The sequence below is a fragment of the Nocardiopsis lambiniae genome, assembly GCF_031845465.1.
In the GTDB taxonomy this organism is placed as follows: Bacteria; Actinomycetota; Actinomycetes; order Streptosporangiales; family Streptosporangiaceae; genus Nocardiopsis; species Nocardiopsis lambiniae.
Genome location: NZ_JAVREP010000017.1, coordinates 55,815 through 107,724, shown reverse-complemented (window position 1 = coordinate 107,724; position 51,910 = coordinate 55,815). Strand labels below are relative to the sequence as shown.

Genomic DNA, 51,910 nt, shown 5'->3' with positions numbered 1-51,910 from the left:
GGTTTCCGTGGTGGTTATGGTGGGAGGGTCACACCCGGTCTCATTCCGAACCCGGTCGTTAAGTCTCCTTGCGCTGATGGTACTGCCCTGTGGTGGGGTGGGAGAGTAGGTTGCCGCCACGGTTTTTTTTCGGGTCGAGAGTCCTCTGTCTTCGGGTGGGGGGCTTTCCCTGTGGGGGGGTTGTCTTCGGACGGCCCCCCTTTTTTTGTGTTGTGGTGGGGGGTGGTCGGGGGCCGCCCCCCTTTTTTTTGTGTGGGGTGGGGTAGGGCGGCTCCCGAGGCCGGGTCAGAGACCAGGCCCCCCGGGCCGCGCGGGAGCGTATGACCGACAACCCCCGGGCTCGTGCGGGAACGTCGATTTCCGGTCGGGGCGGTACCTCCTGGCCCGAGGGAAAGCCAACCCGCGGCCCCCACGAGATCGCCCCCACGGTGAGGGGCGAGTCGAAAGCGCCTCAAGGCTCGGCGGACGTATGCTCTACCGTCAGCGGCGGGAGCGCGGCCGAGACGGGCGCCGGGGCTGTTGCGCGGGCATGGGCTTGGGCCCAGGCTCCCCCGGTGGTCGTGGGCGCTCTGAGAGCGCGGGCGACGGTCGGGGGACCCGCGTGTTGTGGAAGGAGGGGGTGGGGCTGTTGTCGGTCAGTCCTCGTCGGCTTCCGGAACCTCGATGAGCTGCCGCAGCAGCGTTACGAAGTCCTCGTCGCTCATCGCCGACCAGTCCACGTGCTCGTTCATGCTTGCGGTTTCCCCCGTCCCGGGCACCGATAAGCCTGCGGTAAGTGAATTGGTGTGAGAAGTCTGGGTTAACTACGCATAGAGCCAGGTCGGACGGTCAGACGCGGCGCTGGAGCGCGCTGCGGCATTCCGGGCAGCGGCATCGCTTGTTGTAACCCGTGACGGTCCCGTGGGGCAGGGACGGGTCGCGCTGGGCGATCAGGGTGGAGTCGAGCTGTTCGCCGAACGGCTTGAGGATCCGAGCGGTGGAGAACACCTGTCGCGGGCTGATCTCCAGCTCCGAGGCGGCCTCGTCGATGTGCTTCCCCATGCGGAGTTTCGCGATGAGGCGGGAACGGGTGCTCGGTGGCATCTCCGCTTCGGCGTTCGCGATCAACTGCTCGACGTCGTCGATGGGGTGGCTCATGGGTTTCCTCTACGTCTGCGGGCGAGCCCGCCTGGGCGGGCATCTCCTGCATCGTACGCGCTTTCCTTCACCGGGTATCGAGGTGCGTCCCCCAGGTCCCGGCGATCGCACTTCCGGTGACCCGTGGTGCTCGTGGGATTCTCTTGCCGGGAAGCGTTGATCGATGGGATCGGGGGACTTTCCTCCTTAATGCATCGAATCGGCGGCTGTTTTCTAGAAACTCATTGCTAGATGCTAGATGCCGTGTTTCGCTGGTCACATACCCTCGACACTCTCCGTCATTGGAACGGTGCCATGACCAGTCCCACGGTCCGCCGCCGGCGGTTGTCCGCCGAGCTTCGTCGTCGCCGCGTTCAGGCGGGGTTGACCCTCAGCGATGTCGCCGAGGAGTTGGAGTGGTCGCCGGCGAAGCTGGGGCATATCGAGACGGGTATCCGTAAATGGCCTTCGGTCATGGAGATCTCCGCCCTGCTGCGCCTGTACGGGGTCACGGGCGGGCAGCGGGAGGCGATCCTGACCCTGGTGCGGGAATCGCGGTTGCGGCCGTGGTGGACCGAGTACGAGGACGTCCTCTCCTCCGCCTACGTGGGCAACGAGGCGGGTGCGGTGGCCCTCCAGGTGTACGCGGGCATCCTCGTCCCGGATCTCCTCCAGGTGCCCGACTACACGGCGACCGTGGGTCGCGCTCTAGGCCACGGGGAGGACGCGGTGGAGCGGATGGTCACCGCCCATCTCAAGCGCCAGGAGGTCCTGGAGCAGGTCCAGTACCACGCGATCGTCGAGGAGGACGCCCTTCAACGGATCTCCGGTGACCGGGACCTCCTGCGGGCGCAGACGACCCGGATCATCGAGGTCGCCTCCGGGTCGGATCGGGTGTCGGTGCAGTTGCTGCCGACCTCCGCCGGTCCGCACCCGGGGATCGCGGGTCCGTTCACGGTGTTGGAGTTCGACGAGGGCGAGGCCGCCCTGGCGTACGTGGACGCGACACAGGGAGGGGTGATCGTCGAGGCCGAGGAGGCGGTGGCATCCTGCAAGAGGGTCTGGTCGGAACTGACCCGGATCGCCCTCTCCCCGGAGACCACTCTCGGGATCCTGCGGCGGATGGCGCTCCTCACCTGACGGCTTGCTAGTCTGCTAGGTGACAACCTCATAAAGTTCTCTGTGGAGCCCTCTTGTGGGGGCTTCGGACGAACCGGATCAACGAAAGGGTCCAGACAGTGAAGAAGATCATCGTGCTGGCGCTGGTGGCCCTCGGGGCTTTCGCCATCTACCGCAAGATCCAGGCGGACCGTGCCGAGCTCGACCTGTGGACCGAGGCCACGGCGGCCGGCGAGAACTGAGCCGGTACGGCGCGGCGCGCGCCGTCCGATGCCAGTGCGCGACACGAAGGCGTGGGTGGGCGGGCGCTCCCGTGGTGCGGCCCACGGCTTTGTGCTGTTGAATCCCTGAGTCATGGCTCCTCGGCCGTGGGCGTCGGGGGCGCGCCCTGGTGAGGGTATGCTCTGCGTAGCGACCGGGCCTGGTGCCGCGGCGCGAGGGGCCATAGCTCAGCTGGCAGAGCGCCGGTTTTGCATACCGGAGGTCAGGGGTTCGACTCCCCTTGGCTCCACAAGCGTTTACGCACGTCACGGACGTGAAGACGGCCACCCAGGCGAACAGCCCGGGTGGCCGTTGCACATTCAGTGCACATTCCTCGCGCGGTCAGGCGGCCCGACCGGGCTCCCCGTTGGAGTCTCCCGACTCACGCAGCGCGGCGTCCCGCCTCTCCCCCATCTTCCGGGCGACCTCGTCCAGGCGGTCCGGGAACAGGTGCCCGTAGGTGTCGAGGGTCATCGTCGCCGTCTTGTGCCCCAGCATCATCTGCACCACCTTCACGTCGGCCCCCGAGGCGATCGCCAACGACGCGGCCGTGTGCCGGAGCTTGTGCGCGGTCACCTCCAGCTCCGCGAGCCCCGCGTCCTTCACGGCCGGATTGAAGACCCGTCTGCGGAAGTTGTCGTAGTGCAGCGGCCCGCCCTGGGGAGCGGTGAAGGCCAGTTCGTCCGCATCCCTGCCCTCACACAGGGACCGGAGCTCTTCGAGCAGGAACCCGGGGATCGGCACGGCCCGCTGTTCGTGGTTCTTGGGCGTGTCCAGGTACAGCGTTCCCGACTCCCGGCCATAGGTCTCCTCGATGTGGATCCGGTGCCGCGCCAGGTCGACCCGGCCGACCCTGATTGCCGAGACCTCACCCCACCGCAGGCCGGTGTAGGCGAGCAACAGGATCAGGACCCGGTACTCACCCGAACACGAGGCGAGCCGTTCGACCTGGACGGGGTCGAGGTAGACGTGCCGGCTCGGAGCGATCTTCGGGAGCGGCACCTCACGGGCCGGACTGACCAGGATCCGACGCGACTTCACCGCCCAGCCGAGGACGTGCGAGAGCGTGTAGAAGACCTTGCGCACGTAGGAGGCGCTCAGCGTCCCACCTCGTTTACCCGGTTCGTGGACGAGCCGGTTCACCCAGTCGGATACCGCCTCGAACCGCACCTTGTTCACGGCGACGTCTCCCCACTCAGGGAGAACGTAGTTGTCGAGGTATTCGCGGTAGTCCCGGCGCGTCGACCGCTTCAGGTGGTGCTGGGCCTTGAGCCACCTCTCAGCGAGTTCACCGACCGTCGCCCTGCCCTCGGACGGGTCCCGGAAGCTCCCCGCGTTGAGCTCCCCCTCAAGCTCGGATTTGCGCCTCTCAGCGTCCGGCTTCCTCTGGAACGTGCCACCGCTCTTCAAACGGCCAGCGGGATCGTAGTAGCGGACCATCCACCGGGCGGGAGGGGTCCGTTTGGCTTCCTTGGCCGCCTTCACGGCCTCGTTGAACGCCTTGTCCTTGGTGCGGTCGTAGACCCATGCGCGAGCCATCGGGGGTTGCCTTTCCAGGTGGGGGAGTGCTCAGCGGGAGGTGACCCACGCGTGGACCTCAGCGGGCACGTAGCGCACGTACCGGCCGATGCGGTGGGAGGGAGGCCCGTCGCCCTTGTAGCGCCATTCGTAGAGGGTCTTGGGAGGCACGCGGAGGTAGGCGGCTGCGTCGGGGACCGACCACAGGGCTGTCTCAGAGCGGGGCAGGGGAACGGTGGGGGTGGTCATGCGGCCCTCGTCTCGTCAGTTGCCGAAGAGTCGTGTTGGCGTGCGGCGTGAAGCTGGGTCCGGCGTTTCAGTGCTTCACCCACGGCCCTCAGTAGGCGTTGTTCTCGGGGAGCCACGTCAGGGTCGGTGGGTCGGGCCACTTCCCAGGCGAAGTCACCGGAGTTGACCGAGGTCAGCGCCGGAGGCCGGGGGTTGGTGTCGTCGCCCTGGGCCTCGTTGGTGGGGTCCACGCCCAGGGCGTTCAGGACCCAGGCCAGCCGGTCGGCCTTGTGGTCGGCCAGGGTCTTGCCGGACCACTTGCGGGAGACCAGGACGCGGCGGCCCGCGTAGCCCAGGTGTTCGCGGCGGTGGGCTTTGGAGCGGCAGAACCCGGGACGCTGACCGGCTTTGGGGTCCTGGGGTTGGATGCCGTAGCGGAGCCAGTTGGAGCACCGGGGCGAGCAGGGCTCATACCGGAGGGTTTCCATGAGCCGGTCCACGTGCTGTTCCTGCCGAGTGCTCTCGGCGGCGTGGCAGTCGGCGATGTCCTTGGTCAGGTACTTGGCCAGGTAGCGCACACACCGCGCGGCGTCCTCGGTCCCGGCCACGACCCCCTTGGCATCCACCTGCTTTCCGAACCGCACCACGTGAAAGGGCTCCGGATCGGGATCAGCGTCGAGTTCATCCAGTGCCTCATCCCAAGTCGGAAGGACTTGACCAGTCGTCATGTCGACATAGCCACCTATGGATTCCTCCCAGGCAGGCAGATTTTCGCCCTCGTAGACCACCGTGTCAGCGGCAGGCCACCACACCTGGTGGTAGGTCGCAGCGGCGATCTGGCGCAGCTCAGCCCGGGGCAGGGTTCCGCGTGTGGCCATGTGCAGATGCGGAGCGAGGCGGCGTTGGGGTTCGACGGAGGCGAAGTACTGGACATCGAATCCGGCGACCCGGCGCAGGTTCTGTACGAACCGGTCCACGAGCTTGGAGAAGTGCAGGGTGTCCCGGGCGGCCCGCCGGTAGTCATAGGTCGAGAAGTCGACAGGTGTGCCGTCCGAGCGCACCCGCCCGTAGGAGTCCAGGGTGAGCGTGAGGAACAGGGAGGGACGGAACACCTTGCCCGAGTCAGGGTCGGTGAACGCTCGCCCGACCGTCTTCCTGGTCATGGGTCGCTTGGGCAGATCCGGGGCGTCCTGACGGCGTTTGGTGGAGCGCACCCGACGCGGACCTGACTCGGAGGAGGCCGAGCGGGTAACCGAGCCCCGCAGACCAGAGGCACTGATCTCCTCGTCCAAGTCCGCGATGGCAGCATCCAGCGCAGCGAGCTGTTCGGGTTCAGCCGCTCCGGTGGCGGCCAGGCGGTCCCGTTCAGCGGTGACCGTGGCGCGCTGTTCCACCCAGCCCTGTTGCTGCTGTGTGGGTGGGTCGGGCTCTACGACGGGTTCGGTGGCCAGGTGCCAACCCTCTTCACACTGAGAGCGCCGCAGGGACCGCTTCCTTTTCGCACAGGCCGGACACCGTGACTCCAAGGTGGACCCGCAGGGGACGTCGATCACCTCGGTGGCACCGGTCGCGATGTTCGTACGTCGAAGAGAGACCGGCCGGATGCACACACCGTGGTCAGCGGCGACCTGTTCGGCCACCTCACGGGCCAGGGGTTGCGCGAGTCGTTCGGCCCGTGTCGACTTACCGGTAGGAGTCGGCATCAGAGCACCACCCGAAAGGCACGGAAGCCTTGTCTATGGACGAACGACGCCGCTTTTGGCTCGGAGCCTTGTTCTTCCTGCCCCCGTTCCTCCTCATGCAGTTCGTTGACTTCCCGATACACGTGTTCGGAGCCGTGCTGTGGTGGGCTCTGCTGTTGGCGTGGTCCGAGTGGTACCGGCGTAGAAAGGCACGGGCCAACACCCATCAGGCCACCTCCGAATCGGAGGACGAGTCCGCGCCGTAGCCATCTGCCATGGCGGTGATGTTCTCGTCGGAGACGTAGGCGGCACGTACCCGTACCGGGGAGGGTGAGGTTTCCAGGCGGACGTAGGCCACCCCGGGAAGGGTGGGGTCGATCAGGTGCGCCTCAGCCCCGCGTTCGCGGGCTCCTTCTCCGAGGACCATGTCCACCTGGGATGCCTCGTCCAACCGCAGGGCGATCTTGTCCGGGAACAGGTTCCGAAGGTTCATCACCTCCTTGCGCGGGTCCTGGAGCGCGGCCAGTACCGAGAATCCGACCGAGCGGCCTTGTGAGGTCAGGGTGGCGATCGCGTTCTCCGAGCGTTTCCGCACGTCCCGGTCCGGGTGGTAGGCAGTCAGAAAGGCGACCTCGTCCAGGACCACGACCACGAACGGATCAGCCGTGGTCGGAGAGTGTGAGCGCTGCTTACCCGCATACCGTTCAGCGCGTTCCTGCATCTGCGCTACCGCGTGTTCGAGCAAGGCCACCGCGGCCTCTCCCGTGTCCGCATAGCGGGCGAACAGCTCCCGCCCGTAGGCCAGTTCCATGCGTTTGGGGTCGATCCCCCACACCTGCGCCGTCCCATCAGCGATGGCGGGGAGCATGGCGCGGATCGCGGACCAGAGCACCGAGCCCTTGCCCGCACCGGTGACGCCGACGATCAGGACGTGGGTTCCGTGCAGGCGGAGTTTCCACGCGGTGCCGTCCTCGCGCTTGCCGACCGGGAGCGCAGCCAGGTCCGGGCACTCAGGGACCGGTAGGGCGTCCAAGGGTTCGGTGAGGGTGTCGTGTCGGGGGAACTCCAAGGTGACATCACGCGGCCCGTTCACGGTGACGCGGCAGGAGGGGGCGGCGAACCCGTGCGCCAGCTCCACCACCCGGTGCTCAAAGTCGGAGGGAGCAGTTCCGGCCACGAGGGAGACACGCACGTAGTCGGCCCGGTCGTTGCAGGTGACCCTTCGGATGCGGGGCAGGTAGCGGCGTTCCTGGTAGGACTCGGCCAGCCCGGAGATGACCAGGACCGGTTGCCAGTGGCGCCGGTAGACGGCCAGGTGTCGCCACCAGGCGAGCAGCCGCCAGGTCACGCAGTACCGGTAGGAGATGGGCCAGGTGCGCCACCAGATGAGCGAGACCACAGCCAGCATCCCAGCGAGGGAGGCCAGTCCGGGCCAGGACAGGTACCACCAGCAGGCCACCACGGCCGTGGTGGAGCCGGTCATGACGGGGAAGCGGAACGGCAGCAGCACCACCAGCCGCACCAGGCGGTAGATCCAGGAAGCCAGGACGACGATGCCGGGGGTTTCCACGATCGGAGTCGTCCACCGCACCCCTTGGGCTGGTGTGGGCAGGGTCGGGGAGGACTGGGAAACCCCGATCTTGGGTTGGCGCATCATCACCGACCACCACCGTTCAGAGCCTCGGAGGCGGCGATCTCCGCCCACAGCAGTTCGGAGTCAGCACGAGCACACGCGGCGAAGCGGGCAGCGTCGGGGTTGCCGTCCCGCTCAGCGATAGCGGCGAAGATCCGGGACTTGAAGTCGAAGAACTCCGCCCGCTCTGCCTTGGTGGTGCGGGGCTGGTCGTAGGCGTCCAGGAACACGCGGACCAGCTCAGGGCCGGTCAGAGCGGACAGGTTGGTTCGGTTCTCGGACATACTGGGGGCACCTCTTCTGAGATTTCGCAGTCCAGCAGGGGGTTAAAGGGGCGGCTAGGTGCGCCAACACCAGGCCGCCCCGCTTCATGTGTCAGGAGGGGTCAGGCCGCTTCCTTGGCCGGAGCACGACGACCACCAGCAGCGCCGGGAGCCTTCACACCCCGAGCCCGCAGCGAGTACGCCACCCGAGGGCGACGACCGTTGTCGTCCACGTAGGGCATGACCGCCATCGCCTCGAACTCGATCGGCCGGAACGGCAGCCCTGGAACCTCGTCGGGCAGGGTCGGGCACACGTTCGCGGCGACCTTGACCTTCACCGACTTCGCCTTGCCACGCGCTTCGGGGTCAGCGTCGATCACGTCCACCGCCCACAGCGGCAACCCGGTGTCCTTGTCCATCTGCGGACGCTTGGTCTCAAAGTCGGTGATCGCTTCCACCCCGAGCGCGAACGCACCCGCAGGAAAGACCACGTCGAACGCCACCGGCAACGCACCCTGAATAGCCATCAATCAGCCCTCCATGTTGTCGACCCCCCTAGACACTCAGTGGCGAGCGCCACCAACAACAACTGTCTAGGGGCCTACGCAAGAAGGTAACAAGCCGACCGAGGATTGTCTAGGGGGGTACTCAGTCGTGGGTCCAGGTGACGACGGTGGCGTCGTCATGAAGCTTGCCGGATATGTATCGCCCCTGGTCAGCGTCTCCCTGTTCCAGTTCGCGCACGTGGTCGATCAGCGCGCCAGGGCCCTTCTCGGCGGCGAGGAGGTAGCAGTCTTCCCAGGTCTGGGAGCCGAAGACCTCCACGCCACGCGTCGCGCCGTCGGTCATGGCGGCGAAGCCGGTCACGTCCGTCAGGGGCAGGGACCCGGTCAGTGCCTCATCAGCGGCACGGGCATCCACACCGGCTGTCCAGAACCCGCCCGGGGTGTTGCGCAGAGTGCGCACAGAGCGCTTGGCCCCGGAACGGTCGCGCCCCAGCTCGGTTTTCAGGTCGTCCAGGCGGGTGTCAGCGATGGTCGAGACCGTGCCGTTGGCGTGGCGCATCAGCAGGACCGAGTCCGAGAGCACGAGGTAGTCCAACTGTTCACCGGTCAGGCGAACCAGGATGACGGTGGCCGAGGGAAATTCCTGGTCGGTCACATCGCAGGCGGGACCGTGGAGTTCGGCCATGGTGGTGATGGCTTGGGCCAGCACTGTTCTCAGCGAGTCAGTTCCCAGGAGCCCGGCGAGCAGCAGACCGGCCAGGCGGCGGGTGTGCCAGGCCACCCCGTGCTCACACCCGATGTCGATCCCCGCCGGCGCACTGGCCCCGTCCAAGAGCACCGCCCCGTTGGTGGTCAGGGCGGCGACGTCCTCGTTTGCCTGGTCGGGGTTGCCGGGGTCGGTGGCCAGCAGGAACGGCATGGCTCTACTACTTCTCGTCCTGGTCGTGGCGGTAGACGGGCGTGATCAGCTCAGCGCTTTGCGGAAGACCCGTGTCGGGGTCGTAGGTGCTGCGCACCAGCACCGAGAAGCGTTCGGAACCCACCTGCCCCCACAGGGAGGCGACTTCACCGTTGAGGAAATGCGCGACCCCGCGTGAACCCTGGGGGTGGATTCCGCCAATGGCCAGGAAGGTGCCCTTGCCGTCCGGTCGCGGCAGGCGACCGAGGTAAGCCACGTCGGTGGGCTGCTGGGGGTCCATCTCCTGTCCGGACCGGTAGCTTTCGCCGGTGCGGGTGTCGGTGAGCAGCCACAGCCCCTTGCGCGGGTGCTCCCACCGGATGACGGGGTCAGTGTCATAGGCGGTGCGCATGGCCTCGGACATGGCAGGCCCGCACACCACCACCAGGTTGGGCCGGTTCAGATCCACACGGCCGTCGACGGTGACGTGGTCGGAGAGCGCCTGCATGTCGAAGGAGCGCACCAGCTCTTCGAGGGCCTGTCCGGTGGCCATGTCGTCCAGCGACAGCACGGGGCGGTCCTTGACCTGGTCGTGCCGCAGCGGGGTCGCGACGGTCACCGTTCCCACACCCAGGAAGGCTGCTTCGGGGGCAGGGCCGGTGTGGCGGATCTGGTGGATGCGCCCGCGGCTGAGTCCGGCCTTCTCCGCGATCTGGGCATAGGACATGCCTTGGGCGTGCAGATCCTGGATCAGCCGACGCCGCAGCCGAGATAGCTCGGTCACTTCCTGCTGTGCTTCGGCCAGGCGCTCGGTCGCAGCACGCAGCACCTCGAATGGGTCTTCCATTTCGGCTATGCGTTCGAACTGGCCCGGCATCAGTGCCCCCTCGGTCGTACGCACCGAGTCTAGGACCCTAGACAGCACAGGTGAAATCTCCGCCCCGGTTTCCGCGTCCACGACCACGAAACGCGTGCGGCGCCGGGGCATGCGGGGACCGCTCACAGCTTGAGGTAGGTGGCCAGGTCCGCCCACACGCAGGTGCCCACGGGTTCGGGAACCACGCCCCACTGTTTGGCCAGGGCGTCCACGAGCACCAGGCCCCGACCGTGCTCGGTCCAGGGTTCGGGAGAGACGATTTTGCCGTCCCAGTCATGGTTACTGCCGTAGTCGACCACCGCGATGCGGACCCGGTCGCCGTGGTCGTTGATCCGGACCACGAACATGCCACCGTCTCCGGAGCTGCGGGTGTGCCGCAGGGCGTTGGTGGCCAGTTCGCTGGCGATCAGTACGGCGTCATCGCCGGTGGGGTGGTCTTGCAGTAAGGCGCGCACGAAGGTGCGTACTCGGGCGATCTCATCGACATGACCAGGGAACATTCGGGCCCAGTTACGCACAACACCACCACCGTCTAGAGGGCTATACACCTGTCTCGTGACGGCAGAGTACGGCAGAACACCTCATTTATTCAATGAATTAACTGAATAAAACGGGTGATGTCAGCGGCCACACCCTCGACCACCCGGCGGAAGTCGTCCCCGGTCACGGCCACAGCGGTCAGGGCTTCGAAGGCATCTTGATAGGGGGTGACGTGCTTCTGTCCGGTCAGGGTCATCTCGGCGGTGAAGGTCTCCACCAGCACACCGGTCTCATCGCACAGGGTGAACCCGTGCGGAGGCATCATCGGCAGACCCCTACCCCACGGGATCACCCCGAGGGACACGTTCGCCCGCTCAGCGAAGGTCAGGAGGTGTTCGAGTTGGGCGGGCATGAACTCACCCGATCCGGGCCAGGTGCGTAGCGCCGACTCGGTCACCACGAACCGGAAGGACTTGCCTTCGTCCGCCAAAACCCTGTCCCAGTCCGCAAACGAGCCTGCGCCACCACCGGCAGCGGTCGCGTACTCGGGAACCCGCAACACCGCCGGAACCATCGCGTTTTGGAATCCCCACACCACCGACGCTGACGTGAGGAGCTTGCGCCCAGCACCAGGAACGAGTGAGACCCCGGCATCCACCCGCTTCTCCGACGAGGTGAGCGCGTAGGCATCCCGGGCCATCAGGGTCAGCCGCTTGGCCTCTTCCTGCGAGAACGGCAGAGCCGCGATCAACTGCTCTACCGCTTCCACGCTGGCGACGCGTTGCCCGCTCTCCACCCGCGACACGGTCGGCTGCGAGACACCCGCACGCGATGCCAGCACAGCACCCGAGCAGCGCTCCCCCTTACGTGCCGCACGCAGCGTTTCACCCAGTTCCCTCAACGGTCCGTCAGCCATACCGAAGGTCTACCGCAATGTCAGATGAAGTGCGCGCCCGAAGGATGGTGAGTGGGTTTACGCGCTCTCGCCGCCGACCGGCTGGGCGACTGCCAGGTCGTGGACGACGCAGTACTACTCAAGATCGAGTTGGCCACTAACGAGGTCCAGCACACACCGTCCAGCCTCCGCTGGCCGGAGTTCGGCGTCCTCATCGAGCATGAGCAGGGCCACAGTGTGCGCGTCACCGTCCACGGTGGTTCGTACTTCGACGCCTCGTATGTAGCACAGCCCGAATCCGACGCCGAGCACGGTTGCACCCTTTTCCTCCTTGATGCACTGACTATCTCATGGGGCAACTGTGCCACCTTCTCCGGCCGCAAGATCTGGTTTATTAATATTTCCCCTGGAAATATCCTTGATCCCGGGTTGGACTAGAGGCCCATTTGGGACTCTATGTAAGATTGGGCGATTCCAAATGCTGTGGACTCAATTTGATCTCTTGATCGAAGCAAAAAGCTCTTTAGCTTCTGCTTTGCCGTCAATCGTTCTGCTGTACGGGCTTCGTCGTCAGAGAGCTCATGCACGGAGGCGATTAGATCGATCTCTTGTGCTTCTCCGTGTGTTCTGATGAGCTCGATTAAGGCTTGGGCATCTGGACCAAAGTGCTGGGTGCCAGCAATATTCTGCGTAACTTCTCCGTACGCCCGTTCGATGATTTGCTGATTAATCTGTATATGTCCTCCGGATTCATTGGGGCTGAATATTTGGTGTCTCATGACCGAAGAAATGTCTCTTGGTTGATCTGGAATCATGCTCGCAATGAGACCGCCAACAGCGTGCCATTGAATGCTGGAAGTTATTGGTTCATCTATAATTTCAGATTCCATCCGGTGTCTAATTTGGAGTATTCGCTGTTCTCGCTCCTGCTTGATGTCGACTCGTAGTCGTCGCACTTCCTTGGAGTAGCGCCGGACCATCTCTGTTGCCGTCGACTGGTCGACGCCAATTCCCTGGAGTACTCGGGATGCTTCTTCCGGGTAGGAGCAAATATCAAGGAAACGGCTGAATTCCTCGATTTCCCCAGAAACGCCATCGCCGTCGAAGTTCCTCTCGCTGAAGAACTCAATTACCTGACCGCTGCTAGTCCTGTAGCCGTCCCGCCGGATTTTTTCTTTTTTGGCCGAAGTCAGCCACTCTTGGAATAGTTCGAGTAGGCGGGACATCTCATTCGAGTAAATCCTGCCTTTTGGAATGTAGATTCTGAATAGTAGATTATTTTCGAGGTCTTCAATGAAGGAGTCAGCAAGAACATGTAGCTCAGAATTCTTTTTATAGGCAGTGACTTGAACTCCATGTTCTTTGAGTAGCGCGTTCGCGCTTTCAGTCTGCTCCTTGGGGATCTGGGCGAGGTGATCCTCGTATGCGTAGGCATTTCCGCCGTAGTCGAAAATCTTATCGTAGGGAGTGTCGTCTCCGTTGATGATATCTTCGTGGATGAAAATGACGTGTGCTACTTTGCTCAGGGCAGATAGGAGTTCTTTCGATGCGCTTTCATACTCTTCTGAGGCGAGCCTCCGATAGGTGCTTCGGCCAAACTTTCCCACCACTCCAATCAGTTCTGAACTCTTTAGTATTTGGGTTATCTTGTGCCAGTTTTCAGGTGAAGACTCGGGAAGTTTTGTTGCATACCAAACATCTGAAAGTTTCAGCTTATTCTGGAGGCCAGCCTGCGGGAATGATCCCAAAAAAAGGAATATCTTTTTCTTTTCTTCCATTAGACGATCTCGCTTTCCTGTCAAACTGCTGAAACTAGCTGTATGGGATCAAGGCGACGGCGCAAGCGCCGTCGCAGCGGCCTCCGGCCGCCGCTCGGGCTGCGGGCTGCCGCCCGGTCCCTCGCACGGCCGACGGCCGTACTACTTGGCATCATGACGCGGCCTGCAGACGAACGGTTGCCGTTCAAACGAAATCGGTTGATGACGTGCGTAAATCCCGAGGCACCCGGTAGCGGAATGTGACCGTCATGGGTGGCCGTCACCAGCGCTACCGGGCACCTCGGCCCAATTTCGTGGTTACTGCATGCGGTTCATCCCGGCTAGAGCTACATGCCTCGGGTTAGGAGCTCCAGCCGGATGGTTTCTCCTACGAGCCGCCGCATCCAATGACCACTGACCCAGCCCGTACCCAGCGGCCCCAGCCACCTCTGGTCAGGTCGTTGACGTGTGCTCGAAGACGACTGCCGTCCTTGAGGAGGTCATCGCACTCAGCGCAGAAATTCGGCCCGGTTCCACTCCCCGCTGGCCTGCCACCCGGGGTGCACCGTAGCGGCTCAGGGACCTGCCGTTCGACCTGCACGCACAAGTCGATGCCCTGACGGGCACCTCGGCAGTCCAGCCTTACCTTCACATATCTCGGGGACATAGCCCCTCCCCTTCCGAGCGCGGGCCGAAGCAACGTGGCTGCGGCTCGTAGACCACTGCTCAGTACTTCTGGCACAGGGTCAACCGCTCTGCTCAGGACCGTACAGAGCGGGTGTGACAATCTGTGCTCTGTTCACACAATGGGAACAAAATCTGTGCCACACACGTGCCACACGGGGCGGTCAACGGCGGGGAACCACGAGGGGACGGACCGCGTCAGCACAGGTACGAGAGTTGCGAGGTCAGCCGTGAACCGCGTTCTCGGCTTCCCGAGCTGATGACGTGCTCAGATCCCGAGGCACCCGATAGCGCGACTCGGTCTGTCTCGGGTGACCGGCTCCAGCGCTATCGGGCACCTCGCCCGGAACCGTGGTTGCCGAGTACTGGGGCTGGGGGAGCGGTGGCGAGCGCCAGCGGACACGTGTGGCAACACCGGATTCAGGGCCGGTGGCGGGCGTTCTCCCGTTGCACATTCATTGCACACGGCAGCAGGAACCGAGGGGGAACGGCGGGAACCAGTCGGAAGGTCCGGTGCAGGTCAGCCGGGTCCCCGCAGTTCTGGGATTCGTGCTCAGGCGATTTGCATACCGGAGGTCAGGGGTTCGACTCCCCTTGGCTCCACTGCGGATACGCGCAGATCGAGAACGTGACGGGGACTCCCTTCGGGGGGTCCCCGTTTCGCGTTCCCGGGGCCTGACGCCCGGACCTCGCGCCCACCGAGGCGCACGTTCCCTCTCGGTGATCGACCAGCGCCTCGCCCGGATCGACGAGGCCGCCGGCTTCCCGATGACTTTCGGCCTGACCTGATGGTGCCGGCGGGACGCGTGTTCACTCCGAACCCCCTACAACCCCATTCGGTGGTATTCGGCCTTTTGACGGATAAGCACGGAAAATGCGAGTTGGGGACCTCTGACCAGATGGAATAAGGACTTCGAGCGCGAAGTGCGACGAACTGTTTCTGTTACTAATCAGTAGGGAAGGGTGATCCGCTCCCTGTTCGAAATGGGCGTCCTGTGGGGTTGCGGAGTGTGTGTGCCATGGGTGGTCACATAGTCCGTTCGGGTGAGGTCGGGGCCGAGTGACCCACTTCGGTGACGTCCGTCCGGTCCGCGAGGATCGCTCGTGGGCCGAGATGAAACCGCAGGTCACCCGGCTTATTGTGGAATAGTCGCGCGGGTGCGTTTCGCTAGGGTCACGACTGACCCCTTCTCTGATGTGGTGTAACTCTCCGTGTGTGTATGATGACACTCCATCTAGGTGCAATGGTCCTACTGGGCCATATGAGAAATAGGCCAGTTGGGGTCTGTTGGTGAACTGAGACGATCCGTAGTTTCGACACCAGCGACAACAAGGAAGGCAGCGCGCCGAAACGATCGACCCCCGAAGCCGGGTCGGGCGGCCCCCCGCCCGAGCCTGTTCCCGTCCTCGGATTCGGCCCGCGTCCTCCTTCCCCGCCGGCGATGTCTGCCGGTGGGTCCGATCACCACACATGCTGATCTTGGGAGTGGGGCAACATGTGGAATGAGAAGATGGCGGCCCGTGCCAAATGCCGGGAGATCGATCCGGACGCCCTGTTCGTCCAGGGGGCGGCCCAGAACCGCGCCAAATTGATCTGCCGGGGCTGCCCGGTCCGTACCCAGTGCCTCGCCGAGGCTTTGGACAGCCGCATCGAGTTCGGTGTCTGGGGAGGCATGACCGAACGCGAACGGCGCGCCCTTCTGCGCCGCCGCAAGGACGTCACCAGCTGGTACGACCTGTTGACCAGCGCCGAACGCCGCTATGAGGAGAAGCGGGATCGGCAGGAGCCCGCCCACGGCGCGTCGACGCCGGTCGTCGCCCACAGCTAGGGGGATGTGCGACCGCTCGGGCATGGGAGAGGGCGCGCCCCGCGTGGGGGTGCGCACGTCGTCCGGGACGGTGGTACGGCCGAGGAGGGGAGAGCCTCGGCGGGCGCGATCGCGCACGAGGGGGTCACGGCCCCGCGACATCCGGTCGACCCGGTACGCGCACCGACGAAGGTGGGGGGTCCGGGGGCCGACGATCCGACCTGAGGAGGAGGGGCGGATCAGGGGAGGATCAGGGACGATCCCGATACCGTGACCGCCGCCCATCGCCCATCATGGAGGGAGTGCGACCGTACGGTCGCACTCCCGACGTGCGGGGGAAGAGGGAAATGGCCGTGCAGGATCCTCAATACCCGGTGAGGCGCGCCTGGGAGCGCCCCCGGCCACAGATCCGCTTGACCCACACCGATCGGGACGCCGTCGCCGAGGTGCTCCGTGAGGCCTACAGTCAGGGACAACTCGACGAGGACGAGTTCGAGGAGCGCCTCGACCAGGCGATGCGCGCCAAGTACGGCGCAGACCTCGAACCCCTCACCCAGGATCTGGGTTTCTCTTCGAACGGTCGCACCTCGGGGCCCGTCTCCGGTGCGGCCAAGGCGGACGGCCCGATCGAGAGCACGGCGGTGGAGCGCGTCGTGGCCGGGGTCGGCCACGCGGGGAACTACTTCTTCCCGATCGTCACACCGTTGCTGCTGTTCCTCATCGGGGACCAGGTCTCGCCCTACATCCGGCGCCAGGCGATGGAATCGCTCAACTTCCAGCTGGCCTGCCTCATCGGCTCGGTCGTCAGCCTGCTGTTGATCTGGCTGGTGGTACCGGCGTTCATGCTGCTGTTCATCGTCCTCGGGTGGGCGATCCTGCCGGCCATCGGTACCATCGCCTCCCTGATGGGGAAGGACTGGCGTTACCCGATGCCCGACAGGTTCCGCATCCTCAAGGACGACTGAGCGCGTCCGCGGAGGAGATCCTCAGGGGAGAGGGAGAGGGGAGGAGCGCGGGCGGGACCTCATCGTCCACACCCGGCGCTCATCGCTTCCTCAACGCCCGGGACGACCGTTCTCCTTCGAGCGGTCACCGGAGGCGGTCTTCACCGTCTCCTTGGCGTCCTGAGCCTTCTCCTTGGCGGCGTCGGCGGTCTTCTCGACCTTGTCGGCCGCCTTGTCGGCCGTCTTCGAGACCTTCTCCTCCAGGTTCTCGCGGGTCTCCCTGACCTGCTCGCGAGCCTGGTCCAAGTGCTCCTGCCACTCGGCGTCCTGGGATGCCTGACGCATCCGGATCAGCGAGTACACGAGCACGCCGCCCGCCAGGGCGGCTCCCCCGATCAGGAGGCCGCGGGGGACGCGACGTCCGCCGAGGCGCAGTCCGCGTCGGGCCGGAACGGGATCGACCCGCTGGGCCGCGGCCGTGAGCAGCCCGGCGACCCGGGGTGCCACGGTGTCCTCGACTCGCAGGGCCGCGTTCTCCAACCGGGGCGCGGTCCAACCGCGGGCCTGGAGGAGCGTGCGTGCCGCCTGTTCCCGAGCCTGGTCCGCGTACGGGCCGATCCGGTCGGCCCTGTCCTTCGCCAGGCCCTGAAGGCGAGCGAGGGCCGCCTCGGCCTCCTTGCGGGCCTTGCGGCGCTTTGCAGTGATAGGCACGTCGTCAGCTCCTTCGGTCGTTCACCGATTCATGCGATCTCACCCGGAACGGGCGACGGGTGTACCGACGACTCGCGTCCGGGTCTCCCGTTCCCCTTCCCCGTTATCCGGGTGTTATCTCAACATACGTCCTCTGAGTCGGCGATCTGTGCTTCGACACCGCCGACAGGGTGAGCCCGCACCCGGGGCGAGAGTCGGACGTACCGGGGTGTGAAGTGCGTTCGCCCCGGTCTCGCCGGGTTACGCCGAAGCCCGCGTGGCGGACGGGTAACGTGATCACGTCAACGAAGTCGACCGAAAGGCACTCAGGTGTCGGACTCCACGGGTCAGCCCACCGCGCGGCTGAACACCTCCAAGGGAACCATCGTCATCCGGCTCTTCGAGGAGGAGGCGCCCGAGACGGTCGCCAACTTCATCGGCCTGGCCGATGGCTCCAAGCAGTGGATGGACCCCGCCACGGGCAAGCCCGGCAACGGCAGCCTGTACGAGGGCACGGTCTTCCACCGTGTCATCGAGGGCTTCATGATCCAGGGTGGTGACCCGCTCGGCACGGGTCGCGGCGGCCCCGGCTACACCTTCAAGGACGAGTTCCACCCGAAGCTGCGCTTCGACCGCCCCTTCCTGCTGGCCATGGCCAACGCCGGTCCGGGCACCAACGGTTCCCAGTTCTTCATCACCGTCGACAAGCCGCACTGGCTCGACGGCCGCCACACCATCTTCGGTGAGGTCGTCGAGGGCGACGACATCGTCCAGGCCATCTCCCAGATGGCCACCGACGCCCAGGACCGTCCCCGTGAGGACGTGGTGATCAACAGCATCGAGGTCACCCGCTAGTACACGGCGGGAAGCGACGAGGAGCCGCTGGGAGGACCGATGAGAACGCCGAGTACAGGAGGAAGCCCCCGCCCATGACCGCCTCGCCACCGCCGTCAGGGGCGGTTCCGGAGCCGGAACCGCCCGCCCGACGCACCTGCTACCGGCACCCGGACCGGGTGACACGGCTGGGGTGCAGCCGGTGCGAACGGCCCATCTGCCCGGACTGCATGGTGACGGCGTCGGTGGGGCAGCACTGCCCCGACTGCGTGGCGGAGGGCAACCGTGCGGTGCGCCGGACCCGTACCCCCTTCGGGGGCGGGACCATCAACGCGCCTTACGTCACCTGGGCGATCCTCGGACTGATGGGCGTCGGCTACGTCGCCCAGATGCTCACGGCGTCCTCGCCGCTGAACGCCTGGGACTCTCCCCTGGTGCGGGAGTTGGGCATGTGGGGCGGAGGGGTGGCGTTCCGCGATGAGTGGTACCGGCTCATCACCTCCGCCTTCCTGCACGGGAGCCTGTGGCACATCCTGTTCAACGGGTGGGCCATGTACGTCCTCGGGCCGCAGCTGGAACGGTGGCTGGGCCACGGCCGCTTCCTGACCCTGTGGGTCCTGGGCGCGCTCGGCGGTTCGGTGCTGACCCTGTTGGCGGCGCCGCAGACGCTGGCCATCGGCGCCTCGGGGGCGATCTTCGCGCTCTTCGGCGCGGTGTTCGTGATCGGGCGCAGGCTCGGTCTGGACGTGCGGATGATCGCGATCCTGCTCGGGATCAACCTCGTCATCACGTTCCTGTTCCCGGGGATCTCCTGGACCGCCCACATCGGAGGCCTGGTCGTCGGGGCGCTGCTGGGCGCGGTCTTCGCCCATCTGCCCGGACGGTCCGCCTCCCCGAGCACCAGGGGCCTCGTCCACATCGGGGCGATGGTGGTGCTGGGAGTGGTGCTCGTGGCCCTCGTGTACACGTCACCGGTGCTGCTCACCGCTCTGTACGGCTCCTGACGGATCCGGCCATGACGAAGGCCCCCGAGATCGCCCTCGGGGGCCTTCGTCGTGTGTTCACGGCCGCGGACCGGCCCGACCCGGTCGCGGGACATCGTGATGAGGGCCGCCCACCCGCGCGGACGACCCGGTGACGATCGCGGTGGCGCCGGCCCCCGCGGGGATCGGCACGGCCGGGGCGTCGTGCCCGGCGCGGGGGGTCAGTGCCAGCGGGTGGCCAGGACGATGGCCACGATGATGCCGGCGAAGCCGACGGCGAGGTTCCAGTTGCCCAGGTCCTGCATGTAGGGCACGTACTGACCCGCGATGTAGAAGACCGCGATCCACAGGATGCCCAGGATGAAGAAGCCCAGCATGGTCGGCACCAGCCAACGCGGGCTGACCTTGGGCTTCTCCTTCGAAGGAGGCGGTGTGTAAACGACCTTCTTCTTGCGATCGTTGCGGGACTTGGGCACGGTCGCTGCTCCAGTACGGGTGGGGCCGGTCAGAACGGAAACACAGTCTACGCCCAGGAGGGACCGCGGTGTCACCCCAGGGGCGGGCACAACGGCGACGGGGCCGCCCCTCCAGGGGCGGCCCCGCTCACGTCAGCCCTGCCGGCCCGGTCCGATCACCAGTCCGTCCGGTTCCGTCTCCGGTTCCTCGGGGTCGGTCGGTTCCCCGGTGTCCGGCGGCGGGTCCTGCGGCTCGGGATCCGTCGGCGGATCGGGCTGGGCCGGGGCGATCGCCACCGTCACCGTCACCGTGGTGCCCGGGTCGACCTGTTGGCCGCTCTGGATGGACTGGGCGGTGACCGTGTTCGGCGGTGTGGACGCGTCCTCCACCTCGTGGAACGAGGCCACCAGACCACGCTGGTCGAGGGCGGATTGGGCCTGGTCGCGGGTCATCCCCTGGAGGTCGGGGACCTCCACCTGCTGCGGCCCGCTGGAGATGTACAGCGTGATCTCGGTGTCCGGGGCGACCGCGTCCCCGGCGGACGGGTCGGTGCCGATCGCCTGCCCGGACGCGATGCTCGCGTGCGACTGCTGTTCGGAGGAGATGTTCTCGAAGCCCGCATCGCCGAGCGTGCTGCGGGCGTCGGCCTCGCTCTGCCCCTCCACCGAGGGGATCTCCCGCGCGTCGGGCCCGCTGGAGACATAGAGGATGATCTGCTCGGTCACGGCGATCTCGCTGTCCGCTTCGGGGTCGGTCTCCACGACCGTGCCCGCCTCGGCCTCGGGGTCGGCGCGCTGTTCCTCGCTGACGTTGTCGAACCCGAGGGCCTCCAGGTCCGCGCGGGCCTCCTCGACCGTGGAGCCGACCACGTCCGGAACGGCCTGCCGCTCCGCCTCCCCCGGGCCCCGGTTGAGCAACCAGAACACCAGGACGATGGACGCGAGCACGCCGATGCCCAGGAGGGCCCACAGCGCGGTCTTGCCCGCGTTGTTCTTCTTCTCGTCGTCGTAGTCGTCGTAGTCGTCGTCGTACCGGTCGTCATAGCGGTCGTCGGTGGGCGGCAGCATCGTCGTCGCCCCGGCCGCCGCCATCGCCATGGTGCCCGCCTGCGTGGGCATGCCGGCCAGACCGCGCTGGATGTCGGCGCGCATCTCCGCCGAGCTCTGGTACCGCTGGTCCCGGTCCTTGGCCATCGCCCGCAGGGTGATGTCCTCCAGCCACTCCGGCACCTGGGGGTCCACCTGGGACGGCGGCACCGGCTCCTCGCGAACGTGCTGGTAGGCGATGGACACCGGGGAGTCGCCGGTGAAGGGGGGCCGACCGGTCAGCAGTTCGTAGAGCACGCACCCGGTCGAGTAGATGTCGCTGCGCGGGTCCACCCGCTCACCGCGGGCCTGTTCCGGTGACAGGTACTGGGCGGTACCGATGACCTGCGAGGTCTGGGTCATGGTCGCCTGGTTGTCGTCCATGGACCGGGCGATGCCGAAGTCCATGACCTTGACCTCGGCGTTGCGGGTCAGCATCACGTTGGCGGGCTTGATGTCCCGGTGGACGATCCCGTTGTCGTGGCTGTACTCCAGCGCCTTGAGGATGCCGTCGACCAGTTCGGCGGAGCGCTCGGGCAGGAGCTTGCGGTCGTCGTCGAGGAGTTCCTTGAGGGTCCGACCGTCCACGTACTCCATGACGATGTACGGGATCGAGAGCCCGTCGATCATGTCCTCGCCGGTGTCGTAGACGGCGATGATCGCGGGGTGGTTCAGGGAGGCGGCGGACTGCGCCTCCCGTCGGAACCGGGCCTGGAACACGTGATCGCGGGCCAGGTCGTGCCTGAGGGTCTTGACCGCGACGAGGCGGTCGAGTCTCAGGTCGCGCGCGCGGTAGACCTCGGCCATGCCGCCGCGCCCGACGGTAGCGTCGAGTTCGTAGCGCCCGCCGAAGAGCCGGGGTTGGGACATGTCGTGTACTGATCCTTGTTCTCACCGGGCCCGCGTGCGGACCTTCTATTCGGAGCGTCTTTCGCTCATTGCCTCGTCACGATGTCGTTGTCGCCGTTGTCACCGCCGCCACCGGGAGGGGGGTCCTCCTCGTCGGGAGGCGTCACGGGGTCGGTCCCCTCGCCGGGGCCCTCGGAGCCGTCGTCACCCGGCTCGGGTTCGGGGTCCGTCTCCCCATCGCTGGGTTCGGGGTCCGGGGAGGGGGTCTCCGTGGGAACGCTCGGTTGCCGTTCGGGCGTGTACTCGGGTACGACGGGCGCCTCGATGGGCACGTCTTCCTCGTCCTCTTCGGTGGGACTGGGGGTGACGTCCTCCACGGTCGCCGGAGGCGTGGTCACGTCCCGTACGTTGTCGGCCCCGTCGGAGGAGCCGCCGCTGAGGAAGAAGCCGCCCAGGACGGCCGCGACGATCAGGACCGTCGCGCCGATCGCGGCGAGGATCACCGGCAGGCCGATCCTCCGCTGCGAGCCCAGCCTAGCGGAGTCGCCTTCCCGACCAGGGCTTACGGTCTGTTGTCCCGTGGTCCGCCGGGTGTGGGCCCCGGTGCCCCGACCGGAGTCGGTGACCGCGGACACCACCCGGGTGGCGGCGACACCGCTGAAACCGGCGGAGGGGGTGGGCGGCCCGGTGCCCGCCTCGGAGCGGATGATCGCGGCCATGTGGGCCACGTCCCCCGCGGAGGCCGGTCGTTCCTCGGGTTCCTTCGACAACAGCAGGAAGACCAGGTCGTCCAGGTCCGGGGGGATGTGCTCCGGCAGTTGCGGCGGTTCGTCGCGGGTGTGCGCCAGCGCCAGCGCTACCGGGCTGTCACCGGTGAACGGCGGTTCCCCGGCCAGGCACTCGTAGGCGACCACACCGAGCGCGTACAGGTCCGACGCCGCCGTCGCGGGCCGCCCCGACGCCTGCTCGGGGGAGATGTACTGGGCGGTCCCCATGACCATGCCGGTCTGGGTCAGGGTGACCGACATGTTGCCGCGGGCGATCCCGAAGTCGGTGAGCTTGAGCCGACCGTCACCGGTGACCAGCAGGTTGCCCGGCTTGATGTCACGGTGTACCACGCCGCGCGCGTGCGCGGCGGCCAGCGCCTGGGCGGCCTGGCCGATGAAGTCGAGGGTCTCGTCCGGGGTGAGGCCGCCGCGTTCCTTGAGGACCTGGGAGAGCGGTTCGCCCACCACCAGCTCCATGATGAGGAAGGCCCGGCCGTTCTCCTCCCCGTAGTCGAAGACCTGGGCGATCCCGGGATGGGAGAGCCCGGCCGTGATCCGCCCCTCGGTGCGGAAGCGCTCTCTCGCCGTGGGCTCCGCCATCTGTGACGGGTGGAGGAGTTTGACGGCGACCGGCCGGTTCAGCAGGGTGTCGGTGGCCTTCCAGACCGTGCCCATGCCGCCGGAGCCGATCTGCTCCTCAAGTCGGTAACGGTCGCTCAGAACGGTCCCGGCGAGTCCGCCGGGACCGTTCTGAGAAGACGGTTCGTAGGTGCTCACTACAGAACCACTGCCTCCATCAACGCCTTGGCGACCGGTGCCGCGAGTTCGTTGCCGGTGCCGCCGCCGAACTCGACCACCACGGCGACCGCGATCTGTGGGTCGTCCGCCGGAGCGAAACCGATGAACCAGTTGTGGGTCTTGTCGGTGCCGTTCTCGGCGGTGCCCGTCTTGCCGGCCACCTCGATGCCGGGGATGGCGGCGTTGGTGCCGCCGCCCTCGGGCGGGGTGGTGACCAGGACCATCATCTCGGTGAGCATGTCCGCGGTGCGCGCGCTGACCGCCTGGGAGTGGGTCTCCGGGGAGGTCTGGGTGATCACCGACAGGTCGGAGTCGCGCACCGAGTCCACAACGTAGGGTCGCATGACCTCGCCGCCGTTGGCCACACCCGCGGCGACCATCGCCATCTGCAACGGGGTGGACTCCACGTTGGACTGGCCGATGCCGGCGCGGCCCAGGATGCTCGTGTCCTGCTCGGCCGGGGCGTAGCTGTCGACCACCGACAACGGCACCGTGAGCTGCTCCTCCGGGTTGAACCCGAACGCGGTCGCCTGGTCGCTGAGCGCTTGGCCGCCCACCTCCATGGCCCAGTTCGCGAACGAGGTGTTGCACGAGATCTGGATGGAGTGGGCCAGGGTGTCGGGCTGGCCGCCGTTGCAGCTTCCCATGGCGTTGGGCAGCGGCGGGCCGGACGGGAACTCCAACAGGTCCGGGGCCGCGATGGTGCTGTCCGGCGTGGCGTCGAGGTTCTCGATCACGGCCGCGGCGGTGACCACCTTGAACGTCGAACCCGGCGGATAACGCTCGTTGAGCGCCCGGTTCAGCAGCGGCTTGTTCGGGTCGTTCTCCAGCTCGACGTACGCGGCCGTGGAGTCGCCGGGGTTGTTGATGTCCACGACCGGGGTGGGGTCGTAGGAGGGGTAGGAGATCGCGCCCAGGATCGCCCCGGTCTCGGGGTCGAGGGCGACGGCCGCGCCGTTCCTACCGCCCAGCGCCTCGAACGCGTCGTAGCCGGCCTGCTGGACCTCGGGCACCAGGGTCAGCTGCACCTGGGCGCCCTCGGGGTCGCGGCCGGTGATCATGTCGCGGAAGTTGCGCACCGCCAGCCGGTCGTCACTGCCGTTGAGCAGGTCGTCCTCGACGGCCTCGATACCGGAGGCACCGAAGTTGCGGAAGGAGCCGACGATCGGCGTGTAGATCTGACCGCCCTCGTAGATCCGCTGGTACCGGGGTGACCTGCCCTCTTCCGCGATGTTCTCGGAGTAGGCGATGTTCTCGCCGCCGGCCTGGATCGGACCGCGTGGAGCGCTGATCTGTTCGGCGAACTGGCGTTTGTTGAGGGGGTCCTCCAGGATGGCCGGGGCCTGGAGGCCCTGGATCCAGGTGACGTTGACCATGAGGACCAGGAACATGAACAGACAGAAGATGCTCAGTCTGCGGATCGTCGTGTTCATCGTCGGATCACCTGGGTCGCGCCCTCGTCCTGGATCGCCTGTGGTGCCGGTCGTCGTGCGTTGTCACTGATGCGGAGGAGGATGCCCATCATGATCCAGCTGGTCAGCAGGGCGGTGCCGCCGGCGGACATGAACGGTGTGGTCGAGCCGGTCAGCGGAATGACCCGTGAGACACCGCCGAGCACGATGAAGGTCTGGTACACCAGCACGAACGCCATACCGCTGGCCAGGAGCTTGTTGAACGTGCCGGTCGAGGCCAGTGCCACCCGCATACCACGCTCCACCAGCAGGAACAGGGCCATGAGCACGGCCAGCAGGCCGGTCACGCCCAGTTCCTCACCGATGGAGGCGAGGATGAAGTCGCTGTCGGCGGCGAAGATGTCGGTGGGCCGCCCGGCGCCCAGACCGGTGCCGAACAGGCCGCCGTAGGCCATGCCCACGATGCCCTGCACCAGTTGCTGGCTGCCGCCGACCGCCTCGTAGACGTCGTTGTCGAAGGCGTTGATCCAGATGTTGACGCGGGCGCGCACGTGCCAGAACAGGAGGTGGGCGACGGTCGCGCCGCCGGCGAACATCACCAGACCCAGGGTCACCCACGAGGAGCGCTGGGTGGCGACGTACAGCATCGCCAGGAACGTGCCGAAGAGCAGCAGCGAGGTGCCCAGGTCCCGCAGGACGACCAGCATGCCGATGGCGATCAGCCAGCCGACCAGGATCGGCGCCAGGTCACGGGCGCGGGGCAGCTCGATGAGGGTGAAGCGGCCGACCTTGATCGGTTTGCCCACGATCTGGAGCACCTGGCGCTTGCTCATCAGATACGACGCCAGGAAGATGACCAGCGCGATCTTCGCGAACTCCGACGGCTGGAAGGTGATCGGGCCGATCTTGATCCACAGTCGGGCGCCGTACACCTCGTGGCCGATGACCGGCAGGGCCGGCAGGGCCAGCAGCACCAGCGCGATCAGGGCGCTGACGTAGGTGTAGCGCTGGAGGACGCGGGGGTCCTTCAGGAAGATGATGATGAGGAAGCAGAAGATCAGGCCGAGGGCGGTCCAGACCAACTGCATGCCCACGCCGGCGCTCTCGATGTTCTCGCTCTCGACCGCGTTGAGCCGCCAGATCATGGCGACGCCGATGCCGTTGAGGAACAGGGCGCAGGGCAGGATGAGCGGGTCGGCGTAGGGCGCCACGAACCGCATCGCCGCGTGGGCGGCGACGGCGAAGGCGCCGAAGGTCAGGCCGACGGTCCAGGTCGCGGCGGGGACCCGACCGTTGAGGTTGAGACCGGCGATCGCGATGCCCATCATCGTGATGAGCACGGCCAACACGATGAGGACGAGTTCGGCGTTGCGCCGCTTGACGGGGGGGAGTGCGGTGGGGGCCTCGGGTTCCGACGTGTCACTCACCTGGCCTCACCCGCTTCCTTCCTCTGTCCCGGTCTCCTCGTCACCCTCGTCGCCCGGTGCCGGCGTCGCGTTCTCGCGGAGCGCGTCCACCGTCGTTCGGGCGTCTTCGAGGTCATCGGCCGGAACGTTGCCGCTGATGAGCTGACGGTCCGCGTCGGTGAGCGAGTCCAGCGGGATCTCGGTGTCCTCGACCTGCTCCGACAGGCTGAGCCCGGCGAGGTCGGTGTCGATGCCGCGGTAGATGGCGACGGTCTCGCCCGACTCGGACGGGCCGATGTAGTACTGGCCGTCGACGTACTGGCGGCCGAAGTAGTAGCCGGCGCCGGCCACGATGCCGACGAGGATCACGAAGACGAGGATCATCGGCCACCACCGTTTGGTGTGGTACTCGGTCGGCTGACCGTCGCGGGGACGGCGGGGGGCCGCCGGCTCCTCGTACCCGTCGTAGGACTCCCCGTAGGGGTCGGCATAGGCCGGGGAGCCCGCGGGGTCCTGCTCGTCGCGGACGGGGTCCATCTCGGCGGTGTCGCCGCCCGCGCGCAGTTCCTGGGCCCGTCGGGCCGGGGTGTCCTGTCCCTGCTCCATCACGTCCCGGCGCTGGTCGGCCGCGCCGACCAGCTGGGAGGCGGGGGTGGGCCCCTCGCGGTCGGTGTCGGTCTCGATCACGTCGGCGATGACGGCCGTGATGTTGTCCGGCCCTCCGCCGCGGATCGCCAGGTCGATGAGCTTCTTGACGGCGGTGCGCGGGTCGGCCTCGGTCGCCAGCGTCTCGTGGATGGTCTTCTTGCTGACCACACCGGACAGGCCGTCGGAGCACAGCAGGTAGCGGTCGCCGACCTTGGCCTCGCTGATGGAGATGTCGGGGTCGACCGGGCTCTTGCCGTCCAACGCGCGCAGGATCAGGGACCGCTGCGGGTGGGTGGCGACCTCCTCCTCGGTGATCTTGCCCTCGTCGACGAGGGTCTGCACCAGGGTGTGGTCGTGGGTGATCTGCTCGAAGCGCGATCCCCGCAGCAGATAGGCGCGCGAGTCGCCGATGTGGATGAGGGCGACCCGGGGTCCCGACCACAGCATGGCGGTCAGGGTGGTGCCCATGTTCTCCAGACGGGGTTCCTCCATGATCCGCCGGGAGAGGGAGGCGTTGGCCTGTTCGACGGCTTGCTGGAGCACCTCGGCCATGTCGTCGGCACGGTGGTCCTCGGCGTCCAGGCGACGGATCGAGGAGATCGCGATGGAGCTGGCCACCTCGCCGCCCGCATAGCCGCCCATGCCGTCCGCCACCGCGAGGAGGTGCTGGCCGGCGTAACCGGAGTCTTCGTTGCCTTCGCGGAGGCATCCTACGTCGGAGTACGCCGCGTATCGGAGAGCGATTGTCATTTGCGCAGTTCCAGGACGGTCTTGCCGATACGGATGGGCTGACCCACCGTGATGGGCTGGGGGCGGTTCAGCTTCTGTTGGCCGAGGTAGGTGCCGTTGGTCGAATTGAGGTCCTCGACGAACCAGCGGCCGTTGTCGGAGTAGACGCGCGCGTGTCGGCCCGAGGCGTAGTCATCGGTGATGACCAGTGTCGAGTCGGGTGCGCGGCCGATGAGGATGGGTTGGGCGCCGAGCGGGACGGTGGTGCCCGTCAGCGGTCCCTGGGTGACGGCCAGGACGGTGGGATCGTTCCGTCGCGGACGCGGGGGGCGGGCCGCCTCCGAGTGCGAGGGGGTCCCGCCGCCGCGCGAGGCGGCCGGGCGCGCCGCGGGGCGCGGCTTCTTCTTCGGCTTGCGCTTGGACGGGCCGAAGAGATCGGTGCGGACCACGCCGATCGCCATGAGGATGAACAGCCAAAGCACCGCGAGATACGCGATCTTGATCAGTATGAGGGTCAAGTTGGACATCGAACTGCTCTTCAGCCCCTGTCGTGCTCCGGCCGGGATGGCGGTCATCGGCGCCGCCACCGTGTCTTCCCCACCTTCGCGTCGGTGAGTTGAGGTCGCTGGTCCGCGGCCTTCGGGTCGCGGCCATTGTGCCCGATCGGTCGGGTCTTCGCGGAGACTACCTTCCCGGCCGGATATCCGACAGCGGGTCCGGAATGGACCCGGCCTCGGACTCGACCTTTGTGACGCCGGCGCGAGGGTGTTGGTTGCGTCCGGATCGCGCCGGCCGGTGGAGTCCTTCGACCATCACCCGGTCCGTGGTCAGTCGCGCCGGAACGTCATGGTGGTGCGGCCGAGGCTGATCCTGGTGCCGTCCACCAGGCGGGCCTGGCGCACCTGCTGACCGTTGACGAAGGTCCCGTTGGTGGAACCCTTGTCGACGAGGATGGCCTCGTCCCCGTCCAGGCGGATCTCCACGTGGTGACGCGAGACGCCGTTGTCCACGAGGCGCAGGTCGCAGTCGGTGCCGCGGCCCAGGAGCGTGACCGGCGTGGTCAGCTCGAAGGACTGCTGCATGCCGTGGCTGGCGATGCTGCCCTCGGCGGTGGCGCCGCCGGGGGAGATCAGCAGACGGGGGCGACCGGGCTGGCGCTGCGTGCCGGGGGTGGGGTCGCCCACCGGGGTGCGGACCTCGCCCTCCTTGCTCACCATCGTCCCGCGGACCACACCGGAACGAATGCGGAAGCGGCCGGTCTTGAGCCCGTCGTCGGACCTGAAGTGGACCCGGACCGGGCCGACGAAGGAGTAACCCTGTTCCGTCGCGTAGTCGCGGGCGAGCTTGGACAGCTCTTGGCCGAGACTGTCCGCGTAGACCTCCAGGCGCTCCTTGTCGCTGGTCGCCAGTTCGACGATGAAGTCGTTGGGGACCAGGGTGCGACCCTGGGCGACGATCGCCGCGCGCTCGTCCATCTCCCGCTGAACGGCGCTCGCCACCTCGACCGGTTGCAACTCGGACTTGAAGGCCATCGCGAAGGTGCCTTCGATCATGCCCTCAAGCCTGCGCTCGAAGCGTTGGAGCACTCCCACGAGGTACCTCCCTTTGTACTCCACATCCGTATGTGTAGACGATCGTAACCGGGCGATGGTGCCCCTGGTTTCATACGTACCCCCGCAAGAGGGGCACGGAGCGCCTCTCGGAACCCCGGGAGAAACGATGTGCGACCCACCTCCGGGCCGTGCTAGCCTTATCCATGTCGCCAGGGGAAACGGACGAAAAGCCCGAATCACCTGGCAACACAACTGAATGCATGTCACTCGGGCGGGTGGCGGAACGGTAGACGCGCACGGTTCAGGTCCGTGTGTCCGAAAGGATGTGAGGGTTCAAATCCCTCCTCGCCCACAAGATACCCGGTGAAGATCGCGATTCGATCGTCACCGGGTTCTCGCATGTCCGGAATCGGGTGCCCGGGACCGCCCGGGACCACGGTGACCGCTCCCGGCCATGGCCGGCCCCGTCGTCCCGGACGCGAGATCCCCCTTCCCTTCCTCTTTCCCTTCCCCCTTCCTCTCCGCGCCCTCAGCCTCCGATCCGGGACCGGTTCGTGATCTCCCGGTCCCCGGGGGCCGCCTCCCCCACCGGATCCAGCCGCACGGTCCCGGTGAGACGGCGGGTGTGGTCGACGGTGCGGGCGGAGCCTTCGAGCATCACGGTGAACGTGTGCCGGGTGTCGGTGGCGGAGGCCGCCAGGATGAGGTCCAGCCGGCCCGGATCGACCACGCGCAGCCCGTCGGGTCCGGTGTAGGAGGACAGGTCGGCGTGGAAGGTGAAGTCGACGGCGCGGGCCTCCCCCGGCTCCAGGTCCACCCGCGCGTACCCCACCAGACGCCGCCGCGGCAGGGCCACCCGGGCGACGGGGTCGTGCAGGTACACCTGGACGACCTCCGTCCCGGCCAGGTGCCCGGTGTTGCGGACGGTGCAGCCCACGGTCACCTCCCCGTCGGTGGACGTCCGGGCCGGTCCCGCGTCGAGGGGGCGTCCGTCGACGCGCGGGTCCTCCCAGGAGAAAGAGGTGTAGGACAGGCCGTGCCCGAACGGGTGCCGGGGGGAGGGGTCCACCGAACTGACCTCCCCGCGGTGGGCCAGGTCGGCGCCCAGGTAGGTGGTGGGCTGTCCGCCGGGCGAGCGGGGGACCGACACGGGAAGCCGGCCGCCGGGCCCGATCCGGCCGGACAACACCCCGGCGATGGCGGAGGCGCCCTCCTCCCCCGGCAGGAACGCCTGCACGACGGCGGCCGAGGCGTCGGCCACCGCCCCCAGCGCGTAGGGGCGGCCGGTGATCAGTAACGCGACGACGGGGACGCCGGTGGCCGTCAGCGCCTCCCACAGGTCCTGTTGGACCCCGGGCAGACGCAGGTCCTCGGCGTCGCAGCCCTCCCCCGAGGTACCGCGACCGAACAGGTCCGAGCGGTCGCCGAGCACCACCACGCACACGTCGGCGCCCCGGGCCGCCGCGACGGCCGCGTCGATGCCGTCGGTCTCCGGGCCGTCCACCGTGCAGCCGGGGACGTGCACGATCCGGGTGCCGGGCAGTTCGCCGTGGAGTGCCTCGTACACGGTGGGGACGGACACGCCGAGGGGCACCTCGGGGTGCCTGCGGCCCACGTGGGAGGGGAAGGTGTAGCAGCCGAGCATCGCGTCGGGCGTGTCGGCGAGCGGGCCGACGAGGGCCAGGGTGCGCGGGGCGGCCAGCGGCAGGACCCCGCGCGGGTTGTCGAGCAGCACGACGGAACGTTCGGCGAGGGTACGGGCCAGGTCGCGGTGCGCCGCCGGGTCGAGGTCGACGGGGGAGTCGTCGGGGTCGGGGGACCAGTCGGGATCGAGCATGCCCAGTTCGCACTTGTGGAGCAGGACGCGGCGGGCGGCCCGGTCGACGAGTCCTTCGTCGAGTTCCCCGGAGCGGACCAGACCGACGAGCCGGTCCCGGTAGCAGTGCGGGTCGGGGAGTTCGACGTCGACACCGGCGGTCAGGGCCAGGGCGCCCGCCCGCTCGGGATCCTCGGCGACCCGGTGCAGGGTGTGCAGGAAGGTGATGCCGAAGTAGTCGGCGACGACGGTCCCCTCGAACCCCCAGCGGTCCCGCAGCAGGTCGGTGAGCAGCCGGGGGTCGGCGGCGGCCGGGACCCGGTCGTTGTCGTTGTAGGCGTGCATGACCGAACGGGCACCGCCCTCGCGCACGGCCGTCTCGAACGGGGGCAGCATGACGTCGGCGAACTCGCGGGGGCCGATGGACACCGGGGCCAGGTTGCGACCGGAGCGGGAGGCCGAGTAACCGGCGAAGTGCTTGAGGGTGGCGATGATCCCGGTGGACTGGAGGCCGCGCACGTAGGCGGTGCCGATGGTGGCCACCAGGTGGGGGTCCTCGCCGATGGTCTCCTCGGTGCGCCCCCAGCGGGGGTCGCGGGTGACGTCCAGGACGGGGGCGAGGCCCTGGTGGACGCCGAGCGGGCGCATGGTCTCCCCGATGGCGCGGGCCATCCGCTCGACCAGGTCGGGGTCGAACGTCGCGCCCCAGGCGAGCGGGACGGGGTGGACGGTGGCCCGCCAGGCGGCCAGGCCGGTCAGACACTCCTCGTGGGCGATGGCGGGGATGCCGAAGCGGTTGGCCCGCATGATCTCGCGTTGGCTGCGAGCGAGGGAGGCGCGTCCGGCGGCGGGGTCCACGGGGACGGTGCCGAAGGGGCGGGTGAGCTGGCCGAGTCCGTCCTGGACGACCCGTTCCCACACCAGCGGTTCGCGGGAGGCGTCGTGCTGGTGGGGGGCGACCGGGGCGCCGGAGGCGTCGGCGCGCACCCACACACCGTTGAGCTGGGCGACCTTCTCCTCCAGGGTCATCGCGGCCAGCAGCCGGTCGACCCGGACGCCGGCGGGCAGGGAGGTGTCCCGCCAGGCGCCTTCGAGGGGTTCGGGGGGTGAGGTCATCCGGGTGTCCTTTCCGGAGCTTAGAAACTTTCGGAAGTTTTATCGAAACCAATGGAACGAGAATGTACGTTCGGTGGACACCCGGGTCAAGAAGTGGAGAGAGGTGAATCACAGGATCTGAAGATCTCCGGAGAAAAAGCCCTGTTCGCCGCTGTATGGGGTGAGTGACCGGAGGGATGATGGAACGATCGGATACCGAAAATTTCGGAGAACCCGAACGTCGGGGGGCGCCGCCTCGGCCCGTACGACCCGGGTGGCACACTGCGTTCGTGGGAATCATCGAACGCCTTCACGAGATCGGGCGGCCCATGGTCGCCGAACAGCTCGCGCACCCGACCGTCGCCGGCATCGCCCGAGGCGACCTCGACGACCGGGCCTTCCGCTACTGGCTGGAGCAGGACCACCTCTACCTGCTCGACTACGCGCGCGCCTTCTCACGCCTGGCCTGGCAGGCCCCCGACGACCACTTGGCCGATCTGGTCGGCATCGCGCACAGCACCCTCAACGAGGAACTCGAACTGCACCGCTCCCTGGCCGGTGCGTTCGGTGCCGACCTCACCGTCCGGGACAAGGGGCCGGCCTGCGCCGCCTACACCGCCTGGATCGTCGACGCCGCCGCCGACTACCGGGACGGCCTGGCCGCCGTCTACCCGTGCATGTGGGGGTACAACCGGCTCGGTCTGGCCCTGGCCGAGGACAAGCCGGACGAACCTCGCTACCGCAGGTGGGTGGAGACCTACGCCGACCCGGCGTTCACCGAGCTGACCGAGCGGTACGGGCGCAGGCTGGAGGAGGCCGCCCCCGACCCCGAGCGCGCCGAGCGCTTCTTCCGCGAGGGCATGCGCCACGAACTCGCCTTCTGGGACACCCCCGTCGTCCTGCGTCGGGGCGGCTCGATCAGGGATTGATCACCGCCTCCACCTCGGAGAAGCGATCGATCTCGCAACCGTTGCGCTTGTTGAACTCGGTGTCGATCTCGGTGTCCTCGATGTGGCCGGTCACCCGGACCACCTCGGGCCCGCCGATCTGCATCGTGCACGTCATGGTGCTCGTGTCGAGGAGGAAGGGGTCGGTCCCGACCTCCTCGATCTCCGCGCACGCCGCCTCGGGGTCGGGGTGGTCCCCGCTCTCGGGGGCGCAGGTGAGCGTCCACACCCCCTCCTCGAAACCGGATTCGGGGGTCAGACCGTCCTCGTCCCCGAGGGAGCGTTCGATGGTCAGTTCGATGTCGGAGGAGCCGTCCGCCGGCTCGTTCTCCTGGGGTTCGGTACCGTCCCCCTCCTCGGAGGGGGCATCCTGGTCGGGGGCGGAGGGACTGGATTCGTCGGACCCCGGTGCCGGGGCGCCCACCTCGGTGGGCTCGTTGCCACAGGCCGTGAGAAGCAGGCCGAGGGCCGCGAGCGCGGCGAGTCGGGTCGGCAGGGCCGTCGCGATGGTGTGCTGAGCCATGACGCTTGGACGTCACCGCGTCACGTTCGGTTCCCTTCCTTTCCCGGGCTTTTCAGACGATCACGGATCAACAGGGGGTTGAGGATGTTCGGCAACGTGCCCGAGGTCAACGTCACCGAGGTTCCCGAGGACGGGTACCTGCTCGACGTGCGCGAGAACGACGAGTGGGCCGCGGGCCACGCTCCCACCGCCGTGCACATCCCGCTCGGCGAGCTCAACACCCGGGCCGGGGAGATCCCCCGGGACGTTCGGGTGTACGTGGTCTGCCGGGCGGGCGGTCGCTCCGCGCAGGCCGTCGCGGCGCTCAACAACGCGGGGTGGGAGACGGTCAACATCGCCGGCGGGATGCAGGCCTGGGAACTCACCGGGCTCGACATGGAGACCTCCTCGGACGCCGAGCCGAGAGTGATCTGAGTCCCATCGGGGCCCGAAAGCGATCGGATTGCCCAAAGCCCTGCCCCAAGGGGCCTTCGGGTGGCACTATGACGACGTGAGTTCCGAGCGCGCGCCCCTCAGCGCCGCAGCCGTGCTGGCCTCGTCGGCGGACGCGGTGGTCGGTCTCGACAGCGCACTCCGGGTCTGCCTGTGGAACCCGGCGGCCGAGCGTCTGTTCGGCTGGCGGTCCCAGGACGTGATCGGGGGGCGGCTGCCGATCGTCCCCGCCGAGCTGAAGGCCGAGCACGGCGCGGTGCTCGAACAGGTGCGCGCCGGGCCCCCGTTGACCATCCACACCCGGCGCGTGCGTCGTGACGACACCCCGATCGACGTGCGCGTCAGCACCGCCGCCGTCACCTCGCCCGACGGCGGGCACGACGGCTGGGTGCTCACGCTCTACCCCACCGACAACGAGGCGCAGGCGCACACCGCCGCCATGGAGCGGGCCCGGCTGGTGCGCCGGCTCACCGACGTGGTCGTCGACATCAACGCCGACCTCAGCCTGCAATCGGTGCTGGACCGCATCTCCAGCGGCATCACCGAGCTGACCGGCGCCGACGCCGGCGGTTTCGTCCTGCTCAACGAGGACCGTGTGGAGCTGGTGAGCATCACCCGGCTCTCCCAGACCCTCCAGGGGTACAGTGCCCCGCTGGAGACCAGTCTGTTCGGCGAACTGCTGCGCAGCGGCAAGTCGGTGCTGCTCGCCAACGACGACACCCGGGGATTACAGGACCTGGTCTGGGCCGACCTGCCCGGACTGCACACCATCGCCCTGTGCGTGTCCAACGTGCACGGACGCCCCTACGGCGCCCTGTACGCGCTCTACAGCCAGCGCAAGGTCGGCCACGTCGAACTCGAACTGCTCGAACTGCTGGCCGCCCACGCCGGGGTGGCCATCGGCAACGCGATGGCCTACGAGGAGCTCAACCACCAGCGGGTGCACGAACAGGCCGTCGCCGACTCCAGCGCCGACGGCATCGCCGTGCTCGACTTCGGCGGTCGGGTGCGCAAGTGGAACCGGTCGGCGGTCGAACTCACCGGTTACCCGGCGGAGATCGTGGAGGGCCGCCATCCGCCGTTCCCCATCCCCGCCTGCCACGGCCGTCCGGTCAAGCACCGCCTCAAGGACGGACGTTGGCTGGAGATCCTCATGGCGCGCATCCCCCGCACCCACGAGTGGGTGGTGGACTTTCGCGACATCACCGCGCAGAAGGCGATGGAGGACGAACGCGAGGCCTTCCTGGCCACGACCGGCCACGAACTGCGCACCCCCATCACCGCGATCCACGGGTTCGCCACCACCCTGATCCGCAAATGGTCGCGGATGAGCTCGGAGGCGCAGCGCGAGGCGGTGAGCAACATCGTGGACCGGTCGACGGCGCTGACGCTGCTGGTGGAGAGGCTCAGCCTGGGATCGGACGCCTCCCGGGGCGAACTGGACGTCAACCCGGTCCCGTTCGAGCTGTCCCAGGTGCTGCGCCAGGCGGTGATGACGTTCCGCTCCCTGTCGGACCGGCACGACGTGGTGCTCTCCGCCTCGGACGACCTGCCGACGGTGTTCGCCGACCCGCTGGCCACCGGCATCATCATGGACCAGCTGCTGGACAACTCGATCAAGTTCTCCCCCGAGGGCGGCACGGTGCACGTCACGGTGACCGTGGAGGGCGACGAGGTCGCGGTGTCGGTGGACGACGACGGCCCCGGTCTGCGGCCGGGCGACGAGGAGCGGGTCTTCGAGCGGTTCTTCCAGGGCGGGGTGCGCGGCGACCGGCGTCGTTTCGGTGGTCTGGGCCTGGGGTTGTACATCGTCCGCAAACTCGCCCAGGACCAGGGCGGGGACGTCAGGGCCCGTCGGCTGGAGCGCGGTACCCGGATGTACTTCACCCTCCCGCTGTACCGGGACGGGGGTGCCGGCCCCGATCCGGACGGCCCGCGGACGGCGATCGTCGAACCGCCCGGGGTGGCGGCCGTCCGGGCCGGGGTGACCGGTGGGCAGACGTCCTTCAAGCCACCTGCGTCACAGGAGTCGTCAAAAATATCCCCAAACCCCGAACCCCTGCCACGCCGACGATCCGCGCGTCCCACGGCCGGCCGAACCGGTTGATTCACCTGGACGTTGGTTTCCGTTCGAGGTGATCGGGGCATTTCCACCCCTGGTGGAATTCGACGTCACACAACGGGCGGGTTCCGGACCGCACCAGAGCACGAACGCGCAGGGACGAAAGCCGTGTCAGGAGATCACACCCCGTTCGACGCCGGGGAGCACCCGAGCAAGGTCGAGCGGCACGTCATCCTCCCCTACGTTCCCCACAGCGTGATGGGCGCGCGACGACGGCTCAGCGATGATCTGCGCGCCATGGAGATCCACGAGGAGCGCATCGACGAGGCCGCCCTCATCATCAGCGAACTGGTCAGCAACGCCCTGCGGCACGCCAGCCCCCTGCCCACCCCCGCCAACCCGGCCAACAGCGTCGGCGTCTCCTGGCGGGCGGAGGTCGACGGTTCCCGGGGGGCCGGCGGCTGGATCGAGATCTCCGTCCGGGACGGCGGGTCCACCACGATGCCCCGGGTGGCCCGACCCTCCACCTCCGGTCTGGGCGGCCGTGGCCTGGGGATCGTCCAGCACCTGTCCGGCCGCTGGGGCACCGAGATGGACGCGACCACCACCACGGTGTGGGCCGTCCTGGACCTGTCCGCGGAGGACGGCGACGCCGGGGCGGGCGCGACCGGCGCGGTGATCGAACCGACCTCGACCCCGGACCGGTCCTCGACCGCTCGTCCCGGTACCGGCGCCAGACCCTCCGACCCCCTGTCCTTCGCCGTCCACGACGGCGGCCGTGTCCGCGGCGCCCTGCTCTGACCTGGCGCGCGGTCCCCGTCCCGGCCCGCACGGACCGCCGTCGTCGGCCCCCTCGGGAGCGAAGGGGACCGATGTCGCGAAACACCGTCCACGAGGTGGCCCGGCCCGGAGCGGGCCGCTACAGTCACGACTGTGGAGTTGAAGATATCGAGCCGATCTCAAGATGACCTCGCGGTGGTAACCGTCGGCGGTGAGATCGACCTGTACACGGCACCCCGATTGCGCGACGAACTCATCGCGGCCCTCGACGAGGGGGCCCGACGGTTGGTCATCGACATGTCGTCGACCGAGTTCTGTGACTCGACCGGCATCAGCGTGCTGCTCTCGGCCATGAAACGCTCCCGGGACAAGGGCGGCGACCTGGAACTGGTCGCGCCCAAACCGGCCGTCATGAAGGTCTTGGAGGTCACCGGCCTGCACGAGGTCTTCGTCATCCACCCCGACACCGACGCGCTGCCGGTGGCCGCGGGGACCGGGACCGCGTCGTAGACCGGCCCGGAATGATACGGGGAAGGACCGGCGGCCCTGAGCCGGCCGGGATCGCCGTGGTGATCGCGGCCAAGGACGAGTCCGCCCGCGTGGGCCGTACCGTGACCGCCGCCCGGGCCCTGCCCGGGGTGGACCTGGTCATCGTGGTCGACGACGGTTCCACGGACGGCACCTCCGAGGTGGCCCTGGCGTCCGGGGCCCGGGTGCTCCGGCACAGCCGCAACCGGGGCAAGGGCGCGGCCATGGAGACCGGTGCCGAGGGTGTTCGCCTCATCGAGGAGCACGAGGAGGGGGCCGGTGGCGTTCGCCCGCCCCGACACCTGCTCTTCCTCGACGCGGACCTGGAGGCGAGCGCCGCGGGGGCGGCGCCCCTGCTGGACCCCGTCGTCGAGGGCAAGGCCGACATGACCATCGCGCTGTTCCCGGCCACCCGCCTGCGCCTGGGCGGGCACGGGTTCGTGGTGCGCCTGGCCCGGGGCGGGGTGCGCCGCGCCACCGGGTGGGAACCCGAGCAACCGCTCAACGGGCAGCGCTGCATCACCCGGGCCGCGTTCGAGGCCGCGCGACCGCTGGCGCCCGGCTTCGGAGTGGAGACCGGGCTGACCATCGACGTCCTGCGCGCGGGCCTGCGGGTGATCGAGGTGGAGGTGCCGTTGGAGCACCGCGCCACCGGCACGGACATGCGCGCCCAGTTGCACCGGGCGCGCCAGTTCACCGACGTCCTCCGGGCCCTCGCGGTCCGGAAACTGCCCGCCCTCGTGCGCCGGACCCTGGCGGGACCGCGCCGCCGGATCGGCGGTGCGGGTCGGCGGAGGGGCACGAGTCGGCCATCCTCCGGTGAAAATCGCTGATAACAGCACCATGGGTGCTCTCGGTGGCGGTACGCTCACACGGTGTTCACCATGATCCTGGCCGTCCTCGGCGTGCTCACGGGTCTGGGCGCACTCGCCTTCGGCGGGTACGCACTGGCCAGGGCACGTGCCATCGACGCCGACACCCGTGTCCTCGCCCAACGCGCCGTCGCATCCGCGCAGGCCGGTGGTATCGATCCCTTCGCCGTGCGCGACATGGCGGTGCTCCACTACGACGCCCTGGAGGAGATGTCCGGGGCCCGGTCCTTCTCCCTGGCGCTGCTCAACGGCGACGGGGACGGGGTGGTCGTCACCTCCATCAACGGGCGCACCGAGTCGCGCACCTACGCCAAGGCGGTGGTGCGGGGCGAGTCCGAGACCCTGCTCAGCCCCGAGGAGTACCGCGTCGTCCGCGCCGCCCGGCTGGGCGACGGTGTCCGTTCCACCACGCCCGTCACCCGGGTGGCCGGTCCGGTGGTGCCCGAGGACGCCGAGGCGCCGGTGACGGTCGTCTCCGAGCCCGAACCCGAGCCCGGGGCGTCGGACGGAGCCGACACCGAGCCCGGGGCCGGGGGCCCGAAGGTGGTGGAACCGGTCGGACCGGGCGACGCGTCCCCGGCGTCGCGACGCCGGACCGCGATCCGCAAGGCGCCCGAGCCGCGCCGCGAACCGTGACCGACCCCGGCGCCCCGGGTGCGTATAGCCTGAACACCATGCCCGACCGTTACGCCTACCTCGGCCCCGAGGGCACCTTCACCGAGGCCGCCCTGCGCACCCTGCGCCCCGACGTGCCCGACACCGCGCGCATCCCCTGTGAAGGGGTGGCGGCGGTCTTCGACGCCGTCCGCTCCGGCGAGGTCGCCGGAGGCGTCGTTCCCCTGGAGAACTCGGTCGAGGGAGGCGTCACCTCCACCATCGCCGAACTCATCAACGGCGAACCGCTCGTCATCAGCGGCGAGATCGCGGTGCCGGTGGAGTTCGCCCTGTTCGCGCGGCCCGGCACCACCCTGGCCGACGTCAAGACGGTGGCCACCCATCCGCACGCCCTGGCCCAGTGCCGGGGCTGGCTGGGCCGCCACCTGCCCGACGCCGAGACGACCACCGTCTCCTCCACGGCCGCCGCCGCCCGCAGCGTCGCCGAGCCCGGAACCCCCTACGACGCCGCGATCTGCGCCGTCATCGCCGGGGAGCGCTACGGGCTGCACGCCCTGGCCACCGGGGTGGGCGACCGCGCCGACGCCGCCACCCGGTTCATCTACCTGTCCCGGCCGGGGCGGCCGTCCGAGCCGACCGGCACCGACCTGACCTCGGTGGTCGCGTTCATCGCCGACGACCACCCGGGCGCGCTCATCGAGGTCCTCACCCAGTTCGCCGTGCGCGGGGTCAACCTCACCCGGCTGGAGTCCCGTCCCACCGGGGACGGGCTGGGCAGCTACTGCTTCTGTATCGACGCCGAAGGTCACGTCGCCGACGCCCGCGTCGGCGAGGCCCTCATGGGACTGCGCCGGGTCTGCCGGGACGTGCGCTTCCTCGGCAGCTATCCGCGCAGCGGGCGGGCCACCGAAGTCGACCCGCCCCTGCGCCCCCGCCCCGCGACCGAGGCGGACTACGCCGCGTCGGAGCGGTGGTTGGCCCGGATCCGCTCCGGTGGGATCGACTGACCCACCCGTCGTCACCCCCGGCGGACGGTTCTCCGATCGACGGTGGACCCCTCCTCCGGACCGCCGCGTCGCCGCCCCCGCGCGGCGACACCGTCCCCGTTCCCCGGACCACTTCGGCCGCGCGACCATCGAAGGGGCCTGCACCCCTCAGGGGCGTCCGCGCCGCCGGCCCCGCCCCCGTCTCGCGAGGGACGGCCCGGACGGCCGCCCGCGGGACCTCGGCCCCATCGAGCCGGGCGAGGGCATCCGAGGAGCACGGTCTAGGAGTCCAGCACGTCGCCGGCCTCGCCCTCGCCCTTGAACACCCACTCCTCGGCCGCGGCCCGGCGCAGCTCCAGGTAGAGCGCCAAACGCAGGGCGGTGTCCCGGGGCCGTTCGGTGTCCAGGGCCTCCAACGCGGCGCTCAGTTCCTCGGTGGTCATCTCTCTCAACGGTTTCACTGCCGTTCCCTTCCCGGGCCTCGTCATCTCTCATGGTGATGACGTGGTGACACCGCGTTCATGACGCGAACCCGGAAAAGATGTCGGGGCGGGCGGGCCCGGACGGTAACCTGCAAACGTGATCGACCTTCGCGCTCTCCGAGAAGACCCCGAACGACTCCGTGCCTCCCAACGGGCCCGCGGTGAGGACCCCTCCGTCGCCGACCGGCTGCTCGAACTCGACGCCGAGCGACGCTCCGCGCTCACCCGTTTCGAGACCCTGCGGGCCGAGCAGAAGAGTGTCGGCAAGTCGGTCTCCAAGGCGTCCCCCGAGGAGCGTGAGGCGCTCCTGGCCAAGGCCAAGGGGCTCGCCGCCGACGTCAAGGCGGCCGAGGCCGAGGCCGACCGCCTCGCCGGCGAACTCGCCACCGTCGTGGCGGGGATCCCCAACATCGTCGAGGAGGGCGCCCCCGAGGGCGGCGTCGACGACTTCAAGGTCCTGGACACCGTCGGCACCCCGCGCACCTTCGACTTCACCCCGCGCGACCACCTGGAACTGGGCGAGAAGCTCGGCGCCATCGACATGGAGCGCGGCGCGAAGGTGTCCGGCTCCCGCTTCTACTTCCTCACCGGCGTCGGCGCCCAGCTGGAGCTGGCCCTGCTCAACATGGCCATGAACCAGGCCGTGGCCGCCGGGTTCACCCCGATGATCCCGCCCGTCCTGGTCAAGCCCGAGACCATGGAGGGCACCGGGTTCCTCGGCTCCCACGCCGACGAGGTCTACCGGCTGCCCGCCGACGACCTGTACCTGGTGGGCACCTCCGAGGTGCCGCTGGCCGGGTACCACGCCGGGGAGATCCTGCCCGCCGACTCCCTGCCCAACCGGTACGTCGGCTGGTCGCCGTGCTTCCGCAGGGAGGCCGGCTCCTACGGCAAGGACACCCGCGGCATCATCCGGGTGCACCAGTTCAACAAGGTGGAGATGTTCGTCTACACCCACCCGGACCAGGCGCACGAGGAGCACAAGCGGCTGCTCGCCTGGGAGCGGGAGATGCTCGACAAGCTCGAACTCCCCTACCGCGTGGTCGACATCGCCGCCGGGGACCTGGGCACCAGCGCCGCCCGCAAGTACGACTGCGAGGCGTGGGTCCCCACCCAGGAGACCTACCGCGAGCTGACCTCCACCTCGAACTGCACCGAGTTCCAGGCCCGCCGCCTCAACGTGCGCTTCCGGGACGAGGACGGCAGGTCGCGCTTCGCCGCCACCCTCAACGGCACGCTCGCCACCACCCGGTGGATCGTCGCCATCCTGGAGAACCACCAGCAGGAGGACGGCTCGGTCGTCGTCCCCGAGGCACTGCGCCCCTACCTGGGCCGTGACGTGCTGGAGCCCATCGCCTGACCCGCGACTCCGCCGCGCGAGGAAAGGAGCCCGCCCCCGAGAGATGAGGGGGCGGGCTCCTTCACGGAGGGGCCGGTCTACAGGTAGGGGCCCGAGACGTGCTCCTCCGCCGGGACCTGGCCAGGCTGGGCCTGGAGTCCCGCGACTCCCGGAGGCAGGGCCTTGCGCATGTTCTCCAGCTGGGCGCGGGCCGCCATCTGCTGGGCGAACAGCGTGGTCTGGATGCCGTGGAACAGACCCTCCAGCCATCCCACGAGCTGTGCCTGCGCGATGCGCAGTTCGGCCTCGCTGGGGGCGGTGCCGTCGGCGAACGGCAGGGTGAGGCGGTCCAGCTCCTCGATCAGCTCGGGGGCCAGGCCGTCCTCCAACTCCTTGATGGAGGAGGTGTGGATCTCCTTGAGGCGGGTGCGGCTGGCCTCGTCGAGCGGGGCCGCCTTCACCTCCTCCAACAACTGTCGGATCATGCTGCCGATCCGCATCACCTTGGCGGGCTGCTCCACCATGTCGGCGAGCGAGCGGGGCCCCTCGTGATCGTCGTCGCCCTCATGCGGGTCTACGCCCACGACCAGCACCTTCGGTTGCTCCTTCGAATCGTCTGCGTTGCTCATCTGTCCCCTTATATGGATGTCGTCGGCCGCGCCCGTCAGCGGGTGAGCAGGATCTTGCCGGTGTGCGCGCTCGATTCCATGACGCTGTGCGCCTCCGCCGCGTTCCGCATCGGCAGAGTGCGGTCCACGACGGGGCGGATGGCTCCTTGTTCTACCAACGGCCATACCTGCTCCAGTACTCCCGCGACGATGGCCGACTTCTCGTCGAGGGGTCGCGAACGCAGGGACGTGGCGTGCAGGGAGAGGCGCTTGGTGAGCATGCGGCCCAGATCGGCCTCCGCCGATCGGCCGCCCATCAGGGCGATGACCACCAGCCGGCCACCCGTGGCCAACGAGCGGAGATTCGCGTCGAGGTAGGAGCCGCCGACGATGTCGAGGATCAGGTCCGCGCCGCCGGCCTCGCGCATCCGCTCGGTGAAGTCCTCGGTGCGGTAGTCGATCGTGATCTCCGCACCGAGGTCACGGCAGAACGCCAGCTTCTCCTCGCTCCCGGCGGTGACCGCCACCCGGGCGCCCAGCGCGCGGGCGAACTGGATCGCGAACGTGCCGATGCCGCTGCCGCCGCCGTGTACCAGGACGGTCTCCCCGGCGCGCAGGCCGCCGACCATGACCAGGTTCGACCACACCGTGCAGGCGACCTCCGGCAGGGCCGCCGCCTCGGTCACCGCCACACCCTCGGGTATCGGCAGCAGCTGACCGACCGGCACCGCCGCCTTCTCGGCGTAACCGCCCCCGGCCAGGAGCGCGCACACCTCGTCGCCCACCGACCAGCCGGATCCCTCGGTGCCCGGACCGAGTTCCACGATCGTCCCGGAACACTCCAGGCCCGGGTACTCGGAGGCGCCGGGCGGGGGCGGGTAGTGCCCCTGCCGTTGGACGACATCGGCGCGGTTGACGGCGGTGGCGGCCACCTCGACGAGGACCTCCCCCTCGCCGGCGACGGGATCGGGGACCTGTGACCAGGACAGGGCCTCGGGCCCGCCCGGTTCGGTGATACGGATCGCGTGCATGGGAACGACCGTATCCGCTCGGGGGATCGTGTTCGGGATGGGATGGGGGATGCTTTGCCGGGCCACTGCGGGTAAGAGTGAAACCAGGGAGCGACCCCCGCTCCCCGGCGGGGTACCCCTCTCTCCGCAGTACACCCCCTTCACGCAGGAGAACTCCGGTGTCACACCAGGATCAGAACGGGCCGGACGCAGGCTTCGAGGCAGAGGAGCACGACGCGTCCCCGTGGCGGCGGGCGGAGGACGGAACCGACGACTTCAGGGCGGACGTCACCGAGCTCGCGTCGCGCCTGCCGGACGCGCCGAGCCCGCGCGAACAGTGGTTCGGCGGGGACGCCCCGCCGCCCCCGCCGTACGCCGCGCCGATTCCGCTGGAGACGGCGCACGCGCCACTGGAGGCGCCGCGGCGCCTCCCGGACGAGCCGTCCGCCGAGGAGGAGACGGAGCGCGTCCCGTCGGAGCCCGTGTCCGCGCACTCCCCTGCGGAGGCCGACGATGACGCCGAGGCGGAGGTGCGGGCCGACACCGTGCGGCTGATGCCACGCGTGCGCGAGCGTCCCGGCCGCCCCGCCCCCGTCGCCGACGATCCCCTGGCCCCCCGCGACCTGCGACGCGACGCCGACGTTCCCGAACCCGAACAACTGCCGCCCCTGGAGCCGGGGGCCGACGCCGAACCGGAGCCCCCCGTCGCGGAGGCGCCGCCCGCGCCCGTGGAGCGGCCGAGGCCGGAGTACCGCCCCGCCCCCGCGCCGCTCGCGTTCCCGCCGGTGGCCCCGGAGCCTCCCACCGTCTCCCCGACGCCCCCGGCCTCGGGGGTCCCGCACGAACGCCAGACCTCCGACTCCCTCAACGCCGCGACCCTGGTCCGCAACCGTCGGCAGGGGCCCAGCGGTGGATGGCGGCGCGCCGTGCACTCCGCCACCCTGGGTCTGGTCAACCCCGGGGAATCGCCCAAGGTGCTCCGCCGCCGGGAACTCGTGGCACGGGCCTGCACACCCGTCGCCACCGGCCACCACCGTGTCGCGGTCCTCAGCCTCAAGGGCGGGGTCGGCAAGACCACCACCACCGTCGCCCTCGGGGCCACCCTGGCCTCCCTGCGCGGCGACCGCGTACTGGCCGTGGACGCCAACCCCGACCGCGGCACCCTCTCCGACAAGGTGCGGCTGGAGACCGCCGCGACCATTCGCGACCTCCTCAACGAGCGCCACCTGGTGGCCCGTTACGCCGACATCCGCGGGTTCACCTCCCAGGCGCCCAGCCGGCTGGAGATCCTCGCCTCCGACCGCGATCCCGCCGTGTCCGAGGCGTTCGGCGACGAGGACTACCGGGAGGTCGCCCGGCTCGTCGAGCACTTCTACTCCATCTGCATCACCGACTGCGGGACCGGGCTGCTGCACGCGGCGATGCGCGGCGTGCTCGGGCTGGCCGATCAGATCGTCCTGGTCAGCTCCGCCTCCGTGGACGGGGCGCGCAGTGCCAGCGCCACCCTCGACTGGTTGGAGGCGCACGGACACGAGGAACTGGTGCGCGACGCCGTCGTGGTGCTGTCCATGGTGCGCTCCGACAGTAAGAGCAGCGTCGACCTCGAACGGCTCGAAGGCCACTTCGCCTCCCGGTGCCGCACCGTCGTCCGCGTCCCCTGGGACGGACACCTCGAAGAGGGCGCTGAGGTCGACCTCGACCGGCTCGCCCCCGCCACCCAGGACGCCTACCTCCAACTGGCGGCGACGGTAGGGGAGGGTTTCGCCCGCCAGAGGTGACGGGCCCCGGATTCCCCGGCCTCTTCGTGGGCAGTGGACGAGGAGGAGGCCGGGGATCCACGACCGCGCCGGGCACATCGACACCGGTGCCGTGCGCACGTGGTCCGGCCCGGGGAGGGACCACCGAAGGCGGGAGGGGTCGACATGGTCGTCATCGGTTCCCGTGTCCGCGGTGGCGTGCGCGGCCCGGTCACGGGGTCGATCGGCAGGGGGGCGCACCGCACCGACGTTCCGGTGGGGGTACCGCATTCCGGCGATACGGACCGAAGGCCCTCGCATTCGCTACCTTCTCCCCTGTGGCGTTCCCGGCTTCCGATGGTGTAGTCGGTGATGATGAGTGGCTGAAAGGGGTCATGACATGGTGAACAAGGACCGCGCACCGCTCGTACTGGTGGGCGTCGACGGATCTGACCACGCGCAGGCGGCCCTGGAGTGGGCGGCAGCCGAGGCCGTCCGCAGGGATGCGCCGTTGCGGATCGTGCACGCCCTGGGCATGCCGCTGATCGTGTCCGCGTACGGTGGGCCGGTTCGGTTCGAACCGAGCGAGGAGATCCAGGGACAGGCCACCGAGGTGCTCCGGGACGCCGTGGCGCACGTCGCCAAGGTCGAACCCGCGGCGCGGACCGAGACGGTCACCGCGCTGGAGGAGGCGCCGCTGGCACTGCTGCGCCAGAGCCACCCGCACGACCTCATCGTGATCGGTACCCGGGGCCTGGGCACCGTCAAATCGCTGTTCGTCGGGTCGGTGAGCGTCCGTGTCGCCGCGCACGCGCCGTGTCCGGTCGCGGTGGTGCCCTCGCACGAGGGGAAGCCGGCGACCACCGGTCTGAAGCGGATCGTGATCGGCGTGGACGGTTCCCCCAACGGGAACCGCGCCCTGGGCCTGGCGGTCGACCTGGCCGCCCAGAGCGAGGGCGAACTCGTGGTGGTGCACAGCTGGGAGGTGCCCTACCCGTACGACCCGGTCGCCCTGACGGCCGCTGGGTACCGGCCACAGGAGGACCTGTTCGAGCGGCAGTCCGAGGAACTGGTGGCCGGACTGCTCGCGGAGGCCATCGACCAGCAGCGCGACGACGTCGACATCGACGTCACCGTGGTGCGTACGCAGAACGGTCCGGTGAACGCCATCCTGGAGGCCGCGGAGGGCGCGGACGCCATCGTCGTGGGCTCCCGGGGGCGCGGCACCGTTCGCGGTCTGCTCCTGGGCTCGGTCAGCCAGGGGGTGCTCCACCAGTCGAAGATCCCGGTGATCGTGCTCCCCAAGCACGCCGACGAGGACGAATAGCGCGGATCCCGGCGGGGTCCGCCCCGCCGGGATCTCATTTCCGGGCGTGGTGGAAGACGCTCCACGCGGCGCCCACCAGGAACATCACGGGCACGCTCACGAGGATCGCCGCCCACAGCGGCCAGTCCAGCAGCCACCGGACGAGCACCGCCACGAGCAGGGAGACCGCGGACACCACCACGGGCAAGGCCCCGCTCCTCTCCGGGGATTCCGTCGTCACGCGGCGTCGTACTCCAGGCAGAAGGGGTGCCCGGCGGGGTCCGCGTACACACGGAACCAGACGCGGTCTCCGCCCTCCTCGACCCGCAGCCGCGTCGCGCCCATCCCCAGCACCCGCTTCTCGGCGGAGTCGATGTCCTCGACCCACACGTCGAGGTGCGCCTGCTGCGGCCTTCCCGGATCCGGCCACGCGGGCGGTCGGTGGTCATCGACCTTCTGGAACGCGATGACCGGCCATTCCTCCGGGTCCCCGATCACCACCCAGTCTCCGCCCCGCAGGGTGACGGGTCTCCCCAGCAGCTCGGCGTAGAACGCCGCCAGAGCCTCGGGGTCGGAACAGTCGTAGACGAAGGTGTGCAGCCGTCCGATCATGCCCGCAGCCTTCCACGCCCACCCGCGCCCTGTCGACGGTCCGACCCATCCCGTGTCCTTCGCGGGCCGGGCCCGGATCCGGGCCCGCGACGCCGCCGAGGACCTGCGCGGTGCCACTGCGGTGAGCACGGCCGGCGGTCCGAGCCCCGGGACCAGCACCGAAGGCCTCTCCCGCCTCGTCACCCCAGGGTTCGCGGCTCGTTCCCGGAAGGCGGAACCTGCCACCGCTCCGTCGACGCCTCGGCCGAACCGCGGTCTCCTCCGGGCGTCGCGGAGGGCATCACCGGGTCCGGAACCGGTACCCTCCCTCGGCCGCGTCACCGAGGAGCAGGTCGGGGGTTCCGTTGACGAGCACGTACGGGCGGACCAGTGGTTCGGCGTGGGCGTCGAGGTGGGTGTCGAGGAAGGGCAGGGGGTCCTCGGTCCTGGACCGGGGCACCAGAGTCCGTCGGGGAGCGGCGGCCGTCCCGGACGGGGACGACCCCGGTGCGGCCTCCAGCGCCGGGCGTCGCGGTGGTGCCTCCAACGCCGCGCGGAGTCCGCGGTCCTTGGAACGGGTGAGGACCGACGACACCGCGCTCAGCATCCCCGCCAGCGCCGAAGCGCACGCCCACCACAGCCGGGACGTCGCCGTCGGGTGCGGCTTCCGGTGGCGTCCGTTGTTGACTCTGACCATGGTCGTGCTCCTGTCATGTGATCAATGTTGCTCAGATTCTGCGATGGTCCCCCGAAACGAGTGGACAAGGTGACCGGTCCGTACGCGATTTCCGCGGCCGAAGGGCTCAGGGCATGACGTCGACGCTCAGGAGCGCGGAGAGCCGCGCGTCCTCGTAGGCCAGCACCGCGGCGTTGACGGCTCCCATCAGTGCGGCGTCCTCCAGGCCACCGACGGGGCGGATGCCGTTCTCCCGCCGCCAGGCGCGCAGGTGCTCCGCCGCGGCGTCGAGCGCCTCACCGAGCGCCGCGGTGTCGATCCCTCCGCCCTGGGGGACCATCGCCCTGGGAGACACCGACGATGCGGGCCGGCTGTGCCGAAGGGGGTGCTCGTGTGTCGGCATCATGACTGTTCTCCTAGGGGTGGGCGGGCCTGTGGCCGTTGTCGGCGACGGCCGGGTGGACGAGGGGGAGCGGCCGGGGCGACCGCCGTGAACGCCCCCGTGTCCACGGCGGCCGCGATCCGGAGTCGTGCCCCGTCGGGGCACAGGGGCGTCCTCGGGAAGACGGGAGTGAACCCGGGGGCTCCTGTGACCCGCTCGGAGATGATGGCACACGTGGTCAAGATTGTGCAAACAGAGGTGATCAAGTGGTCAATCGTGCTTGCCCGGATTGCCGTGTTCCAGGTGGAACGTATGACAGTCGATGCTCATGGCGACCCTGTGCACAACGGCCACCGCCAGAAGTAACCTTGGACACGGACGCGACGTGGGAAGGCGGAACATGGTGGAGAAACCGACGAGGGGAGCACTCGTCAAGGCGCGGCGCAACGAGCTGGGCCTGTCCCAGAACGAACTCGCCGGCCTCGTGGGGGTGTCGCGCGGCACCATCCGCAACATCGAGGCCGACCTGGTCGAACCCAACAAGGCCACCTGGGTGTCCCTGGACCGTGTCCTCGGGAACACGGGGGAGCAGGTCGGGGAGCCCTCGACCGAGGTCGGGGACCGGGTCGAACACGACTCCTACGGGCAGGGGGTGGTCGTCGCCCACGGTCAGGGCTCCCGTATCCGGGTCGACTTCGGAGCGCCCCACGGGGAGAAGGACCTCGTCCTCAAGTACGCGCCGGCCGAACTGGTCGAGGAGGAGGAAACGGGTGGGTCGGAGACCTCCCGTGGCCGCCCGGAGGCGGATCCCTCCTCGGTGCCCGGCGAGATCGCCGAGGTCCTCATGTCGGGGCCGGTCATCGATTACGAGGTGTTCCACCCCAAGGAGGGCGATGGCATCGCCGTCGTCACCATGCTGGTCAAGACCACGGACGCGCGGCTCTCCCGGCGGGACCGGCGCTACATCTCCGAGGTCTGGGACACGCTCGCGGACTCACTGCACGCCGACCCGGACTCCGAGGACGTTCCGGAACCGGAACCGGAACGGGAACCGGCCGCCCCGCAGCGTCGAACGGAGCCCGTCACTGAGCGCCGCACCGTCACCCGGCGGACCGCGACCGGTACCCCGACGGCTGCTCGCGGAACCGAGCCGGAGATCGGGGAGAGAGGTCGCGCCACGGGCCGCTGACCTAGGGCGATCCCTCCCCGCGTGATCTCAGGGGCCTTCCCGCCTGTGCCGGGCCCTTCTCCGAGGCATCGGTACGACCGAGCCGCGCCCGCACCACGGCGTTCCGGCCGATGAGGCCCGAGTCCGGCCCCCGAAGCGTCGGAAGCCGTACGAGACGACGCCGAGCGGGTCACCTTCCCTTGTTCCGGCCCGGACCGCCCCACTTCCCGACAGGCGGCCCCTCGGGCGGCTCCGGGTGCCGCTCCACCCCACGAGACTCCACGACGCCCTGCCCGAAGCGCTCCGGGCCCGTCCCCGGCACTCCGGGGAGGCGGACGCGGCGCCGGCCGCCCGCCGGGCGAACTCGACCCGCTGAGGGGATGAGGCCCGCTGCCCGAGCCGTGGCGGCCTGGCCGACCGAACCCCGGCGACGAAAGAGGCCGCCTGCTTCGCGGCAGACGGCCTTTCGCGGAGGGTATGGGATTTGAACCCATGAAGCCCCGTTGCACCGGGGGACCCTGACGACCTGTCGACAAAGCGACGAATGGCTTTGTGACCTGCGCTGACGTTCCGGGGGCTTCCCATGGATTCTGGGGGCTTCTCGGAGCTATGTGCACTGAATGTGCATCGCGGTGAGGCTCAGCCCAGCACCCCGACTCCGCGCGGGCCTGTACCTTCCCGGTCACCTTTGCCACCGCTCCCTCAGCCCCAGCACCCGGCAACCACGGTCCCGGTCCGGGGTGCCCGATGGCGCTGGGGCCGGTCACCCCAGACAGTCCGTGTCGCGCCATCGGGTGCTCCGGGATCTGAGCACGTCATCAACCAATGGCACTCAAAGCCCTGCGAAACGGGTATGACGTGGGTCACCATGAATATCTCGGGTAACGCTGTTTCCGCTCGTCCTACGGGTGTGTCTGAGAGACGTCATGTGGCACGCGGCCTACGGCCGTGCGCTCGGGACCGGGCGGCAGCCCGCAGCCCGAGCGGCGGCTGAGGGCCGCTGCGACGGCGCCCGCGCCGTCGCCTTGATCCCATACAGCTCAACTCGGCAACTTTTAGTAATTGAAGAGGAAGAAATGCCTCGGGTGACCTTACGTGAAACAAATCCGAGTATTTTTCGAGAAATTCGCGAAGTGGAGTCATATTCGGGGCCGCTCGAAACTCTAACGAATGGCAGTGGGCGGGTAGTCCTCTGGAAATGCTCTGATTGCTCTCACGAATGGCGAACGAGAGTGGTGGATAGGACAAAGGGCGGAGGTCATGGCTGCCCGTCTTGTGCTAAAAAAAGTCAAAAAGGGTTGCGACAGAAGCCAAAACCCGGAAAAGATTTTCTAACTCTATTTCCAGAGCTTTCCGCCGAACTGGAAAGCGTGGTGGGAGAGCCGGGTCGTACGGCTGCTCAACTCAATTCGAACTCATCAAAAATTTGTCTTTGGAGATGTTCGGTGTGTGGAGATACATGGAAAGAGAGTGCAAGATCTCGTGCGAGGAGGGTAGCCGGATGCAAGTCATGCGAGCTCGCAAAGAGGATGAGTGATATTTCTTCAAAGGTAGACGAGAAAAAATCTCTCCTTAGCCAGAACACCGAATTAGCAAAAGAGTTTATCGCCGTTCTTGATGGTGATGATTTTCGAGTTAGTAATATTCATCCACTGTCAGATAGGCTCTGTATTTGGCGTTGCCCTGACTGTTCGCACGAGTGGAATCAGACGATTAAGAAACGCACCTCAGGAGGGCCAGGCAGTGGCTGCCCGAAGTGCGCACGCGAGCGCACACTTGATGCGAAAAGGCTTGCGCCGCCGGGACAGTCGATAGCAGATCTACATCCAAGTGTTGCCTCAGAATTTATTCGAAATATTGATAGGAACATTGATGTCTCACAACTTAAGCCGGGCAGTAATTACATGTGTGAGTGGCGGTGCAAAGACTGCCGTGCTTACTGGAGAACCACACCAAACAATAGAATAAGTAACGGGACTGGATGTCCTGCTTGTTTTGAGAAGCGGAGAGGCTCTTGGAAAAAAGTTCCTAGCGAAATTTCGAGGACTGCTTCGGACGTTCTAAAAGAGGTCTCTGGAGAATTCGTTTCTAACATCACCAATCCCGAGTTGGATCTTTCAATGCTGAGGCCCGGATCTGGTGACAAATGCGTTTGGCAGTGTTCAAAATGTGGGAACAAATGGGAAGCTACTGTCAATTCCCGTTTGCGCTCCCATCGAAATCGGAGCGGATCGGGTTGCCGTAAGTGTTACGATAAGCGGATCGCTGTACATCGCAGGAGGCCGAAGTCAGGAGAATCGCTTGCTGAGGCCTTTCCCCGCATTAGCAAATCATTCGTAAGAAATATAACGACCCCCGGCCAAGATCCAAGTCATCTGAGATCCGGAAGTAACGACAGATGTCTTTGGCGCTGCCCAAATGGGCACGAGTGGGAAGCACTTGTATTGTCCAGAACTCAGGGTTCCGAATGCCCTAAGTGCACTTCCCGTGGTCGATCTCGTTTCGAACTCGAAGTTGTATTTCTACTGCGATCGTCTTGCAGTGTAGCTGTCCATTGGGACTACGAAGTGAGTGGTGTTGTCGGGCTTTCTGGCAGGCCACTTCGAGTCGACCTTTACATTCCTGATGCCGAACTTTATGTTGACCTTGATCCACTGTATACGCATCAAGATTTCAGGGCGGCAGAAAAGGATGCAAGAAAATCTTCTCTGCTGAAACACTTGAATTACGTGCGACTGCGAGCAAAAGGGCTTCCTAATATCCCAGGCGTATCGATTATTGTTGACGATGCAACTCGAAACGGGGTTGACCCGTGGACGTGGGCCACCGCACTGAGGGCACCGCTGGCATATAACGGTATAAAATATTCTCATTTATCCCAGTCGGAAAAAGCGTCGATCTTGAGGGCAGCCGCCGAAGCCTGGGGGGAATCTAAAGGTCGGGTTCGATATTTTTCTGTTGCAGAAAAATTTCCCGAACTAGTTAAGGAATTCAGAAGGAATCTGACAAATGAGAATTTCGACCTTGACCTAAGATCCGTCTCGTCGAATGATTTGGTTGAATGGGAGTGCAGTTCA

At 68.0% G+C, this 51,910-nt stretch carries 51 protein-coding genes, 2 tRNA genes, 1 rRNA gene and 1 pseudogene (1 of these 55 running past the window's edge); 25 read left to right on the top strand and 30 right to left on the bottom strand.

Annotated features, from left to right (window positions below):
• Positions 1-6: 6 nt before the first annotated feature.
• Positions 7-122: ribosomal RNA gene (gene rrf / locus RM479_RS21680) — 5S ribosomal RNA — on the top strand.
• A 706-nt stretch (positions 123-828) separates the two neighbouring features.
• Here rrf and RM479_RS21675 read toward each other — a convergent pair.
• Positions 829-1,137: a hypothetical protein gene (locus RM479_RS21675; protein ID WP_274813178.1), complete on the bottom strand. Its 309-nt coding sequence runs from the start codon at positions 1,135-1,137 to the stop codon at positions 829-831.
• A gap of 294 nt (positions 1,138-1,431) precedes the next feature.
• Between RM479_RS21675 and RM479_RS21670 the strand changes: the two genes are divergently transcribed.
• The 3 genes from RM479_RS21670 (at position 1,432) to RM479_RS21660 (ending at position 2,746) form a co-directional block, all read left to right on the top strand.
• Positions 1,432-2,256 carry a helix-turn-helix domain-containing protein gene (locus tag RM479_RS21670; RefSeq protein WP_311513592.1) on the top strand — a complete coding sequence of 275 codons (825 nt, stop codon included), beginning with the start codon at positions 1,432-1,434 and terminating at the stop codon, positions 2,254-2,256.
• A gap of 98 nt (positions 2,257-2,354) precedes the next feature.
• On the top strand, positions 2,355-2,477 hold the full coding sequence (locus tag RM479_RS21665) for a DLW-39 family protein (RefSeq protein WP_218619584.1): 123 nt from the start codon (positions 2,355-2,357) through the stop codon (positions 2,475-2,477).
• A 196-nt stretch (positions 2,478-2,673) separates the two neighbouring features.
• Positions 2,674-2,746: transfer RNA gene (locus RM479_RS21660), tRNA-Ala, on the top strand.
• A gap of 92 nt (positions 2,747-2,838) precedes the next feature.
• Here the strand turns inward: RM479_RS21660 and RM479_RS21655 are convergent.
• From RM479_RS21655 to RM479_RS21645, 3 genes are read right to left on the bottom strand one after another with little or no spacing between them, the layout of a single operon-like run.
• Positions 2,839-4,035 carry a tyrosine-type recombinase/integrase gene (locus RM479_RS21655; protein WP_311513591.1) on the bottom strand — a complete coding sequence of 399 codons (1,197 nt, stop codon included), beginning with the start codon at positions 4,033-4,035 and terminating at the stop codon, positions 2,839-2,841.
• 30 nt (positions 4,036-4,065) lie between these two features.
• On the bottom strand, positions 4,066-4,263 hold the full coding sequence (locus RM479_RS21650; RefSeq protein ID WP_311513590.1) for a helix-turn-helix transcriptional regulator: 198 nt from the start codon (positions 4,261-4,263) through the stop codon (positions 4,066-4,068).
• Positions 4,260-5,945, bottom strand: coding sequence for a replication initiator (locus RM479_RS21645; RefSeq protein ID WP_311513589.1), 1,686 nt, complete (start codon positions 5,943-5,945; stop codon positions 4,260-4,262). Before RM479_RS21645 ends, RM479_RS21650 begins: the two co-directional genes overlap by 4 nt.
• Before the next feature lie 35 nt (positions 5,946-5,980).
• On the opposite strand from RM479_RS21645, the gene RM479_RS21640 reads away from it, so the two are divergent.
• Entirely contained in the window at positions 5,981-6,190 is a 210-nt protein-coding gene (locus tag RM479_RS21640) for a hypothetical protein (protein ID WP_311513588.1), read from the top strand.
• On the opposite strand, the gene RM479_RS21635 is transcribed toward RM479_RS21640, so the two are convergent.
• The 7 genes from RM479_RS21635 to RM479_RS21605 form a co-directional block, all read right to left on the bottom strand.
• The gene (locus RM479_RS21635) at positions 6,151-7,581 is read right to left on the bottom strand and encodes an FtsK/SpoIIIE domain-containing protein (protein WP_311513587.1); all 1,431 of its coding nucleotides are present in this window, start codon (positions 7,579-7,581) and stop codon (positions 6,151-6,153) included. The two genes, RM479_RS21640 and RM479_RS21635, sit on opposite strands and share 40 nt — an antisense overlap.
• Positions 7,581-7,841, bottom strand: coding sequence for a hypothetical protein (locus RM479_RS21630; protein WP_311513586.1), 261 nt, complete (start codon positions 7,839-7,841; stop codon positions 7,581-7,583). The genes RM479_RS21635 and RM479_RS21630 overlap by 1 nt, the downstream gene beginning before the upstream one ends.
• Before the next feature lie 101 nt (positions 7,842-7,942).
• Positions 7,943-8,347, bottom strand: coding sequence for a plasmid replication, integration and excision activator (locus tag RM479_RS21625; RefSeq protein ID WP_311513585.1), 405 nt, complete (start codon positions 8,345-8,347; stop codon positions 7,943-7,945).
• Positions 8,348-8,468: 121 nt separating this feature from the next.
• Positions 8,469-9,245, bottom strand: a complete 777-nt coding sequence (locus tag RM479_RS21620; RefSeq protein WP_311513584.1) for a protein phosphatase 2C domain-containing protein — start codon at positions 9,243-9,245, stop codon at positions 8,469-8,471.
• Positions 9,246-9,252: 7 nt separating this feature from the next.
• Positions 9,253-10,071: a sigma-70 RNA polymerase sigma factor region 4 domain-containing protein gene (locus RM479_RS21615; RefSeq protein WP_311513583.1), complete on the bottom strand. Its 819-nt coding sequence runs from the start codon at positions 10,069-10,071 to the stop codon at positions 9,253-9,255.
• Positions 10,072-10,223: 152 nt separating this feature from the next.
• Entirely contained in the window at positions 10,224-10,601 is a 378-nt protein-coding gene (locus RM479_RS21610) for an ATP-binding protein (RefSeq protein ID WP_311513582.1), read from the bottom strand.
• 89 nt (positions 10,602-10,690) lie between these two features.
• Positions 10,691-11,497: a helix-turn-helix transcriptional regulator gene (locus RM479_RS21605; protein WP_311513581.1), complete on the bottom strand. Its 807-nt coding sequence runs from the start codon at positions 11,495-11,497 to the stop codon at positions 10,691-10,693.
• Between the two features lie 51 nt (positions 11,498-11,548).
• On the opposite strand from RM479_RS21605, the gene RM479_RS21600 reads away from it, so the two are divergent.
• Positions 11,549-11,914, top strand: a complete 366-nt coding sequence (locus tag RM479_RS21600) for an ATP-binding protein (RefSeq protein ID WP_311513580.1) — start codon at positions 11,549-11,551, stop codon at positions 11,912-11,914.
• Here RM479_RS21600 and RM479_RS21595 read toward each other — a convergent pair.
• Positions 11,911-13,254, bottom strand: a complete 1,344-nt coding sequence (locus tag RM479_RS21595) for a hypothetical protein (RefSeq protein ID WP_311513579.1) — start codon at positions 13,252-13,254, stop codon at positions 11,911-11,913. The genes RM479_RS21600 and RM479_RS21595 overlap by 4 nt on opposite strands.
• Before the next feature lie 2,159 nt (positions 13,255-15,413).
• Between RM479_RS21595 and RM479_RS21590 the strand changes: the two genes are divergently transcribed.
• On the top strand, positions 15,414-15,746 hold the full coding sequence (locus tag RM479_RS21590; RefSeq protein ID WP_274812220.1) for a WhiB family transcriptional regulator: 333 nt from the start codon (positions 15,414-15,416) through the stop codon (positions 15,744-15,746).
• 392 nt (positions 15,747-16,138) lie between these two features.
• Positions 16,139-16,690, top strand: coding sequence for a DUF1707 and DUF4870 domain-containing protein (locus tag RM479_RS21585; RefSeq protein WP_311513578.1), 552 nt, complete (start codon positions 16,139-16,141; stop codon positions 16,688-16,690).
• A gap of 90 nt (positions 16,691-16,780) precedes the next feature.
• On the opposite strand, the gene RM479_RS21580 is transcribed toward RM479_RS21585, so the two are convergent.
• Positions 16,781-17,380 (bottom strand): hypothetical protein, encoded by a 600-nt coding sequence (locus RM479_RS21580; RefSeq protein ID WP_311513577.1) that lies wholly within the window; start codon positions 17,378-17,380, stop codon positions 16,781-16,783.
• Positions 17,381-17,689: 309 nt separating this feature from the next.
• Between RM479_RS21580 and RM479_RS21575 the strand changes: the two genes are divergently transcribed.
• Positions 17,690-18,214: a peptidylprolyl isomerase gene (locus tag RM479_RS21575; RefSeq protein ID WP_311513576.1), complete on the top strand. Its 525-nt coding sequence runs from the start codon at positions 17,690-17,692 to the stop codon at positions 18,212-18,214.
• Positions 18,215-18,288: 74 nt separating this feature from the next.
• Positions 18,289-19,197 (top strand): rhomboid family intramembrane serine protease, encoded by a 909-nt coding sequence (locus RM479_RS21570; protein WP_311513575.1) that lies wholly within the window; start codon positions 18,289-18,291, stop codon positions 19,195-19,197.
• Positions 19,198-19,397: 200 nt separating this feature from the next.
• On the opposite strand, the gene RM479_RS21565 is transcribed toward RM479_RS21570, so the two are convergent.
• From RM479_RS21565 to RM479_RS21530, 8 genes are all read right to left on the bottom strand, one after another.
• Positions 19,398-19,652: a cell division protein CrgA gene (locus RM479_RS21565; RefSeq protein ID WP_274812226.1), complete on the bottom strand. Its 255-nt coding sequence runs from the start codon at positions 19,650-19,652 to the stop codon at positions 19,398-19,400.
• A gap of 132 nt (positions 19,653-19,784) precedes the next feature.
• Positions 19,785-21,587: a Stk1 family PASTA domain-containing Ser/Thr kinase gene (gene pknB / locus RM479_RS21560; RefSeq protein WP_311513574.1), complete on the bottom strand. Its 1,803-nt coding sequence runs from the start codon at positions 21,585-21,587 to the stop codon at positions 19,785-19,787.
• 65 nt (positions 21,588-21,652) lie between these two features.
• A complete protein-coding gene (locus RM479_RS21555) occupies positions 21,653-23,110 on the bottom strand; it encodes a protein kinase domain-containing protein (protein ID WP_311513573.1) in 1,458 nt (485 codons plus the stop codon).
• On the bottom strand, positions 23,110-24,564 hold the full coding sequence (locus RM479_RS21550; RefSeq protein WP_311513572.1) for a peptidoglycan D,D-transpeptidase FtsI family protein: 1,455 nt from the start codon (positions 24,562-24,564) through the stop codon (positions 23,110-23,112). Before RM479_RS21550 ends, RM479_RS21555 begins: the two co-directional genes overlap by 1 nt.
• Positions 24,561-25,970: an FtsW/RodA/SpoVE family cell cycle protein gene (locus RM479_RS21545; protein WP_311513571.1), complete on the bottom strand. Its 1,410-nt coding sequence runs from the start codon at positions 25,968-25,970 to the stop codon at positions 24,561-24,563. Before RM479_RS21545 ends, RM479_RS21550 begins: the two co-directional genes overlap by 4 nt.
• 6 nt (positions 25,971-25,976) lie before the next feature.
• A complete protein-coding gene (locus RM479_RS21540; RefSeq protein ID WP_311513570.1) occupies positions 25,977-27,347 on the bottom strand; it encodes a Stp1/IreP family PP2C-type Ser/Thr phosphatase in 1,371 nt (456 codons plus the stop codon).
• Positions 27,344-27,853, bottom strand: coding sequence for an FHA domain-containing protein FhaB/FipA (locus RM479_RS21535; protein WP_449590053.1), 510 nt, complete (start codon positions 27,851-27,853; stop codon positions 27,344-27,346). The genes RM479_RS21540 and RM479_RS21535 overlap by 4 nt, the downstream gene beginning before the upstream one ends.
• Positions 27,854-28,153: 300 nt before the next feature.
• Positions 28,154-28,918, bottom strand: a complete 765-nt coding sequence (locus tag RM479_RS21530; RefSeq protein WP_446725090.1) for an FhaA domain-containing protein — start codon at positions 28,916-28,918, stop codon at positions 28,154-28,156.
• 230 nt (positions 28,919-29,148) lie between these two features.
• Between RM479_RS21530 and RM479_RS21525 the strand changes: the two genes are divergently transcribed.
• Positions 29,149-29,231 (top strand) — tRNA-Leu (locus tag RM479_RS21525).
• A 177-nt stretch (positions 29,232-29,408) separates the two neighbouring features.
• On the opposite strand, the gene RM479_RS21520 is transcribed toward RM479_RS21525, so the two are convergent.
• Complete coding sequence (locus tag RM479_RS21520) at positions 29,409-31,811, bottom strand: beta-xylosidase/alpha-l-arabinosidase (protein ID WP_311513568.1); 2,403 nt, start codon at positions 31,809-31,811, stop codon at positions 29,409-29,411.
• 269 nt (positions 31,812-32,080) lie between these two features.
• On the opposite strand from RM479_RS21520, the gene RM479_RS21515 reads away from it, so the two are divergent.
• Positions 32,081-32,719, top strand: coding sequence for a TenA family protein (locus tag RM479_RS21515; RefSeq protein ID WP_311513567.1), 639 nt, complete (start codon positions 32,081-32,083; stop codon positions 32,717-32,719).
• Here RM479_RS21515 and RM479_RS21510 read toward each other — a convergent pair.
• The gene (locus RM479_RS21510; protein ID WP_311513566.1) at positions 32,709-33,260 is read right to left on the bottom strand and encodes an SSI family serine proteinase inhibitor; all 552 of its coding nucleotides are present in this window, start codon (positions 33,258-33,260) and stop codon (positions 32,709-32,711) included. The genes RM479_RS21515 and RM479_RS21510 overlap by 11 nt on opposite strands.
• 84 nt (positions 33,261-33,344) lie before the next feature.
• On the opposite strand from RM479_RS21510, the gene RM479_RS21505 reads away from it, so the two are divergent.
• From RM479_RS21505 to pheA, 7 genes are all read left to right on the top strand, one after another.
• A complete protein-coding gene (locus RM479_RS21505; RefSeq protein ID WP_311513565.1) occupies positions 33,345-33,674 on the top strand; it encodes a rhodanese-like domain-containing protein in 330 nt (109 codons plus the stop codon).
• Positions 33,675-33,750: 76 nt separating this feature from the next.
• Positions 33,751-35,799, top strand: a complete 2,049-nt coding sequence (locus tag RM479_RS21500; protein WP_311513564.1) for a sensor histidine kinase — start codon at positions 33,751-33,753, stop codon at positions 35,797-35,799.
• Positions 35,800-35,922: 123 nt separating this feature from the next.
• The gene (locus RM479_RS21495; protein WP_311513563.1) at positions 35,923-36,555 is read left to right on the top strand and encodes an ATP-binding protein; all 633 of its coding nucleotides are present in this window, start codon (positions 35,923-35,925) and stop codon (positions 36,553-36,555) included.
• A gap of 132 nt (positions 36,556-36,687) precedes the next feature.
• Complete coding sequence (locus RM479_RS21490; RefSeq protein ID WP_274812243.1) at positions 36,688-37,044, top strand: STAS domain-containing protein; 357 nt, start codon at positions 36,688-36,690, stop codon at positions 37,042-37,044.
• 11 nt (positions 37,045-37,055) lie between these two features.
• A complete protein-coding gene (locus RM479_RS21485) occupies positions 37,056-37,895 on the top strand; it encodes a glycosyltransferase family 2 protein (protein WP_311513562.1) in 840 nt (279 codons plus the stop codon).
• Positions 37,896-37,946: 51 nt separating this feature from the next.
• The gene (locus tag RM479_RS21480) at positions 37,947-38,570 is read left to right on the top strand and encodes a DUF4446 family protein (protein WP_311513601.1); all 624 of its coding nucleotides are present in this window, start codon (positions 37,947-37,949) and stop codon (positions 38,568-38,570) included.
• A 38-nt stretch (positions 38,571-38,608) separates the two neighbouring features.
• Positions 38,609-39,556 carry a prephenate dehydratase gene (pheA, locus tag RM479_RS21475; protein WP_311513561.1) on the top strand — a complete coding sequence of 316 codons (948 nt, stop codon included), beginning with the start codon at positions 38,609-38,611 and terminating at the stop codon, positions 39,554-39,556.
• A 260-nt stretch (positions 39,557-39,816) separates the two neighbouring features.
• Here the strand turns inward: pheA and RM479_RS21470 are convergent, their stop codons facing one another.
• A complete protein-coding gene (locus tag RM479_RS21470) occupies positions 39,817-39,978 on the bottom strand; it encodes a hypothetical protein (protein WP_397222796.1) in 162 nt (53 codons plus the stop codon).
• Positions 39,979-40,114: 136 nt separating this feature from the next.
• Here RM479_RS21470 and serS point away from each other — a divergent pair, with 136 nt between their 5' ends.
• Positions 40,115-41,377: a serine--tRNA ligase gene (gene serS / locus RM479_RS21465; RefSeq protein WP_311513559.1), complete on the top strand. Its 1,263-nt coding sequence runs from the start codon at positions 40,115-40,117 to the stop codon at positions 41,375-41,377.
• 77 nt (positions 41,378-41,454) lie between these two features.
• Here serS and RM479_RS21460 read toward each other — a convergent pair whose 3' ends face one another.
• Positions 41,455-41,985: a bacterial proteasome activator family protein gene (locus tag RM479_RS21460; RefSeq protein ID WP_274812250.1), complete on the bottom strand. Its 531-nt coding sequence runs from the start codon at positions 41,983-41,985 to the stop codon at positions 41,455-41,457.
• 35 nt (positions 41,986-42,020) lie between these two features.
• A complete protein-coding gene (locus RM479_RS21455; protein ID WP_311513558.1) occupies positions 42,021-42,995 on the bottom strand; it encodes an NAD(P)H-quinone oxidoreductase in 975 nt (324 codons plus the stop codon).
• A 158-nt stretch (positions 42,996-43,153) separates the two neighbouring features.
• Between RM479_RS21455 and RM479_RS21450 the strand changes: the two genes are divergently transcribed.
• On the top strand, positions 43,154-44,752 hold the full coding sequence (locus RM479_RS21450) for a nucleotide-binding protein (RefSeq protein ID WP_311513557.1): 1,599 nt from the start codon (positions 43,154-43,156) through the stop codon (positions 44,750-44,752).
• 358 nt (positions 44,753-45,110) lie between these two features.
• Complete coding sequence (locus tag RM479_RS21445; RefSeq protein ID WP_311513556.1) at positions 45,111-46,037, top strand: universal stress protein; 927 nt, start codon at positions 45,111-45,113, stop codon at positions 46,035-46,037.
• Positions 46,038-46,071: 34 nt separating this feature from the next.
• Here RM479_RS21445 and RM479_RS21440 read toward each other — a convergent pair whose 3' ends face one another.
• From RM479_RS21440 to RM479_RS21425, 4 genes are all read right to left on the bottom strand, one after another.
• On the bottom strand, positions 46,072-46,224 hold the full coding sequence (locus RM479_RS21440; RefSeq protein ID WP_311513555.1) for a hypothetical protein: 153 nt from the start codon (positions 46,222-46,224) through the stop codon (positions 46,072-46,074).
• A gap of 29 nt (positions 46,225-46,253) precedes the next feature.
• Positions 46,254-46,628, bottom strand: a complete 375-nt coding sequence (locus RM479_RS21435; RefSeq protein WP_311513554.1) for a VOC family protein — start codon at positions 46,626-46,628, stop codon at positions 46,254-46,256.
• 280 nt (positions 46,629-46,908) lie between these two features.
• Positions 46,909-47,304 (bottom strand): hypothetical protein, encoded by a 396-nt coding sequence (locus tag RM479_RS21430; RefSeq protein ID WP_311513553.1) that lies wholly within the window; start codon positions 47,302-47,304, stop codon positions 46,909-46,911.
• 106 nt (positions 47,305-47,410) lie between these two features.
• Positions 47,411-47,689: a hypothetical protein gene (locus RM479_RS21425; RefSeq protein WP_311513552.1), complete on the bottom strand. Its 279-nt coding sequence runs from the start codon at positions 47,687-47,689 to the stop codon at positions 47,411-47,413.
• A 376-nt stretch (positions 47,690-48,065) separates the two neighbouring features.
• On the opposite strand from RM479_RS21425, the gene RM479_RS21420 reads away from it, so the two are divergent.
• The 3 genes and pseudogenes from RM479_RS21420 to RM479_RS21415 form a co-directional block, all read left to right on the top strand.
• On the top strand, positions 48,066-48,854 hold the full coding sequence (locus RM479_RS21420) for a helix-turn-helix domain-containing protein (protein ID WP_311513551.1): 789 nt from the start codon (positions 48,066-48,068) through the stop codon (positions 48,852-48,854).
• Between the two features lie 905 nt (positions 48,855-49,759).
• Positions 49,760-51,307, top strand: a pseudogene (locus RM479_RS27630) (zinc-ribbon domain-containing protein); the annotation flags it as partial.
• 93 nt (positions 51,308-51,400) lie between these two features.
• Positions 51,401-51,910: the 5' portion of a zinc-ribbon domain-containing protein gene (locus RM479_RS21415; RefSeq protein WP_311513550.1), read on the top strand. The gene runs 330 nt beyond the window's last position; the window shows 510 of its 840 coding nt (coding positions 1-510); the start codon lies at positions 51,401-51,403; the stop codon falls past the right edge of the window.

Coding starts and splice junctions, on each gene's coding strand:
- RM479_RS21675 (WP_274813178.1), bottom strand. CDS start 1,137: ATGAGCCACCCCATCGACGACGTCGAGCAGTTGATCGCGAACGCCGAA.
- RM479_RS21670 (WP_311513592.1), top strand. CDS start 1,432: ATGACCAGTCCCACGGTCCGCCGCCGGCGGTTGTCCGCCGAGCTTCGT.
- RM479_RS21655 (WP_311513591.1), bottom strand. CDS start 4,035: ATGGCTCGCGCATGGGTCTACGACCGCACCAAGGACAAGGCGTTCAAC.
- RM479_RS21650 (WP_311513590.1), bottom strand. CDS start 4,263: ATGACCACCCCCACCGTTCCCCTGCCCCGCTCTGAGACAGCCCTGTGG.
- RM479_RS21645 (WP_311513589.1), bottom strand. CDS start 5,945: ATGCCGACTCCTACCGGTAAGTCGACACGGGCCGAACGACTCGCGCAA.
- RM479_RS21640 (WP_311513588.1), top strand. CDS start 5,981: ATGGACGAACGACGCCGCTTTTGGCTCGGAGCCTTGTTCTTCCTGCCC.
- RM479_RS21635 (WP_311513587.1), bottom strand. CDS start 7,581: ATGATGCGCCAACCCAAGATCGGGGTTTCCCAGTCCTCCCCGACCCTG.
- RM479_RS21630 (WP_311513586.1), bottom strand. CDS start 7,841: ATGTCCGAGAACCGAACCAACCTGTCCGCTCTGACCGGCCCTGAGCTG.
- RM479_RS21625 (WP_311513585.1), bottom strand. CDS start 8,347: ATGGCTATTCAGGGTGCGTTGCCGGTGGCGTTCGACGTGGTCTTTCCT.
- RM479_RS21620 (WP_311513584.1), bottom strand. CDS start 9,245: ATGCCGTTCCTGCTGGCCACCGACCCCGGCAACCCCGACCAGGCAAAC.
- RM479_RS21615 (WP_311513583.1), bottom strand. CDS start 10,071: ATGGAAGACCCATTCGAGGTGCTGCGTGCTGCGACCGAGCGCCTGGCC.
- RM479_RS21610 (WP_311513582.1), bottom strand. CDS start 10,601: ATGTTCCCTGGTCATGTCGATGAGATCGCCCGAGTACGCACCTTCGTG.
- RM479_RS21605 (WP_311513581.1), bottom strand. CDS start 11,497: ATGGCTGACGGACCGTTGAGGGAACTGGGTGAAACGCTGCGTGCGGCA.
- RM479_RS21595 (WP_311513579.1), bottom strand. CDS start 13,254: ATGGAAGAAAAGAAAAAGATATTCCTTTTTTTGGGATCATTCCCGCAG.
- RM479_RS21590 (WP_274812220.1), top strand. CDS start 15,414: ATGTGGAATGAGAAGATGGCGGCCCGTGCCAAATGCCGGGAGATCGAT.
- RM479_RS21570 (WP_311513575.1), top strand. CDS start 18,289: ATGACCGCCTCGCCACCGCCGTCAGGGGCGGTTCCGGAGCCGGAACCG.
- pknB (WP_311513574.1), bottom strand. CDS start 21,587: ATGTCCCAACCCCGGCTCTTCGGCGGGCGCTACGAACTCGACGCTACC.
- RM479_RS21550 (WP_311513572.1), bottom strand. CDS start 24,564: ATGAACACGACGATCCGCAGACTGAGCATCTTCTGTCTGTTCATGTTC.
- RM479_RS21540 (WP_311513570.1), bottom strand. CDS start 27,347: ATGACAATCGCTCTCCGATACGCGGCGTACTCCGACGTAGGATGCCTC.
- RM479_RS21535 (WP_449590053.1), bottom strand. CDS start 27,853: ATGTCCAACTTGACCCTCATACTGATCAAGATCGCGTATCTCGCGGTG.
- RM479_RS21520 (WP_311513568.1), bottom strand. CDS start 31,811: ATGACCTCACCCCCCGAACCCCTCGAAGGCGCCTGGCGGGACACCTCC.
- RM479_RS21510 (WP_311513566.1), bottom strand. CDS start 33,260: ATGGCTCAGCACACCATCGCGACGGCCCTGCCGACCCGACTCGCCGCG.
- RM479_RS21505 (WP_311513565.1), top strand. CDS start 33,345: ATGTTCGGCAACGTGCCCGAGGTCAACGTCACCGAGGTTCCCGAGGAC.
- RM479_RS21485 (WP_311513562.1), top strand. CDS start 37,056: ATGATACGGGGAAGGACCGGCGGCCCTGAGCCGGCCGGGATCGCCGTG.
- RM479_RS21480 (WP_311513601.1), top strand. CDS start 37,947: ATGATCCTGGCCGTCCTCGGCGTGCTCACGGGTCTGGGCGCACTCGCC.
- pheA (WP_311513561.1), top strand. CDS start 38,609: ATGCCCGACCGTTACGCCTACCTCGGCCCCGAGGGCACCTTCACCGAG.
- RM479_RS21470 (WP_397222796.1), bottom strand. CDS start 39,978: ATGACCACCGAGGAACTGAGCGCCGCGTTGGAGGCCCTGGACACCGAA.
- RM479_RS21460 (WP_274812250.1), bottom strand. CDS start 41,985: ATGAGCAACGCAGACGATTCGAAGGAGCAACCGAAGGTGCTGGTCGTG.
- RM479_RS21455 (WP_311513558.1), bottom strand. CDS start 42,995: ATGCACGCGATCCGTATCACCGAACCGGGCGGGCCCGAGGCCCTGTCC.
- RM479_RS21445 (WP_311513556.1), top strand. CDS start 45,111: ATGGTGAACAAGGACCGCGCACCGCTCGTACTGGTGGGCGTCGACGGA.
- RM479_RS21435 (WP_311513554.1), bottom strand. CDS start 46,628: ATGATCGGACGGCTGCACACCTTCGTCTACGACTGTTCCGACCCCGAG.
- RM479_RS21430 (WP_311513553.1), bottom strand. CDS start 47,304: ATGGTCAGAGTCAACAACGGACGCCACCGGAAGCCGCACCCGACGGCG.
- RM479_RS21425 (WP_311513552.1), bottom strand. CDS start 47,689: ATGATGCCGACACACGAGCACCCCCTTCGGCACAGCCGGCCCGCATCG.
- RM479_RS21420 (WP_311513551.1), top strand. CDS start 48,066: ATGGTGGAGAAACCGACGAGGGGAGCACTCGTCAAGGCGCGGCGCAAC.